This window comes from Fluoribacter gormanii, from assembly GCF_900156395.1.
Lineage (GTDB): Bacteria > Pseudomonadota > Gammaproteobacteria > Legionellales > Legionellaceae > Legionella > Legionella gormanii.
In genome coordinates, this window is record NZ_FTNL01000008.1 from 24,061 (window position 1) to 81,731 (window position 57,671).

A 57,671-nucleotide genomic window follows, 5' to 3' on the forward strand; every position below is an offset into this window, starting at 1 on the left:
TGCGCGGGAATGACAATAATTATTATAACCAAGCTTATGGATTCCCGCCTGCGCGGGAATGACAATAATTATTGTAACCAAGTCTATGGATTCCCGCCTGCGTGAGAATGACAATAATTATTGTAACCAAGTCTATGGATTCCCGCCTGCGTGAGAATGGCAGGATTCGGTTTGAATCATTGGTGCCGCTGCCACTTAAATTTCCATGTCTTGTCATTCCCGCGCAGGCGGGAATCCATCCATCAAAACAATTCCTTATTCAAATTTAACCACTGAGGGTTATTTTGCTCAATTAGATTTATTTTCCATTGCCTATTCCACTTCTTAATTTGCTTCTCTCGTGTTATCGCTTCATACACATCGGAATGGATTTCATAATAAACCAATTGATGCACATTATATTTCTTTGTGAATCCTTGGAGTAATCCTTTTTGATGCTGATAAATTCGCTGTGCCAAATTGCTGGTGACCCCTACGTATAATGTGCCATACTTTTTGCTAGCCAACAAATTTACATAATATTGTTTTTCCTCCATTATGGTTCCAATTAAACCTGCTTTAATTCAACAAATCCGCGGTAATTGTTCTCCGGCCAACCAGTCAACAATTCTCATGCCGCCAAATTTTGTTTTTAATTGCACAAAATGTCGTGGGTCTTCAATCACTTCGCCAATAATTTCCGTATGAACTCCCAAAGGATGTGCGCGCATTGCGGCTAATAAGGTATGTGCATCGTCAGGAGCACAAATGGCTACTAGTTTTCCCTCATTGGCGACATATAACGCATCAAGTCCTAACAACTCGCACGCGCTGGCAACCTCGGTACGAATCGGGATTTTGCTTTCATCAATGATAAAACCAACATGGGATTGCAAAGCAAGTTCATTTAATGTGGTTGCGAGACCTCCACGAGTCGGGTCACGCAAACAATGAATATCAGGGACTGCAGCAATCATATGAGCCACCAAATCGTGTAGCGAAGCAGTATCTGATTGTATTGTTGTTTGAAATTGTAAGTTATTTCGATGAGCCATAATGGCAACACCATGATCGCCGATATGTCCGCTGACTAGTACCCGATCGCCGGGTTTCGCTCTGTTACCAGAGATCTGGATGCCTTCAGGGACTACCCCAATTCCCGTAGTGGTAATGAACACTCCATCCCCTTTGCCGCGTTCGACTACTTTGGTATCACCGGTAATAATGGGAATATGAGCCTGTTGTGCGGCAGCCGCCATCGAGTTGACAATTTTTTGTAAATCAGCAAGTGGAAATCCTTCTTCTAAAATAAAACTGGCGGACAGGTATAATGGTTTTGCACCGGACATCACAATGTCATTTACTGTTCCATGCACCGATAAGGAACCAATATCACCTCCGGGAAAGAACAAAGGTGAGATTACATGTGCATCTGTGGTCATGACCATTCGACCTGCGGATACTGAAAAACAAGCCTGATCATTTCTTTCTGCAAGCCACTGGTTATCAAAGGCAGCTAAAAACATTTGCTCGATTAATTGTGCCATGGCGCGCCCGCCGCTGCCATGAGTTAAATTAATAATGCCTTCTTTAAAATTGAGTTTTGGTGCTTTTACTTTTTTGGACATTATCGCTTCAGTCATCATGCATTCACCCGCCCATAAGCATATACCGCAGCACATGCGCCTTCAGAAGACACCATACAGGAACCTAATGGATTTTCGGGGACACAAGCTTTGGCAAATAATTTACATTCTATTGGTTTTTTTACACCACGCAGTACCTCACCACAAATGCATTGTTTGTGCTCCTGGGAGGTAAAGTGAGGAATATCAAAACGTTTTTCTGCATCGAACTCAGCATATTCGGCTCTGATTTTTAAAGCACTTTGAGGAATAAGTCCCAAGCCACGCCATTCAAATTGATCACGTAATTCAAATACTTCAGCCATAATTTGTTGGGATAGCTGATTTCCCAAGCGATTAACTGCCCGAGTATATTGAATTTCTACCTCACATCGTTGCTCATTGGTTTGCTGAATTAACATTAAAATAGAATGCAGTACATCCAAAGGTTCGAAGCCTGAAATCACAATGGGCTTGTTGTATTTTTTGCATACTGCTTCATAGGGTTGGCTACCAATCACAATACTGACATGAGCAGGACCAATAAACCCATCGAGTTTGACTTCGTTGGATTGCAGTAGGTGATCCATAGGCACGGGTGTTAAAACATGGTTACAAAAAACACTAAAATTACTGAGCTTTAGTTGATGCGCTTGGCGGATAACCAATGCTGTTGGAGGTGTTGTGGTTTCAAAGCCAATAGCAAAAAATATAATTTCTTTATGAGGGTTTTCTTGAGCAATTCTTAATGCGTCGCTCGCTGAATAAATCATCCGTACATCAGCGCCTTTTGCTTTGGCATGCAAAAGATTTTTTTGTCCTGTGCCTGGAACGCGCACCATATCTGCATAGCTGCAGAGAATCACATTAGGTAATGCGGCCAAAGCCATTGCTTTATCCGTTGTAGCCATAGGCAAAACACAGACAGGGCATCCAGGACCATGGATCATTTCGACATTATTTGGCAATAAGCTCGGAATTCCATAACGATGAATGGCATGGGTATGACCGCCACAAAACTCCATGAACTGGTAGTGTCGATCCGGATCAACTTGTGTCTCAATTGCTTTGGCGAGCGCTTTTGCAAAATTGCCATTTCTGAACTCTTCAATGTATTTCATGCCGATGCACCCTGAGCCATTTGAGCAAATAAATCCAGGGTTTTTTGTGCTTCGAGTTCATCGAGTCGTGTTAATGCATAGCCAACATGAATAACCACATAATCTCCCAATGCGATTTCATCTAATAATTCAGTTGATATTTCTTTAGTGATACCACCAACATTGACTATCGCTTTGGCATCATCAAGAATTTGTATAATTTGTGCGGGTAACGCCAAACACATAAATTATCCTTTGTTCTTATTAAATCTGGATATGCCTTTCAGCCTGAGTCCCGACTATATTAATCATAAATTCCCCGCAATCCAGGCTTGTCCGAGGGAAATTCCTCCATCATTGAGGGGAAGAGCTCGCGGTAAAAAAGAGGTGATACCGTATTCACTTAGTACAGCGGTTAATCCTTCGGTCAATATTTGATTCAAAAAACAGCCTCCGCTTAATACTACCATATCAATTTTCCTTTCTCGACAGGTTTGCTTGATCCATTCTGCAAGACCCGCAATCAGTGTCCCGTGAAAAAGATTGGCTCCAGTTATAGGATCAGGACAATTAGCCAGCAGTTCGAGGGTGGGCATCATATCAAAGCAATTCTCTTTTATTTGCCACCCATTGGGGATGCTTTGTACCTGAGTCACGAGACTTTCTAGACGCATCGCTGCGTGTCCTTCGTAATGCGAGATTAATTGAATTCCTAATAATGCACTTGCTGCATCAAACAAGCGGCCACAACTGCTTGTGGCGGGGCTGTTTATTTTTTTATCCAGCATTTGCTGAATCAAGTGTGCTTGTGGAAACTCAGAAAATCGTTGTGTAATTTCATTGCCACGTCCTAAATGATGTAACACACTGGCAGCCATTCTCCAGGGTTCGCGAGCTGCATTTTCTCTACCGGGTTGCAGGATTGGAACAAAAGATCCAATTCGAGTACACCTCGTTTTTTCTAATAAAAAAAACTCGCCACCCCAGGCCTCTCCATTGCTGCCATATCCATACCCATCAAGAGCTAAACCCAGGACTGATTTTTTGATGCCATGTTCTGCGATAATTGAAGCCAAATGAGCATGATGATGTTGTATTGCAAAAGCAGGAATTCCATAGCACTCGGCAAAGTATGTCGTGTAAAAATCGGGATGTAAGTCATGAGCGATTCGTTCTGGAGTTACATCAAGAAAACGTAACAAATGATTTAATGACTCATGAAAGAATTCAATGGTTGCTTTGTTATTTAAACTGCCAATATGTTGGGAAACAAAGGCTTCATTACCACGAGTAATGCAAAATGTATTTTTTAGATGTCCGCCTACGGCCAAGGTTGTTGGAATTTCATGGGGGAGCTGGATTGGGTTCGGTACAAAACTTCGAGAGCGACGAATGAATACAGGGGTCTGATGCATCAGACGTAGTACTGAATCATCTACACGCGTCACAATTTGACGATTGTAGGAGACAATTTTATCTGCAACATGATTGAGCTCTTGCTCGGCACTATGGTCTCCAATTATAAGTGGTTCACCACTTAAGTTGGCGCTTGTAACTACTAATGTAATGTCTTGAAACTCGTTTAACCAGCCACAACCGTCCTCATTTCCAATAAGCGCATTAAAAAGTAAATAATGCAATGGAGTGTATGGAAGCATGATTCCTAAAATGTTTAAACCGGGAGCAATTTGAGGATTGAGCTCCCTCAATTCATCATTTTTTTTGAGTAAAACAATAGGGCGGGTAATGCTTTCTAATGAATTTTGTTCTTGTTGATTGATCCTGACAAGACGTTTTGCGCTTAGACTGTTCACAACCATGAGCGCGAAGGGCTTCGCATCACGTTTTTTTCTTGCACGTAACTTGGCTACCGTAGTTTCATTGCGCGCATCACATATGAGTTGGTAACCACCCAAACTTTTTAAGGCAATGATCTCGCCTTGCAAAATACATTGTGCTATTTCTTCTACAGAACATGAAAGTTGCGGGCCGCAATGGATACAGGATGTAGGTTGAGCATGATAGCGTCGGTTTTCAGGATTATTATAATCTGCTTGGCATTCCACGCATAAAGGGAATAAATCCATTGAGGTTTGATTGCGATCATAAGGAAGATCGCGAGTAATGGTAAATCGAGGGCCGCAATGCGTACAATTCAAAAAAGGATAACGGAAATAGCGGCTTCGAGGATCAAAGAGTTCCTCTAAACACTCGGAGCAAATACAGATGTCAGGAGTAATGAGGGTATTTACTCTGCCTTTTTGGCTTTCAATAATTTTAAAAAGTGTCTCATTGGCTTGTAAGGGAATGGTTTCCTGGTGAATATCATTTACTTTAGCAAGCGGAGGCAAGTTATTTTGTAAATGAGCAATAAAATGACCAGCTAAAATCCCTTGTACTTCAATCAGTACACCGTACGCATTGTTTTGGATCCATCCAGTGAGATCAAGTTGTTTGGCAATCCGGTAAACACAAGGTCTAAAGCCAACACCCTGAACCTGTCCTTGAATGATTATTCTTAATCGTTCGATTTGTTTAGACACGATTATTTATTTGCTTTTGTCTTAGCCATTCATACCAATCATTTAAACCATCTCCATGGCTCGTTGAAAGGGTAAGCGTTTCAATGTTTGGATTAATTTGACGCGCGTATTTAATGCACTGTTCAAGATCAAAATTGACATAAGGGAGCAGATCCATTTTGGTGATGATCATGAGATCGGCACAATGAAACATATCCGGATATTTCAATGGTTTATTATCCCCTTCTGTGACGGAGAGAATAACTACTTTGAATTGTTCGCCTAAATCAAATAATGCAGGACAAACAAGATTGCCTATATTTTCGATAAATAAGAGTGAGTTTTCTTTCAGAGGAAGATCTTCTAAGGCATGACCCACCATATGTGCATCCAAATGACAGACTTTTCCTGTGTTTATTTGCAGGGCATTGCCGCCACTGGCTTTAATGAGTTCTGCATCATACTGTGTTTGTTGATCACCTACTACAACTGCAATATCCAATTCCTGTTTTAAATCCAGAATGGTTTTTGCCAAAAGGGTTGTTTTTCCTGAACCCGGACTTGACATGATATTCAAGGCTAAAATATTTTTTTTAGCTAAAAAACTTTTATTGTTGCGAGCAAATTGTTGGTTTTTAGCTAAAATATTTTGCTCCACATGAATCAGATGTTCGTCATGAACATGATGTTCTTGTTGATGCCCATGCTCATGTCCATGTTGATGTACATGTTGATGTACATGATGCTCCATTTCATTATGTTCTTCAGAACAACCACAAATTCCACACATTATTCGACCACCATAGATTTAATTCGTAATTCTTCACCGTGAATAACCTTTAATGCATGACTTCCACAAGCCTGACATGCATCATAATACTGTTGCAAAGGACTCCGTTTTTGACACGATTCGCAGAGCGCTTCTCCAGGAATATCAATGATGTTAAGTTCGGCGTTCTCAGCCACTGTTCCTTTGGCAATTACAGTAAAACCAAAAATTAGGGCATTCTTCTCAACTGCAGCAAGTTGTCCAATCTCTAAAACTATTTTCTTTATTCGAGCACACTGTGCTGTATCTGCTTTCTGCTTAATTATTTCGAGAATACTTTTACACAGCCACAATTCATGCATTATATGACCTGATATTAAATTTCTAATTATACATTTGGATTAAATTAATCATACCAATAATCAAACTAAATGATGCAATAATAAGACCAGCCATTCGAGAGAATAAAAGAGATACTGAGTCTGCACGTTGGATCAAAGTTGAAACAAATAACCCATTTAATCCGTCAGAAACCATCATCCCAAGCATAAAAACGATGCCAAGTACTCCTGAAAATAACCATCCAGCCATGGCTCGTGCGGAAAGAGAAAATAAAACAACTTGGCTTACCGTATCAAAGGACAGGGCAAAGAGTGCTCCGATTAAGATGATTAAAAAAGGATTAAAGTTATTCCGAATTAATTTCTTTGCCAAGTAGTTTTTTAAACTGGTTGGCAGAGGAGGAGTGGATTGGTTGCGGAACACATTCCAGAGATTTAATAATCCAAAAATCAATAAAAAAGTAATCGATATACTGTTTCCGAGTCCGTCTAGCCATTGGGGAACGATTATCGGTTTCACCCCGTTGCCAATAATTAAGCTGATTAAAATAACTACACTACCATGTCCAAGAGAAAATAAAAAACCTACAATTTTGGCCAGAGTTCGATGTGCGCTGACCATCCGTGTAACTGAATCAATCGTTGCCAGATGATCCAAATCAAAACCATGACGAAGGCCTAATAGAAATGCCATCGCGATTAAAAGCAGTCCGGAATTTTCCATAGTTTACTCTAATAGCTTGGGTACAGAAACTATCATTCCCGCGAAGTCGGGAACTCAGTTCTAGCCGTGAACAGTGCTCGTTTAAGAATGGATTCCCGCTTTCGCGGGAATGACAATTAACTTAATGGCGATGCCGTTGTGCTGCGCCCAGGCCATAATTAATTACAATTATTATTAATGACACAGTTTACCAAACTGGTTGCAAAGTGATAATTGTTATTTTGATCATGAATTACTTCCCAGTCAAAAACACCACCAAATCCCGGATAAGCTCGTGGTGGAACATAGGTATCACAGCTTGATGAACTTGCGACCCCTGTACGTAAGCATTGTATAGCTCGTTTGATTGTACTAATGACTGCTGCGGGTGAGCCATCACTTTGTCCTGATGCATTGGGCGCAGGATAACCAAGGACTACTTGAGATGGGGTTAGATAACTGATGTATGGTTGGAATCCGGTCTGTTGTCCTGAACTGGTGACTGCAGGCCAATTTTCTAATAAATCAGTTGCCATGGCTACCGAAGCATTGGGAGTAGCTGTATTGTTTGGATCATAACAAATTAAGTCAATGCCGAAGGTACAACCTGCGTTATACATTTGAATCCCAACCCATTCTAAAGATTGATGAGTTTGCATCACCAATGATGCATAGTTCCCCCATGTTGCATCAAATCCTGAGGTGGCAGCAACATTAGCAGTTTGTGGCGCCAAGGTAAGAAGCAAATCAGGATGGTTGGTATGCAGTGTATTGATAATATTCGCTAAAACGGCAATATCACCTGTAGGATTGGTAAACGTTCCGCCTGCGTTTAACCCACTTTCAATATCGATATCAAACCCATCAAAATGATATTGAGATACAAGATTTTCTAATGAAGTGATGAAGGTTTGTTGGAATGCTGCAGGTGAAGAGGCAGCAGCCAATACCTGATGAAAATTTACTGTGGTATTGGGGATGCTTGAGGAGGCGCCGCCTAAAGAAAGCAATACCTTAATGCCTGCGTTATGCAATGATTGAATGTAACTTGCTGATACAGTATCGAAGGCCGAAGTAATTTGTCCTGGGGATGTAGTGCTAAATACCCCAAAAGCAACAAGAATATGGGTATAACCAGCATTAGCTAAAGCAGTAGCGGATGGTGGTGTTACCCAGCCTGGTAAGTAACCTATAATTCTGCCGCCAGTGGTTGTGCTTTGAGTATAAGTAATCGTTTCTGTTGCAGTAGATGATGCGGTTAAAGGTTGGGGAGAATAACTTATTGTATAACCATTAACTGCTGTTGCACTGACTGTGTAAACGACCCCATCAGTTAAGTTGACATTACTCGTTCCTGTGCCATTGCTTAATAAAATTGTTTCATTTACAGCCGAACCATTGCCACTAGGAGTAAAGGTTACATTAATGGAAGAAAGAGAGGAGGGGGCTCCTGTTATTGTAATGGGAACGCTGTCTAAAGCTACTTGAACGCAGTTATAGGTGAGTTGTACTGTTGGGGCAGAAACTGCTGCTGTAGCCGATGTTGGAGTGAATACCGGGGTACAATTATATCCGTTGTAGGCTATCGCTGGAGTAGAAAAACTATAACTAACTCCATTAGCTAACTGACTAATTACATTCGTAGTGCTCCAATGTACTTGTGCATTGATGGCGCTCTGATTATCCATCCGAGTTAAAGTTACCGTAGGTAGAATCGTATAACCTGATAATTGGGATGGTAACGCAGGTAAGGTGATATTTATGTTTCCTGTTGTTGGCATTGCTGTATAGGTAAGTGTAGAGGAAACGGTGGTATCTGCAGAAACGGTTAAGTTTGTAGGATTTGCAACGCCTTGATACACGACTCCATTGCTATCTGTAACAGCAGTTGGCGAAACGGTATAAGTTCCGGCTGAGAGGCCCGATATCAGTTGTTGTCCAGACCAGGGAACCTGGACTGTACTTATAGTTTGTCCATTTAAAGTTAAATTAACTAAGGCATAATTTTGCGATACATTCGCAGGTTTTGCTGTTGCATTAATTAAATTAATATTACCTGTAGATACTGGGGAATTTAAATAAACAAGAACGCTATTGGCGATGTAATCTGCAGTAGGCGCCCCATAAATTATTGTAAAAAAACTTCCTTTAGGCAGCTTACTATTGGCACCTGGATAGGTGGGGAATTGTAATGAGAGCGAGGATAAGTAGGTACCGTTACTTTGGGGTTGTGATGTAATTTGTAATGTATTGACTGGATAGGATAAAGGCGAAAAATTTCCCCAAAAAGAGGTGTTTAAATTACTGTTATTAGAAAATGTTATTGTAGCGTTTTGAAAGTCTACGCTTTGATTGCAATTGTTAGTTAATTTCAGTGAAATAGTTTGCCAGCTTTTTGTACCCGTTGAGCTCAAGCTTCCTGTAATACAAGAAGTGGGTTGAGGAGCAACAATTGGCGTTTTGGCAAATCCATCATTTAAGAAAAACAAAAAACCAACTAAAAGCCCTATTTTTTTCATAAATTCCCTTAATTTTCATAAAACTAGTTATTAGTGGGGGATCAACAATAAAGGCCTTTAGGGGTAAATGCAAGTGTTCTTTGTAACACAAAAGCACGGATTTAACCGTGCTTTGAATCCAAACAATTGTTGAAAAAAAAGCTTAAATAGAAGGGTTTTTATCTTTTATTTTTGACCATTGTTCGTCTGCTTTTTTGATATTAGCAGGAATATCTTTTAGCCAAATATCTTGTATTTGTTTATTTAGATTCAGATAAAGTGTTCCATTTACAAGCTTCCATGCTAAAGGATCACTAATTACTTTGTGACCAGAAGCTACTCCATAAGCGCAATATCCTCCATAGGCAGGTAGATATTTTTCAGGATTTGCTGCAAATATTTTTTTATTTTCCGTGGTTGCAAAAATGTAAGCAACATCATGATAAAATACGACATGGTTCCCATTTCCTCGTACAGGTCCACTTTTTTGCTGATAGGAAACGAGATCATAACCCTGATTCCCAACCAGACTGGTTGAGCTATCTGTTGTGGCTCTAGAGATCAAGGGAAATAAAAAAAGTAAAATGAAAAAAAATAAAAAGCGCGGCAGTGAAACATTCATGTTTATAACTCCATAGGTAGCTTTATCTAAAAGTATAGTCACTACGTTTTATTTCTTTCACTGGAAATGAATCTAGTGAAAGCCGTTATAATCCATTGCCAGTATTTGTGATTCCTTTTTATAACTTTCCGAAAAATGAACCAATTCAGGTAGACTTTTTTCACACCAACGAGTTGCCGTCATTACGGGTAGGGTATCCTTATTGTTGTTCAGGCTCCATTGGGCCTGTTCTAATAATAAGCTGGCGGCATAGGTTTGTGCCAATCCAAATGCAAGTTGTCGTGCTCCAGCCTGTTGTTTTTCATCACTCATCTGGGACATGGATTGAATATATTTTTTCAACTTTTGAACGGCGTATTGTGTTTTTATTTGAGACTGAGTGAGTTCTTTATTGTTAATTTGACTTAATCGCTTTTGCATGTCCTCAAGAAAAAGTACTGCTGCATTCTCTTTATGAATAGCGCGCAATGCATCAAGACTTAGAATATTAGTTGTTCCTTCCCATATAGACAGTACTTGTGCATTTCTTAATAATTGTGGAAGTCCTGTATCTTCAATATAGCCAGCCCCTCCAAAAGCTTCTAAGGCTTCGCTAATCAGGGCGATTGCCTGTTTTGCCGTATAAAGTTTTATCAGAGGAGTTAAAAGTCTCAGTACAGCACGTTCCATTTCCGTTGCTTCATTTAATTCATCTTTTCCTAACAGCTCAACGGCATGAAAAACCAGATGGAATGCAGCGGTAAATTCGACTTGCATGTTTGCCAATGTTTCCAGATGCAGTACATGCTTTGAGAGAGTGTGGCCAAAAGCAACCCGTTTCGTAGCATAATCACGAGCAAGTGCAAGGGCTCGTCGCATGTAACCAACAGCGCAGCAGGCGTTGTAAACGCGAGTAATATTAAACAGAGATGATATTTTTTTAACCCCATCCCCAGCTTTTCCAACTAATAACGCCGGAGCATCTTCCAGAGTTAATTCGGCAGTGGGAAGGGCACGAGTACCTAATTTATCTTTTAAGCGATTAATATGTATGCCATTCAGTTTGCCCATCTGATCTCGGAGTTCAAGATAAAACAGACTAAGTCCTTTACTGCCTTCGGGGGCTCCTTCAATACGGGCAAGAGTCATGGCAATTTTTGATGTTGTGGCAGAAGTAAACCATTTAACGCCATTGAGACGATAATGAGAACCATCCCGTTTTGCAATGGTTGATGTGCCGCTTACGTCAGAACCTCCAGTGCGTTCGGTCATCCATTGTCCAGAGGTCCAGAAATGAGCAGGATCAGAGGAGGTTAAATGGGGAAATGCATGTTTTTTCAAGGACTCATCTGCATACAGTTCCAATGCTCGAGCAGCCCCGTCAGTCATTGCAAGAGGGCAAGTATAGATTGCCGATGAAGGATGAAATAAATACAATTTGGCAAATTGATGGATGCGTGATAATGCACCATGTCGTCGTTCATACCCTATAGCAATTAATTGTTCTTCTGCAGCGATTTTGTCGAGCTTTTTCCATGCTTGGGAAACTTCAATATGGTCAATGCGTTTACCCCAAGGGTCATAGGGTATATGTTTAGGGGGAGATGCTTCGGCTTCTTGGCCTAATTTGTAGATGTCTTCAATAACTCGCTGACCAAGACGATACAATTCAGGTTGAATTTCCATCAACATGGAAGAGGGAAGTTTCCATTCCAGATAAGTTTTTAAAACTCGATCCTCATCATATTGATTACCCAAACGGGGCGGAGTTTGAAAAAAATCATTCATGGATCTATTCCTTTAGATTTTTAAGTTCTATCTATCTTAACCGGCTTAAATATATCGAGCAATCCAAAAACCATATGACCTCCTTTTCTACGATCTGCTATGGGCATGCTCCATTTAGGCTAAAAGTCATGTTAGTTTGATAAGAAAATAAAAATAGATTTGAACTTTCTTTGCAAATCTGACAAGGTAATTGCTGAATTTTAAAATGAAGTGCAATGAAATGAAGAAAGGAGTCTAAGGTGAGTAATTCACATTTCTTAAATAAGGAATTTGCAGCGGCTGTTATATTGTCTCAATTTTTTGTCGGATTATCTGCATCTGCTGCTGGTTTGCAACTAAATGAAACTAGCCCAAGCTTGCAAGGTTCTGCAATGGCTGGTTCCGCAGCGGCAAGTAATGATGTTTCTGCCTTGTTTAACAACCCAGCAACATTATCTACCATACAGCAAAATCAGATTTATCTTGGTGCAAGTGAGTTTATTCCACAAATCAGTATGATTAATGGAGAAGCTTTTCACACATTTTATGTGCCAGGTATGCCACCATCTAATATTGCCGGCCCGGTTCAGGGGAGTGCTTCCCAACATAACATCAGCAATGCAGTGTTCATTCCACAAGGTTATATTGGATGGCGTACACCTCTCGATAAGTTAACCCTTGGCTTAGCTGTTGTCGAACCATTCTATTTATATAACAAATATTCCGAAGATTCTGTATTACGTTATGCATCAGTCAAAAGTGAGATTAATTCTGTTGATATTAATCCCACCCTCGCCTATCAAGTTAATGAAAAGTTATCGCTAGGTGTTGGCTTTCAAGCTCAATATTTAAAAACAATTTTTTCGCATTTTGATGGGGTTAATACGGGAGTTCCTCCGATTGACCTATTAATTGCAGCCACAGAGCCTAGTCATTTAAAAAGTGATGGGTGGGGTTATGGTTATACTATTGGAGCCTTATTTCAGTGGGACCAGTTTACTCGTTTTGGGGTAAGTTACCGCTCGGAAATTTCCACCAATTTAAGTGGTCATGGAGAGCAATATACAATTATCGGCGATATAGTACCTTCTCCTGCAACTACTTTTTTATACAATAGTCAAACCGCTGTAAATAATAATTTTAAGACCCCTGGGGTATTAACTATTGGTGTTGCTCGAGATATTAATGATTGGACGTTAAAGGCAACAGCTCAGGTTAATTTCTGGGATTATTTAGGTGATCTTGTTGTTTCAACCCCAGATGCCTATGAGACAATTTATATTGTGCCAATGAAATGGCATAACACCTTTTTCGGTTCTCTTGGCGCTGATTACCGTTACAATTCCTCCCTCACGTTACGTGGAGGATTTGCTTATAATCAGACCCCAATCAATTTACAAAATCGTACTCCTCTTATTCCTCAGTCCGATCAATATTGGTTAAACTTTGGATTGAGCTATTTTATAAACAATCATTTCTCAGTTGATGGTGCTTACTCGCATATTTTTATTCGTAAGCAATCAGTGAATATTGCCCAAGCCAATGAAGGAGTTCCCGGCCTGGCAGCGCCATTAGAAGTCAATCAAGTAAGTGCTGACTACAAAGGTACAGAGAATATTGTATCGTTGGGATTACGATACAGCTGCTAAGTCATTATAAGGAGATAATTGAATGTTAACTAAAATAAGAAAAATGATATTACATGCCAAAACACAATTAGTTGTGTTGATGAGTATGTTTTCTTTAGGCTGTATGCTGCCTCATGTTGCTCAAGCTATTCCACTTAATAAAATTACCAAAGTTTACTTTTTTGGTGATAGCTTATCAGATAGTGGTTTTAATAATGTGTTTACACTCATCAATGGGATGCCTGATAAAGCGCCTACGTTTACAACGTTTAATGGTTATACTTGGGCTCAATATGTAGCGCATGACATCATGGGGACGCCACTCCTGCCTGCAGGCACTCTATTTCCCACCATAGATGACAAGATGACCAATAATACAACGCCGATTTTTAATGATCCCTCTAAACCGCCTGCGCCTCCTATCGTACCTCTACCCAATGGGTTTAATTTTGCTTGTGGAGGAAGTAGGACTGTAGCTGAACCAGGAATAGATTTTTATTGGGCTCCATCTGTTCAGCGCCAAGTTCAAAATTACTTGTCTACTGCACCAAAGAAACTGGATCCTAATGCTGTATACTTTATTTGGTCAGGTGCGAACGATATGCTTTATGGAATTTCTGAACAGCTTAATCCAATAGCGTTCATGCAATTGATTGACGTGACCACAACTCAAATTGTTCAACAGATTGATGTTCTTAGTGCTCGAGGCGCTCAAAAATTTGTAATCTTGTCTCAGCCTAATATTGGCGCTACTCCGTTTATAAACCAATTGGCCGTAGCAATCGGGGATCCATCGCTTCCAGGAAAAATAAAAAATCTTAGTTTTATGTTTAATTCGCTGCTTAATCAAAAATTAGGTGCCAAACGAAATAAAGCCAAAATTTTATATTTTGATACTTATACCGCGTTGGATAACTTAATCAGTAATGCAAAAGCAGGGGAACCAACAGTCATAAGTGGGGTATCGTTTTTATTTCAAAATGTTACCGATCCTGTATGTACGGCTCCAATAGCTATTTTATGTCAACAAACTTCAAATAACTACCTTTTTGCAGATTCAGTTCATCCTACTGATATGGCACATCATGCTTTAGCGTTGGAAGTGGAGAATCAAATCAGGCAATGGTTGTAGAGTAGTAGATTCCTCATCCCTAGCTACACAGCCATTAAGTTAAGAAAAAAACGGGGGGTCCCGCGAAAGCGGGAACCCATTTCTGCTAGGGCGTAATACTCAATCAGGGATAGATTTTCCGCCCTCGCGGGAATGACAAATCTGCATCCATCCAATTCAAGTCGAAATGATCTCAGAATTAACAATTCAGCTCATTCTTAACCTCTGGTTCATCTTGTTCTGTTTCCTGTTTGCTGTTGGTAGCAAATAGCCCTAATTTGCTGCACGTTGCTTCATAATAAAGACGTACCCTTTGATATTGCCGGCATACTATTTCTTGTACTGCCGTGGGTAACATTCCTATGGCCCCATAGACTTTAACATTACCACTGGGCTTTTTATCTGCAGGATATTTTTTTACAGCGGCTACAGCTTCCTGTAAATCACTAATGAATTTATCTTCAAAATCTTCAACTAAAGTATGTACGTGGGTTAAACATAAATGAAATCCATCGGGTTTTTGCAATAAATTCAACTTCCAACCTCGTTGTTCTAATTCATCAGCAATTAAATGTGGATTTAACGTGTCGCTGCGAAAACCCAGTATAGACCATTGCGGATTCCCAAAAATAGAGATATCTCGTTTGCCTGATTCATTTGGTTTATGAAGTTGTTCAACCCTATCTTGCAGGCGTTGGCGCATTGCTACGATACTCTCGGAAATTTCCTGATATTTTTTACGCCCATAATATGAAAGCGTGGTATATATTTCTGCAATTCGTGCGCCACTGGTTGAGCCGTCCAAAATACCTGGAGTAGTATAAAGCCCACCTGACCAGTTTAACGCGGCATATACTGATAAAGCAGGGGAGTCATCACGAAACAGGCAAACAGAGGTTCCTTTAGGACAACATCCATATTTATGTAAATCGGCGGAAATGGAGGTCACTCCCTTAACGCGAAAATCCATAGGATTCTTAGAGGTATCAAGAAAAGCAGTTAAAAATCCTCCTAAACAAGCATCAACGTGAAACGGAACTCCCTTTTCTTGTGCTAATTGGCCTAACTCACTAATCGGATCATGAATACCATTCATAAAAGATGGCGCAGAGCCAACGATTACGGCGGTATTGCTCGAAATATATTTCCTCATTTCACTTGCATTAACTGCGCCTTTTTGGGGATCAACTGGAACAGTGATAAGGCGGGCTCCTGTTAAATCTGCAGCTTTTTTAAATGCGGCATGTGCTGTTTCAGGAACCACAATCTCGGGATATTTGATCCCTTTAGCCCGCGCGTGAATTACATAAGCTGCCATTGCTTCAATAATGCTTGTCGAGCCGCCATGTGTGATCAAACCATAACCATCTTTAGAACCACCAAATAAATTTTGGCACCAGCGAATAATCTCAGCTTGCATTGCGATAACGCGTGGCCATTTGTCATGCAAAGGATTGGTTAAGGCAGTTTTAGCATATACTTCCTTAAGCAATTCGGTAAGTTCTTGAGGATGAACCGCATATAGTGCCCCTGAATCTTTACCATCTCCTTGTTGTACAGTAAATTGTCTTGCCTCATCGTTCTCTTTTACTTCAGCAAAGTTAAAAAGACACTGTTCTGGATTAATATCAAATTCTTTTAAAATCAAATCTGGTGGCGTGTGTTCTTCAGGAATTGTGTCTTGTAATGCCATTGAGGAGCGTAATTCCATTAGTTTATCTTTGGTACTCTGGAGATCTTTATTCAGCTCTTTGTCTATGTATGCTTTTACTTGAGGTAAGTTTTTACCCAGGCCATAAGTTATATCAATCACTCGTTGTTTATATGTACTATTATTTCGCGAACGATAAGCCTGAGCAATTGCAGGATATTGCTGCCATAGAAAATAAAGAGCGGCGGTAGCAAAAACAATTTGATGAGCTGGTGTGTCTTTAAATGTATCATCAAATCCATCAAGACCTCTATTTAAGAGTTCGGTAATATAAGTAAACATAATCAGAACATCCTTTTATTTGAATCGAGTGCGCATATTAAACTTTTTTAGCGGATTATGTCACGAGAAGATGACTTTTTGCTTCACAATCGCACTCAAGTTACACTGTATTTTTTACGTAGAGTACGCACCGATGAAATTAAGATCACATAATCTTTTAACTTGGGTACCTCATCTTTTTCTGTTTTATAAAGAAAAAGTGTTTCGGAAATTATTACCAATAACAATAATTATTATCTTGTATGCAGTAATAATTGCTTGTTTTTTTGAAAACGCGACCCGTTATAGCGTTGGCCAATTTCATCTGATTTTTAGCTTTATCTTAACAATAATTATTAGTTTTAGAGTAAATACCAGTTATGCACGCTGGTGGGAAGGACGAATTTTATGGGGGGCGATTAATAATAATTGTAGAAATTTAGGTTTAAAGTTCGATGCCTTTATAGGATTACACAAATATCCTGATTTTTATGAATTGTTAAAAAAATTACCAATTATTATCAAAGCCCATTTACGCAAAGAAAGTAAAGAAATTCAAACTGAATTGCTTTCCCTATGTATTCATGAGTTTGAGGGAAAACATCCCGTTCTTTTAGTAACGCAAAAAATGTATCGTATTCTGAATCAATTACGCCAAGAAAATAAGCTGCAGCTGGAGCAATATTTGACTTTAGATACTCATATGGCCAATTTGATTGATATGACAGGCGGCTGTGAGCGAATTGCCAATACTCATGTCCCTTATGCCTTCGCCTTTTTTGTGAAACAAGCAATGCTTTTTTATGCCATCATGTTCCCATTCGGCTGGGTCGATACATTCGGTTTTTTGATTATTCCCATGATGGTTATGATCGTATATATTTTATTGGGTTTGGAAATATTATCCGAGGAATTGGAAGAGCCGTTTGGCAAAGATGACAACGATTTACCTTTAAGTACGATTGCAAAGAATATTACTCGTAACATTGAGCAAATAGCAGAAACCAGGGAAATATGAATTTCGATAGGTCACATTTCGTCTATCTGTTGTTATATGATCTTGAAAAATATAAATATATAGGCTAGTTTTTTAATGTAACAATTTAATCCTAGGCTGTAAGATCCAATATATATTGAGAGCAACAGTCCCAAAAAACTTCATATATAATTCTGAAGCTATAATGTTCGATATGAGATAAGGAAGACTCAAATGACAAATAATGTTACATCGGATCATGAACATTGCCATATACATCCAAATAAACGTATCTCCTGGACCGCCATTTTTGTTGGTGCGTTAACTGCAGTAGGTCTCAGTTTTTTATTGAATCTTTTCGGAATTGCTATCGGATTAAGTGCTTTTAAAACGATGAGTAATGGATCTGTTATAGTAGTTGTTGGTGGTATGTTGGGAATCATTGTTGGTGTGGTGATTTCTACGCTTGTAGCAGGTTATGCGGCAGGTTATTTAGGACGCCTATATTGTCCCGAACGTAATTTGGGAATTATTTACGGTTTTATTACCTGGGTTATGGCTTTAATCTTGGGGGCTGCCCTCATAGGACTTTTAAGTCAATATGTAGTAACCTATACCAATTCCATTTCTCGTACTGTAGTAGCAGTTCCAATTACAGTGAATCAAATCTCCACTCCTGTGGGTACTACCAAAATTTCTTCTTCAACAAAGAATGGTCAGAAAGAAGCTATAGTAGAGGTTAATGTGACCCCAACAAATCTTGCTTCGGGCGCATATATAGTGTTTGCACTGTTTTTACTGGGCGCTATATTTACTTGTGTGGGCGCCAGTTGGGGAATGCGTTGTAAGAGGGATGATAATTAATTTTCGGGTAGCATATCATACTGCATTTGCCCACATCCTGGGGATATAGGCAAATGCGCTTATTATTTGTCGCAATTAAAATCATAGGGAAATACGACGGATACACTATTTTCCGGACCATTTAAAACAACATATCCTGCTTTTAATACACATTGACCAATGGATGAGCCTTGCAAGGTATAACCTGGAGTGGAGTACACGGTTGCACTGATTGTCAGAGGGGCTGGAGAACAAGGTATGTTATCTATAAATTGAGGTCCTTTTCCACCCATTAGGGTAAGTGATTTATTTAACCCCAGCTCATTAGAAGTTACATTAAATGCGACATTTTGATCAAATGGTATTGGTGGTGTAGCCACAGCAACTTGCACTTTACAACTCATATCTCCGTCAGCATAAGCAGGAAGAAAAACGGATAAGTTGATAATAGAAAGAGTGGTCATCATTATTTTTTTCAACATAAAAAACTCCTAATTTTGAATATGATAGGGGGCTATCTAATGAGCTATTAAATTACACAGGCTCTATAGAATGATTTATTGCTTGATGCATACCTGTACGAATGTTGATAACATAAGATAGGTAAAAAATCTACCAATTTAGAAAAAAAGATAATGTATAGGCAATTTTGTGAACACCATTGGGATGGATTTTATTCGATTAATTTATTAAATACATTTTAATTAGAATTTTTTTTGAACTGACTATAGGAGTTAAATTAGAATGGTGATGGTTTGAATAAATAAAGAGAAATAATGACCGCAACCATTCTTAAAAACCGACAGTTTGCCCAGATTGTGCTGATGATCTTTATTGGGATGAGTTGCATGGCTCAAGCCTATGCATTTTTACCTAATCCTAGGCAAACTCACCCGACAGCTTCTTCTGTTCAGGTAAGGCACAATCGGGAAATTATTGTGTTAATACATGGTTTGATGCGTACTTCTCTTAGTATGTGGCCATTAAAAAATTATCTAAAAAGACAAGGGTACGATGTTTATTCCTATAGTTATCCCTCTCCAAAATACAGCATTCAAGAACATGGTATTTATTTAAGTCGATTTATTAAAAATTTATTAGCAAGAAATCCAGGTGTTAAAATTAATTTTGTGACTCATAGTCTTGGCGGAATTATTACCCGCGAGGCGTTATCGAGCTTGTCACAAAAACAATTAAAAAATATAGGGAGCCTCATCATGTTGGCACCACCAAATCAAGGGTCAAAATTAGCAAAACTCTCTACGACGATGTTTCCTATGCTCACTTCTCCAATAAAACCATTGGCTGAATTGAGTTCAGAGCAATCATCCTATGTTCATCATGTGCCTGTCCCAAATATTAAAATAGGAATAATTGCTGGGCGTTATGATGCAAAAGTACCACCTGAGTCTGCTCGTTTGGAAGGTCAAAATGAACCGGTTATTGTTAATTCCAATCATACTTTTATTATGAATAATGCAAAAACAAGACAATTAATTATGAGTTTTTTAAAAAAAGGGTCTTTTGTTGAAGTCGCAGAGCGATAACTCGCATATGTTCGAAATGAAGTCGATCGGTGAATAAGGCATGAACACTACTCTTACGGTTACCAAATTGCCATGGCCTTGTTCAGATCCTCTTCTTCTGGCTCTGCGCCCCAATCATAATCGGTCCCTTCATCATAACCTCGAAATAAAGAACTCAGCGTGCGGATTATAAAAATAACAGGATGAATGGCAATACTGACCAGGCTAAGTGCAGTACCCACTAAGTCATCAACAAGATTTAAAGCGTGGCCTGGTAAACTGGGCCAGGAAAATGGATTTAAAAGACAAAAAGGAGTAATTAACACACGCATTAAGAATGCGGTGAAGTCATATAGAGCGCGAAATATATGGCAGAAAAAGCTGGTAAATGCATCAAGATGAAAACCCAGATTATAATAAGGATAAAACTTAAACTCTGCATAAATTGCAGCAGCCGCTGTGTATGTAGCGTTAAAAAATGTGCTCAGAATGATTCTCCTGAGGGACAACAGAGCGTCATCATATCCCATTTTTTATTTAGGCGCTACTGTTTGGATTCCCACATGAATGAACATTTTTATATATTTAAACAATCAGTTAGCGAGTGAATTTTAAAAACAAATTCGTTTTAAGCAGGGTAAAATGGATTGTTTTATTGTGAGGGGGGAACCTGGCAGAAAAAATATTATTTTACATACTTAATCGAGTTGATAGAGTATTTGTTTTCTCAAAAATGAGTTCCATAATTGATTGACTCAAGAGGTCACGCACACCTTGTTTTTTTTCTGGAGTGATAGCAGTGAATAAATTTTTATACACTTCATGTTCATCGCTAAATGAACTCGTGCAAAAGCCATTGATCTCTCGAAGATGCTCTTGCATGTATGAGATAGTATCTGTATTTTCATCTTTGGGCAGTACACTTTGCAATTCATTTTCAAGCTCTTCAACATTTGCATAGGTTGCTAAAAGTAATAAGGTATCAAACACTTCAAGACGATTTGCTCTCTCGGAAGTATCAGGAGTTTTTTCAAAGATAGCGCGCATATAATCGATAAAGTGTTCTACTTTATTTCTCTCTCGCGTGATTTTTTTCAGCAAACGAGTGTTCATAGTTACTCCTGATCTAATAACGAATTATGTCGCATTAATTATTCACTCTATACATTATAGATGCAAACTGATTTTTAAGTGAATTCAACATTCTTTGTTCTTATCTGTCGGGTTTCGGATTGACAATTAATGATTTTCTCGACGATTAAATCAATTTCTTCATGCAGCAAACATTCTTTCTGAACTGCTTTTAAACTTCCGAGTTGCCCATACAATAAAAGCATTTGCAATAAGGCTTTTTCAGTTTTATTTTCTTCGATTTTATTTTTGACTTGCTCTGGGTCAAGAATTTCCATAACGAGCTGACCATTAGTTTCTTTTTTGACGGATAAACAAGGCAATTTATTTTCACCCTGTACGACAATTTTAAATCCATGATCCATAACTGCGAATAATGAATCAATCTGAAACTCAGGATGTTTTAATCTGTCTAAAAAAAGATGTTGGTCGTTTTGGGCTCTAACATTAACGCGTGCCTTATTGAAAAAAGAAGCTAAATACATCAAGGAACCTTGAGTATGGTTAATTGTAAGTGTCTTTTCTCCATGCGTGTCCACAGTAGCAATCAAAGGAGGAGTCATGCCACGCGGTACATTAGTATTATAAAAAGCAATGGTCGTATTGGGAGCACAACAAGTTAATAAATTGAGGCTTGCTGTTTTATGCATATGAAGCAGGCTGGTGGTGTTAACGTATCGACCTTTATCAGCTGAACCGCTTTCTTCTTGTTTTGCTCTATCATAACAGCGTTTGACAACTTGAGACATATCATCCAAACACGCACAGACTACAATAGAATTATTATTCTTTTCTACTAAAGCTTTTTGTGATGATTTGTAGGTCACGCCATCGACAATAATATTAGGTCTTTTATCTTTTTGGGCTAAAATTCGTTCCTCAACAAGTTCGCTGATTAAATATGCGCTGTCTTGGGTGCGAATAAAGGCCTGCTCTGTTTCTCGTTTTTCAAATTCTTCCGTAAATGGCATAAATATGCCTCGATAATCATCTGTGGCTAAGGATACATAATCCTTTCGTTCTTCCTTTGTGATATATAGATTGGAAATGGAACTTTTACCGCTCGCTGCAGGGCCTAAAAAAACAAAATCACGATTATCAGTCAATGAATAAATTGGTTTTTTCTCAAGTTTATATTTTTGCACAAAACGGTCCAGATTTTGATCCAAAAACTCGGACATTTTTTTATTGACCAGTTGTTTTCGGACCTTATTTTCTTCCATTATCAAAAATGATTTGAATTTGGATTCGTATTCGAGGCTGTCCATGGTTAAGGACGGATGTAATTGTTGTATTCGTTTTTGGGCATTTTTAATACACTGTTGATTTACTTCAGTTTCGTTAAGTGAGTCATGAATAATGGACCAGTTAATCACCAATGAATAGGTTTGGCCTGCATCCATGATGTCATGAAATAATTTTTGAGCGAGTGTGTTTACCTCTTCTGTATCAACTCGGTAATCGGTAATTAATCGCGCAGCGAGATGAAGCATCAATGCTGTTTGCATTCTGGGTACTAACACGTCAGTTAACCATTCTTCATGAGCGATATTAGCGTGTGCTAATTGTTCCTGAATGTCACCTTCCATAAAATGAGGTTGTAATATACGATTGTACGTTTCCTGTAACTGTCTTTCTCGAATGCTCCATCGATTAAAACCTTTCAGTGTTAAAATATGCCTCATATTGAAGTGAGCCAAAGCCGCTTCCCTTACTTCGTTTAATCGCCCAGGAATTAATTTGAACGAACCCTCAGGAAGTTCTAGCTTTTCGTCTGATAATTTAAGGGATGCTACTTCAGGTCTCAACGTTTCTAATTCCAGCAGTTTATGGCCATCACGAGTGTGTCGAGTGATTCTGATGCCGCTGAGTTTTTTTGAAGATGGCTTTAATTGAGCAGATGAAACTGATTCTGATTGATGAGAATGAAGAATCTCAATTAACGGTTTTTTCTTGGGCGAATGGGTTGTTACTGGTTGTTCCTGACTTAACGGAGTTGGTAGTTTCACCAAAGATTTAAAGGTTGAAGATTCATTATGCTTTTCATTATAAAATTTAATCCCCGAGGTAATCACTTCTCGTGTAAATTCACTTACTCCCTGGATTTCTCCATCTAGGTTTCCTGGGATAACATCAAGTATTTCATTATTACGATTATAGAGGATTGTCATGACATAATCATGAGGATCAACATGGGTATAAGCTATTTCACCTAATTTTGTTTTTCCTACTCTTTCTGCAAAAGGTTGTGAATGAAATGATTCTTTTCCTCGAACAATATAGAGAATCTTTACATCATGCATACCACCAAATTTAAGTGCAACATCAAATTTATCCGTAACGGAACGTGTTCCATCAACGCCCGTAGCAGCCAAGGTTACGGCTGCTCCGGAGCGAATTTCATGTTTTTTAATATTATTTTCTTGCCCGGATAATAAGTGACTGTCAGCAGAATACTCGCCAGTTCGGGTCATTTTTTTTGCAAAGAGCACGGTTTCCTCTAGGGAGTCAGTTAAATGACCGCCTCTAAAAACAACAGGTGCTTGTGTCATGTTTAATTTATCATTTTGATAACTCTGTACGGAGTGATAACGATGAACATCTTTTTTGAGATATGATGTAAGTCTCATCTTAAGTTGTTCTCTAAAGACAAGAGGAGCCGGTAGAACGGAACCATCTTTATCTGTTAAAAAAGAATGGTCATTTTTATTTTTTATATCGCGAACTGAAACAAAATTTCTGTCATTAACTAATCCACTAACCAACTCGATTAAATGCAATTTCCAAATTTTATCTTTATCAGAGCTGTCGGCAACATATTGAGTTAACTTCTCATCAGATGAGTTGAAGATGATTTTTTTGATGAAATTCTCAAAATTACCGACTGTTGAAGGTAGATCTTCTCCTGGTTTTAAAAGAGGGGTGCTGTTATAAAGCTTCTTAAGATCTTTTAAATGAACGAGCAAATGATCTATTTTTTCATCTAATTCCTTGTCTTTTGCATTTGGATCATCCTCAAGGCTGGCAATTAGTGCTGTAATTTCTTTCATTAAAGCACCAATCGCCTCGATTTCTTTTTTAAATTCTTCATTTATTTCTGCAGGATTAGTCATTTGTTTTATCCAGGCATCTAATTCCTGGTTATAACGTTGACATGTTCCTGAAACCAAAAGATCTTTTAAGCGATCTAAATTTCCCTGATTTAACCATTGATAAAGATTAAATTTATATCCCTCATCCTTAACCAAATCGACTGCCGGTAAATGAGATAAAAATAAGCTTGAACCGATATCGCTTTCCAGAAAAGCAATTCCCTTATCTCTTAATGCTACAGTACTAAGTGCAATATCTCCTGTATGACCTCTTTGAGATGTGACTTTCAAAAGATCCTGTAGATGACTTTTCAGTTCTTCCTCGGTGGTTTGCTCATTCACCGCAAAAGTGCATTCACGAAAAGGGATTGATGCGGTAATTTCATTCCCAGCGACGTCAACGACTGTATAGCTCAATTCATCTTGGAGTAATGTGACATATAACGTATTTGTTTGCAGTGGTTTTTTGGGAGGCTGTAAACTTAAATCATAGCTAATTGCCTGAAAAAAACTTGATAGCGATTTACTATCGATTTCTACAGGTGCTGCAACATGATTGCTTTTTATCCTGCCTTTATTAAACTCTGTAGCAAGATATTGAGTAAATGACTGAAGAAAAGATTCATATAATGGCTCGTTTGCCAAAAAAGTGACGAACTGATAATAATCATCTTCTTCTGTTATCTTCTTGAAATTAGGGAAGCTCTTGTCTAATTTATTTTGTACATACAAAAATTGAGTAAATACTTCATCAAATTGCTCCAGAGTTATAATTCCAGCTGATTTTAAATTTTCCAGACTAAGCTTTTTAGATTTTTTTGCGGTAATATGTAGCGCTAATTTTTCTACAAAAAGGGAGTAACGTGGATTGTTCTGTAATTTATCAATAGCATTTTGCAAACACTCCTTATGAAATACATCTTCTCCTATACTATGAATTATTTCATTCTGAATATTAATTTTTTGTTTTTGAGCGTCTTGAAGAATAACAAGAGCAACCTCTGGAGCTATATTATCCCATTGGTAAATTATCCCGTCTTTTGTTTGCTGAGAATAGCTGGTAGCAGATAAGCCAAGTGCACTACGTAAAGTACGATGATACTCATATCGAGGTAGATCGCTATCAGTCAAAGAATCAAAGTTTATTCGTTGCTTTGAGTATATTATCGGCATAATTATATCAAAATGTATAAATTATAAGCTATAAATTAGCATAATATTATTAAGATTTTATTAATATAGACCTTTTCGAGCAGGGTTAGCGGTTCAAGGGCAAAAGAAGTTAATAAAAAATGATATATTAGGGACTGTATCTTTATTGGATTGTTAGTAATATCAAATTTGTAATTGTGATATAGAACGTAGCGCAATCAACTGCGTTCAGGCAGCAGCATAGCCTGGCTATGTATAAGCGAGTATTATTTAAATGTACAAATTCCCTTTATAAAAAGGTATCGGATGCATTTATATATTTTCATTAATATCGATTAGCTTTAGCTGTTTTAGTTTTGGAGTTAATTCATTAATACCGTCATGTTCATTACCATTGCCATGTACTAATATTATTCCGCCTTTAGTGATCAGTTGATGTTTCGCTATCCATGCATCTGCGCCTAGAGGTAATAAGCCAAATTGTTTTATTTTCATAATTAACTTTTTATCAGATACCAGTCCTGGAAATCTAAAAAATACAGATGGTATTTGATCTGCCTCTAAGAGATATTGCTCAGTTAATAGAATTTCGTTGTCTTCGTTAATCATCTCAGATAAAAGAAAATTTTTTGTATGGGGTAAATCATCATAATAAGGATGACTAAAAGAATGATTAATCCATGTAATTTTTAACTTGTTATTTTGTTGTAGTGATAATAGATATTTAAATTCTTCTTGATGCATCAGTAACCACAAGCCTGACAAGGAGAGAGCAATTGGAATAGGTTTTCTAGTCGCCATGGCGGCTAATTGATCAAAAAAGTCTTTTTCAAAAAAAACAGAAGATTGACACATGTCTATTGTTAATATGTTGCCCTCAACACCACTTTTAGCATGGGTAATCCCATAATTTTCAATTGTGTATGGTTTCGCGGTATATTTTTGCAGTAATTGATAATAATTTGTTCTTTCAATTTGCCATTGAGCATAATCACCAAGCCGATTATTGTTTTTGCCATCGGTCAGAGAAATTTTAGCAATGGGAACAACGCTGGTTGCTAAATTATTTGTGTTAACAATTAGAAACGAAGGTACGTTATTTCTCTTAAATACACGTATTGCAATCGAGAGAGTACCATCTTGCGTGTAAACTGGTACATAAGTACGTTGATAATCACTGACAGTAATATTTGTTGTAGCGTTTGCCGATGTGGCGAGAAAAACTAATATAAATAGAATAAAACGATACATTAATAAACCTGTGAAAGATTGTGGCTTTAGCGTAACTTCGAATCGTATTAATTGAATTATATCCGTAGATTGCTGTGGCAGGGAAGCGTTGTAGTGAGGCAGTAATCACTAACCCCTAACCAGCAATACCGGAGTTTTAGATATTCGTATGAGTTCCTCTGCAATACTGCCGGTAAGTATATGATGAATGCCACGGCGACCATGAGTACCAATCACAATTAAGTTAGCAGATAATGCCGTTGCTTCATCAACAAGTTTTTCGGCAACTTGTGCTTTAGAAGGAGTTAATTCGGTGAGTTTCATTTCAAACTCTACTTTCGAACGACTGAGAATTTTTTTCATTGAGTTTAGAACTTCCTGTCCTTGTTTTCTTGTTAGCTCAACAAATGATTCACGATCGACATCTCCTTCATACAGTGTATCAATGATATGAATTACACATAGCTTGGAGTTTTGATTCTTCGCGAGTTTGATGGCTTCTTTTAGTGCTAGAGTGGACGCTTTACATTCATCAACTGCTACCATAATTTTTTTGTACATAAATAAGACTTCCTTGCCTGTATTATATATTTAATAATACATTAGCTTTGCTTGCTTGCAATAATTCCTGCTGGATATCTTTGGCTTTAATTAATTATTTTGCAAATATTGTGCTCGATTGGATCAGAGGTTTGTTGTAATGTGATGAGGATTAGTGATTTTTTATGGGATTTGAACGCGTTTTAGGAACCTTTATTGATCTATTATGGTTTGTTTATGACATCTATATATGACTTTACCTGTAGCAATCTCGATGATTTCTCCTTCAGCTCCTGAATGTTCCAAATCACATTTTTCAGTCAAAAGTATCATTAATGACTCAATATTTGATCCAGTTGTTGAAGAAATAATTTTTTCCTCTATTTTAATTCTGGCTTCATAAGGATCCTTCTCTTTAGCTGAGTTCATATCCTTTACCTCCAATTTTATACTCCACTATATACATTATAGTGCAAACTTGTTGAGGACTTACGAAAAAACCAATCTCTTTATTAAAAAGTATTCTTAATTCGGTCATTTAGTTTAACTCGTTCATTAAATCATTATTTGGATAGATCTTGGGGGCGCAAGTCGTGTTCTTTTTTAAATGGGTATAAAAGAATAACAAAATCGAAGTTAAAATTGATTTATGCTATCGAAGTAGTTTAGCCAATAAATGAAGCGATAACAGGGGGTAAATCAATTTTGATTTTTCCTCCCCATGCGAGCCTTAGCGCATTGATAATAGCAAGCCCATCAATTAGCTCTTGAAGAATTGCGCCGGCGACTGGAGTAATAAAGCCAGTAGCAGCGAAGCCCATCCCTATGATACTGAGTAGCATTCCGCCAATGGCACTTTGTAAGGCAATCTTTCGGACATTCAAGCTCAGATGAATCAATTCATCCACTTTTTCCAACGTATTTTCCATGATTACGGCGCCTGCTGCTTCAGAAGTTATATTACTGTATTGACCAAAGGCAATCCCTACGGTTGCTGCTGTAAGTGCGGGCGCGTCATTTATACCATCACCCATAAAAACTGTAGGTGCTTTTTTCCTTTCTTCTCGAACAATGGCAAGTTTTTGTTCAGGACTTTGTGAGGCACGAATTTCTTTCAGGTCTAACTGAGACGCTAAATATTGTACTTCGGATTCCCGATCACCAGAGACAACCATTATTTTTTTAAATTGATGTGAAGGGGTTAAGTGACTGATAAAGGATTTCCCTTCTTTTCGGGGAGCATCATGAAAAATTAATGAGGCCACAAATTGTTCATCGTAGAGGACAAGACACTCTAATCCTGGGGACTCTGGCGGAAGTTCATTTGCAGATTGAGGCTGATTGAGTAGAAATTTATTGCGACTGGTAACATAAATTTTGTGATTTGCTATGACTCCGGTTAAACCTTGTCCTGGTTTTTCGGAAACATGGGAGGCTTCAAGCAATTCTAAATGGTGCTCTTGAGCTGCTTTAAGAATTGCGGGAGCCAGCGGATGTTTTGAATAACGTTCAAGACTTGCTATGGATTGTAAAATGATTTCTGGGGTCAGGTTTGTATTTTTGGCGAGATGAATTTCTGATAATGTAGGTTTACCATAAGTCAGAGTGCCGGTTTTATCAAAAATTGCAGTTTGGCATGTAGGCAATCGTTCAAGAACGGTGGGATCGCGAATAATAATACTTTGTTTTGCTGCCATGGAAATGGCGCTGATCAATGTAATAGGAATTGCAATCAGTAAAGGACAGGGAGTTGCGATGACAACCACAGCAAGAAAACGCATTGCCTCTCCAGTGAGGTACCAGGCAGTAAATGCAAAAATCAAGGCTAAAGGAGCAAAAATTGCACCAATTTGATCCCCTAATCGTCGTAAAGAAGGTCTTTTTTGCTCTGCTTCCTTAAGCACCTCGACGATCGCTGCATAACGTGAATCAGAAGGTAATCTTGTTGCTTGAATGGTCAAAGGGGATTGCCCATTGATTGCACCGGAAATTACAGCAGTTCCCGGAGCTTTTGATATCATATACGGTTCACCAGTCAGATAGGATTCATCCATAACCCCATGCCCCTCGACAACATTACCATCGACAGGACAGATTTCATAAGGAAAAATCACTATATTATCGTCAACACGAATATCAGCTAATGTGATGTCTTCAATCTGGTCTTTTATTTTTCGATGCGCTTTGGTAGGCATACGCTCAGCAAGAGCCATCAAAACAGAGGAGGCTTTACGCATCGCATATTGCTCTAATGTTTGTCCGCCCGCCAACATCAGAATAATGAGCACAACAGTCAGGTATTCATGAAGAAAAGTTCCGGTGATTAATGCAATAGCAGCCAAGGAGTCAGCCCCTAAGTTTCCCCGAATCAATTTGAATGCAATTTGTAGAAACAAAGGGACTCCACCCAGGAGCATAATAATCAATAAAGGGATTTCTGCTCGAGGGAAATCCATTATTTTCATCATGACGTATAGAAAAATTGCAATCAGTGACAGGAAAACCAAAATCATTTTCCATTTTGAAGCCATAGGGGAAGTGAAACGGTCCATCGATCTTGATTTTGAAATTATATATTTCAAATCATAGTTAATGGAAAGCAATGATTCAAGTCTTATAGTCTTGCAGCCTGGGTTGCGTTGCACCCAGGCTACAGGATTAATTACATTGGTTTTTGTAAGCAGCAACTAGACTGTTTGGATTAGAAACGGGTAAGTCTGTATCAGCACTCCACATAATGGCTCCTTTAAGTTGTTTGCTCTTAATAAATCGACATACGGCTTTAACTACCTCTGGAGATTGGTAGCCAACAAATTGTTTGGCTGCTGAATTGTAGAGGTACGAACCAGTAATGAAAGGAGTATTGTTATCATCCAAGGCATTTATATGAAAAATCTTGTAATTCAGCTGTTTCACCAATTTATCTATGGCCTTATAAGGTAATAGACCATCTTGTATTGAATATTCAGGGGCAAAATGACTTGCACCAGTCCAAGGTTGTTCAAGACCAGGAAGTGCAGGATTTTCACCAGTATCTACCCCAGAAAAACCTCGACCATAGGCTGCTAAACCAACTTGTAATTTTTCCTTGGGCATTCCATATGCGAGAACTTGTTCTGTAATGGAGTCCGTTGCATAGTTAATCACAAACTCATCTTTACGGCTGGTGTCCGGTTGCTTTAAATAAGCATGAACGGCGGTATAGGGATCACTGCTTTGTGACCATGGACCATGTAAGTCATAAGTCATCAAATTAATACTATCAGCGTAATTTGCGATTTGTTTAAACCAACCACCATCAACTGATTGATTGATTTTTTGCAAATAATCTTTATTTACTGTGATTGTTACTGAGATATATGCATCTTTTCTTAAAGTTTGACGGCTGGCTTTCACTAAATCAAAAAGATGTTTGTAGTCAGCCAGGGTATTTGCATCCGGAGGTAACTGACCGCCCGTTTGTAGATCAATAGGTGGTTCGAAATCATAATCAATTCCCTTTAAATTTTTAAAATGATCCATCCATGATTTGAATTGATTCAGGAATTTGTTTTGATTGGCGAAGATGGCTGCAAATGTGGCCGTGCTGATCCCTTTATTATCTGTTGTATTTGCTCCACCAATGGCAATAATACGTTTTGCGGTATATTTATTAGAATGAATAAAGGCGCCAAAGCTATTGAGTTGCCCTACACCTTTTTGATCCGAGTAATTGAATAATTCTTTTTGACCGGTATTGCCATTCATTTGCACCGAAGCACAAGCGCCTTGGTTCGCAGCGCAAAAATTAAGGAAATCTTTAGTTTCTGGAGGCAGGGGAGATATCCAAGAGCCTTCCAGAGGTAATTCACCCCAGAGATCAGCAAAATGCATTAAACCATCCCAGCTGGAGGGTATTTGGTATTGAGCCTGATTAGGATCTTTACTATTCCATACTTGTAAAAAACTCCAGGCGATGACATCAGCCTTATTAAATTGAGCGACCATTTCTGGATTGGAAACATAAGCTAATTGCCCATAAGGTCGACCAATTTTATAGGCGCCATCGTATTCATAAGGGTTTTGTCCATACATTGACCAATTGGTGGTGTATAAGGTTAATGCTGCATTTGCTAATGTGGGAATTAGAAACGCAGTAAGAGTGGTTATTCGCATAACGTTCTTTAAAAAAGTCATTATGATCCTCCAAAATAGATAGGGAGTTAAATTTTAATCCTTATGGTTAACAAACAACCACTGTCAATTATGACAGGGGGATCATAATGTTAATAATTGATATTCTAATGCTTTGGCCAAAGATTGATATTTATTTTTGGTTCCTAATTTTTTATTGATTTTTTGAATATGGAAATTAATAGTTCGTTCACTGAGCTCAAGCCGTTGTGACATCTTTTTAACTGAATACTGTTCCGCAATCAACAATAAGCATTGAATTTCACGTTGGGTTAAATGAAAAGCTTCATTTTCGCTCACCTGATCTAAAAGATGAGGTTGGATGTAATGATAATAGTGATGTGCTGCAACAAAGAGTTCATATTGGACTCGGTTTTCTTGCAAGTTACATTGTTGATTTTGCATTTGCACGAGTAACAGGATTGCAAAATTATTATGCGGACCATGAATAGGAATTGATAGACCTGATTTCGCACCAAACGCAATAGAGTCTTCTCGCATTTTTCGCTCTGATTCACTTGTTGCTTGCGCTAATTGTTGTTTTAAATCCCAATAAATCGGCAAATGATTGTTATAAACAAAATTCAGTGTACTATCGATATTATGGTATTGCTCCGCAAGATAATGTTGATGCCAGGATTTGAAATTGGCAGAACACATATCATATTTTAAGCGATTCGCTGAATTTGGATGATAGGCATAATAAGTGAACGAAAATGTAGTAATCCCTTTTTTGTTTAAATAAGAACTCAGCGCATGGTCACAATCAGTGAGTGAGGAGGCTTGTACCAATTCATTTTCTAATGTTATGAGCAAATTAATCATACTTATTCATCGTTCTGCGGGTTATAACGAGGAGTGACGTATTTGCTGCAAAAATATAAAGGAAAAAACCTGAGTAACCCAGTTTTTGCTCCATCCAGCCACTAATTGCGCCAAAAAATACATAACTTGAAGCCATGATTGAAGTACATACAGTATACATGGACATCGGATAATTACTTCTATTGGCAATTATTAAGAGATAGCCCATGTAAGTTCCATTCGCTAATCCCACCGTAGATTGATTCAATAAAATGACCAGGTAGAGTAGAACGTCGCGTGCATGGAAAAAGGGAAATAAAAGGTAAAGCAAATGACCTAGAAGCAAAAATAAAGTCACATTTTTTAGACACTTTTCGAAGCTATAACGCGTAATCAGCCAGCCTGAAACAAAAATACCCAGCATCAGAAAAATACCACCAATTATTCCATAGAGCTGTCCAACCTGTGATAAATTGAGTCCTAATCCTCCTTTATCTAGTAAAAATAAAGGAATAATTTTTTGCATTTGCGCTTCAGAAAAATTGTATATAAAGATAAAGAATAATATTGGATAGATTTGAGTATCAAAAAGAAGTGTTTTAAAAATATCGTAATAATTCAGATCAATCGATTCTGCTTTGGTTTGGTGTTCTGGGATTTTGGCTTTATGATAAAAAGTGAGTGAAAATGATATAACAGATAAGCTAAAGAAAAATATTTGCCACACATTAAGTTCATAATAAACGGCTAAACTGCCAATAAAAGCCAATAAGCCTCCTTTAATGATTAACCGACCCATTTGATAAAAAAAGCTGCGTAACGCGACATATTTTTTTTGTTCTTCATTATTTAAATTAAGTAAATAAATACCGTCAGAAACGATATCATGAAGTGAAGAAATGAAAGCAAGACCTGCAAAACCTACTGAACTAATCACAAGAAAATAGGAATTCTCGACACAAAATGCCAATAGGATAAAAATCAGAGTTACGATGGCTTGAGCATAAAGGGTTAATTTTTTTTTCGTAGCCAGATGTTCGAGGAAAGGAGCAAAAAGAGGCTTAATTGTCCATGGCAGCATGAATAAACTGGTTAAAAATGCAGCCTGTGTATTGCTCATTCCATATTGTTGATACACTATGGTCGCGATCAAGGTGACAACCACGTAGGGCATGCTCTGAAAAAAATAGAGACTGGCTATCCATTTATAATTCTTTGGAGATGCTAAGGAGCGCACATATTAACTCCAGATCGATTGTTGATCACATTGTAACATAACAGCTCATCAATAAAAAATGGGGGCGGATTAACTGTCTTGTCGACAGATTTCCTTTATTTCTAAAAGCAAGAAATTGAATTTCTGTAGTTATGAGGGCTCTATTTGGTATTCCAATTCAGTACAACCTTCCAATTCTTCTTGCATTTTAGAAATATAGGCATCAAGAGATTGGTCTTGCTCTTCAGCATCTTGAGTTATTATGTTTCTGATTCGTTCCGCAATAAATAACATATCTTGAGGACAAACAGTCTTGGTTTTGTATTTGAAAAAGATATTATCATTAATATATGAGACCATTTCTTGCATGTTTGCCGGGACTTTTACCTCGACTATGGGGTTAGCGGAATATAACTCAAGATAGATGATCTCTTTTTCTAAGTTAGAAACAACGGGATCAAGCAGTCGTGCTAATTTTCGTAGATGTTCTGATAGATTGGTTTTTGAGGACTTGGTGTCCATCAACCATGCGGCGAGAGAAAAAGCATTATCTTCCATCGCATAAGCTACGTTTGATTGATACACATATCCCCAAACTCCTTGAGATGTTTTTTCACAAGCCAACATGACATAGGAATGTCCTGGTATATCAATGCGAACAACTTTAGGCAAGTCGTTTTCAAGCGCTTCGCCAAGACTCGCAAAAGCGAGCGTTTCCTTTCTGGAAGAAATCATCGCATCTCCGGTCATCAAAGTACAAAATGCATTTGCAATATCACCACATCCAACCGGTGAAAAAATAGCTTGCTCAATAGAAATATTGAGTAGATTATTTTTTTTCATTGTTAAGAGAATTTTGACTGTGGATTCTAAGTCTACACCGCAAATCGCCAAATAGAGTCTCGCATCCGCTGTACTATTAAATCGTTTCGCATAAGCCCTCAATACAAGTTTTCGAAATGTGGAATCAAAGTTATCTATTGAATGGTCGTTAGAAGAAGCGAAAAAAGCAGACTTGCTTTGCATGAAAATGGAATGAAGTTATATATTGTTATATAATATTGCAACTTTTTGTTATTTGTGGCAAGAATTTTAATTAATTAAATATTTATTATGCTTAAATCGAACAATTATAAATTTTTTATCGAAGTCAATACATTTAAGATCCATGTTCAAACGATACTAAATCGTCTAAGACCACAAAAGGATTCTAATATAGTTAATGCAATTAAGCGTATCATTGAGGGAAAATCGCATGATTCCCTACTTGAAGAAGTCATAACTTTAGATTCTCTTTTGAATCACCCTGAGCAGTATATTAAGAATATAGATAATGAGACTAAGAAAAATATTCACGAAGCAATTAGGGAAATTCTAGAGGTTTTTATCGATGAACTTGTCGATGAAGCGATTTCCTCCAAGTCTATGCCTCAAATTTGAGAGCGATCGAGTGCTATATAGGCTTGCATCGATTGTGTTCTATTTTTTAATTATGTTCCTCGTCTTCTTCAATCCAACAATCACTAGGGCCACCAGGCGGTGTTGGACGTCTTGGCATTGGAGTGGGATGAAATTTTGTTCCTTTTTCATTTCCTGCAAAGCGAGTTGTTTCATTTTTCCGATGAATCGTGATCGTTCTGTTTAAGGTATCCATCAGGTTTTGTTCCTTAAATAAAAATAAGAGATCACTATCGTGTAGTGTTTCATCTGATTCGCATTTGCCAACCATAAACAAATTCGCATCATCTTTATCATTAAAGTTAGCAATCTTTTTCTTTTCCGGCTCATTCTCTGTTTTAATCATTACGTAGAATGAGAGCTGAACGAAATTAAGATCGCCATTTCCTTCTGCATATTTTGCATGGGAAACAGAGATATTTTCCCTATTGAATTCTTTTAATAAATCTGAATCGTCATAAAGCCTAAAAATAATTTTTTGTTTTTCCAGCTCTGTGTGGGCTAATTTTTTTGCAATAAACAGGTGAGAATCATTTAAGTAACTAAACTCAGCAATTACGTTTTCTTCACCTCGTGCAAATTGCTCGGTAATTATATATCGCATAACTCAATGAATCGGTGTTGAAATTTATTTTTAAACAAACCAGTGAAAAAATAACCATCAAAAATAAATCACATTGTTCAATTATTGTACTATACTAGTCTAAAGTTTGTAAAGTGATTTCTTGGCTAAGTATATATTTTTTATTTATGGAAGGGGAGTGCGAATTCTCACGCTCGAGGATAGGAAAAATAGTTAAATTGAAAAAGTTTGTTTAGGTGTCTTATGAAAAAAATAGATTTGATTGTTGTAAAGCCCGCCCACTTGAGTAGTAAGCAAAAATCCGACTATGTAACCCTTCATCAAGAGTATTTATTTTTAGACAAAGAGACTTTGCTTGAATATTTGGCTCCAAGAGATTACGTACTTCTCTTTTACGATAAGAAAACAAAAAAACTAGTTTCAACCATAGGTGTTTCTATAATACATCTTAAAAAAGATGTTTTGGTTTATTTTGGAAACGTGGTTGTTGAGACATCTTATAAGCATTCGGGTATTATTTCATATGCCATGACAAAACACATTTTAAAATTATTTTTATTGTATCCCTTTAAGAATAAATACTGTTGTGGTTTAGCTTCATCATCGGGTACTTTGGAATACTCTCTTAAATACCCCCCCTCATGGCCAAGCCCCAAAGAAAAGACACCACCTAATATCGTTCAATTGATGCTTGATGTATTACAAAAATTAAATATTGATAAATATCGAGTTGAAAATGGTAATGTAATTACCTATAACTTATCTGAAAAAATAAACTCTACCTTTCATAGAAAAGGACATTCTTCTACTAGGATGGACAAGTATTTCAATAAAATTAATCCTCATTCTGAACACGGGGAGCAAGTTTTTTTCCTGAATCCAATTACGATGAAAAATACAGTAAATCTTGCAGTTCGTGGATTTCATAACCATTTGATAAAACACCCTAAACTTTATCATAAAATTATGAAATGTAAGGCTACTAAACCTGTTTATACAATTGTTCTTTTAACGATAACGATGATAAAACTCAAATTCATTAAATAAAAAAAGAAATTATAATTTAAAAAGATGATTTAATTCTAAAATGACAAGGAACTAATTATGAGGCACGAGCAGTTTGATTATCTAAACGCTTTTACTCGTAACATCGGTTGGCTTACTGAAGAAGAGCAAATTTTTCTTAGAACAAAAAAAGTTGCGATCGCAGGGCTTGGCGGAGTGGGCGGAATTCATTTACTTACGCTGGTTCGCCTAGGTATAGAACAATTCCATCTTGCAGAAATGGATACTTTTGAAATACAAAATTTTAACAGACAAGTTGGAGCCACCTTAAGTTCTCTTCATCAACCCAAAATTGATGTACTTATCCAAATGGCCAAAAATATTAACCCGAATGTCGAAATTTCCTGTTTTAATGAAGGAATAAATCAACATAATATCAACGAATTTCTATCCGGAGTGGATCTATATGTAGATGGCTTGGATTTTTTTGTTTTAGATATAAGAGCCCAGGTATTTAAGCGAGCTTATGAAATGAATATTCCGGCAATTACTGCGGGTCCTATAGGGATGGGAACTTGTTATTTGGTCATGATGCCAGGTCAAATGACGTTTGAACAGTACTTTCAATTTAATGGATACAATCCTGAAGAACTTCCTGTTCGTTTTTTGGTTGGATTAAACCCTAAGTTATTTAATCGACACTATTTAGTTGATCCAAGCCGAGTTAATTTTGATTTAGAAAAGGGACCATCAACCATGATTGCCTGTCAATTATGTGCGGGGGTGATGGGCGCTGAAGCTTTAAAAATCTTACTTCATCGTGGTCCTATTTATGCATTGCCAAGATATCATGTATTTGACCCCTATTTATGCAAGCATCGTATAGGATGGATGCCTTGGGGAAATCGACATCCAGTTCAAAGATTTAAAATTTTTCTAATGAAAAAACGCTTAAATTCATCAAGCCAAGAAAAGGATGATTTGTTACCGGAGCATGCGACAACAATTGAGAAAATTTTAGAACTTGCTCGATGGGCCCCTAGTGGTGATAATTCACAGCCATGGCGATTTACACTTGTTAATTCTTCGCAAATTAGAGTGGTAATTACCAATGAAACGCCAACGAATTGCTATGATTTTGGAGGGATACCCACTTTAATTTCAGGTGGATTCTTACTAGAGACATTAAAAATTGCTGCGAGTTTATTTGGTTTGGAGATTGATTACCAATATGAATCTCACTCAAGTACGCAACATCAAATTTTAGTTACTTTTAAAAAGAAACTTAAATTAAAACCAGATCCATTAGCTTATTGCATCAAAATAAGATCGGTGGAACGAGGTAATTATAAACGATTAAAATTAGCTGATCATGTAAAGGGACTCTTAGCCGAATCAATAGGAAATGAGTTTGACATTATATGGCTGGAATCGATTTCAGAGAAAATCGCCATAGCAAAGCTCACTATGTTGGCTACAAAGTTACGAATGACTATGCCAGAACTATTTGCTATCCACCAACACGTATTTTCACCACAAAATCAAGCCAATCAAGGTATACCCATAGCCGCTACTGGTATTAATCCCTTAACTCAGATGATCATGAAATGGGCACTTAAATCATGGTCTCGAATAACGACTCTAAATAAATTAGGTGCAATACAAACCAATCAATTGGAATTAGATCTTCTTCCAAGCTTATTCTGTGGTGCTCATTTTTTTCTTATTCCAAAAAGCTCAATTAGCGGAGATGAGTACTATCTTAAAGTAGGTGCTGCCATGCAACGGTTTTGGTTAACCGTAACCCAATTAGGTTTAGTCATGCAGCCTAATTTTGCACCGCTTATGTTCCAATATTATGCTGATGCTCAAATCCAATTTTCACAGTTAAAATCCTCTCAGGATATAGCGCTTAATATATCTAAAAAGCTACAGGCACTTTCTCATGAAAATCCCATATTATTTCTTGGTCGAATCGGATATCCTCAGCAAAAAAAAACCAAACTGCGCTCCCTTAGAAAATCTCTTGGAGAACTTTTTATCAAAGATACCCCATGAAAATGTAAGGAACTTTTAAAGTTACTCATGTTTAATTATTTGCACACAACGTGTTCCATCTTCGCCAACGACAACACCATGAATTTCAGTTGCAAAACCTGGTAGTGCTTTTCCTATGTCATCTAACATGAGTAAAAATTCGAGAATTAATTCACAATCATCTGTGATTTGTTCCCCGGGCATAATTAAGGGAATACCAGGAGGATAGGGTAAGATCATTACAGCAGAAATTTTATCTTTTAATTGTGCTAGAGGTATAAGCTGTGTTTCTTGCCGAATAAGTTTTTGATAGGCTTGATGAGGCGTCATGACTACTTTAGGTAGCTTGTCAAAAGCATGGTACATCACTTTTGGCAAATTATGTTTTTGCATCAAATTATGAAGCGTTCTAGCCAAGGTTTGGATGGACATTTTTTCATAAAATTCAGGATGTTCTTGATGCAGTTGAGGGATTACGATTTTAACAGGAGCATTTTCATCATAAAGCTGTTTAAATTTATTTAAAGCTGCCAATAAAGCCATTGATTTGGCTCGAGTAATGCCCAAACTAAATAAAAACAGCATGGAGTATGGCCCTGTTTTCTCAACAATGATTCCATGGGATGCTAGAAATTTTTCTGCAATAGTAGCTGGAATACCCCATTCATCTAATTCATCATTCTTAATGCCTGGTAAAAGAATGGTTACCTTGACCGGATCCAGAAATAAATGATCTTCGTCTACTTCCTGAAAACCATGCCATTTTTCGTTGGGTTTTAAAGGAAAGCAGGATGATTTGCTTTCTAATGCAGGTTGCCATACATCAAAAAACCAATCAGAACTTTGTTTTTTCAAGCGCTTTATTTCTGTTCGAAAATCCAAGGCCAAGTCAATTGCTTCATTAATTAAATCATACCCCTGATTTCCTGCCATCATTGCAGCCGAAACTTCACAACTGGAAACAAGAGGATAGAAAGGCGATGTGCTCATATGCATCATGTAATTGGTATTAAGAATGTGTTCATTGAAATTGCCTTTAACATGGATCATGGAAGATTGACTAAAGGCGGCCAATAACTTATGGGTTGATTGAGTTTCAAAAATAACTTGATCTTTTTGGGGAGTTAAACTGAGTCCGAATTTTTCAGCATAAATAGGATGAAAATTAGTATATGGAACCCAGGCACTATCAAAATGTAAATGTTTTACCTTGAGCTCATTTTGAAGATTTTCAACCTTATATAGTATGCCATCATAAGTTGAGTTCGTTATGACTGCATACGTAGGCCAAGCAACCGCTTCGGGATGCGCCACAATTTTGTCGTGGATAGCTTGTTCTGTATATTCCGATTTGGGGATTCCCCCCAGTATCCCATAAGTATTTCGTGTAGGCTTCAAATAAATGGGGATGACATCAACCATCATTAAAAATTGGGCGATTGATTTATGGCAGTTTCGATCAATAATTACGCTATCCCCGGAAGTTGCAGAATACATGCCCACTATTTTATTGGATGTAGATGTTCCGTTGGTCACAATTAATGAACGATCGCTTTTAAATACATTAGCTATAAACTGCTCGGCGTCGCGTTGAGGGCCAGAGTGGTCCAATAAGCTTCCAAGTTCTTCTATTGAAACTGAAAGATCGGCGTGAAAAATATTTTTACCAAAAAAGTCATAAAATGCGGCACTGGTTGGATTTTTTTGAAATGCGGTTCCACCTAAATGTCCTGGAGTACAAAATGCATAATTCAATTCCTGAACATAATGCATGAGCGCTTTGGTAAAAGGAGGTAAAATTGCGTGTTGGTATTTTTCAATAGCAAGCAATATGCGTTTAAAATCATCATGGGCTAAATTAGCATCATATTGTAAAAAATCCAAAGTAAGATCAAAGTCGCCTAGATTGATGTCAATAGAGGCATGTTTATTGGCCATGGCAAAAACAGGTAATAATTTATTATGACTCGAAAAATGATGTAAATCATCAAATCCAAAATCATCCCAATCATAAAGAACAGTAACAATTCGAGGATTTAAGCTGCTCACATCATAGGCATCCCTTAATGAGGTGCATACGGTAAGCTCATAATTTCTTTTTGTTAAAAAATCTTCCAGCATACTGATAAAATGCTTTTTGTATTGTTCTATTTCTTGTGCATACACAATAAGAATATGATTCATTGGTTGTCCTTGACCTCAATTGGCGCTTTAAAATGTACTTTAGCCTATTCGCTTTAAATGGTATATTTTTTATGATCATTTAAAAACATTTTGATAAATGTCAGGAGTAATATGCCTCATATAAAAGTGAATGATATTTCCATGTATTATGAGATGCATGGCAAGGGAGAGCCTATTGTTTTTATTGCTGGATTTAGTGTGGATCATGTAGCCTGGTTTGAGGTTGTTGAACGTTTTAAAGATAAATACCAGGTTATTTTATTCGACAATCGAGGTGTTGGGCAGACTGATGTCCCTGATGGACCTTATTCTATAGAACAAATGACCGATGATGTTGCTGCTTTATGCTCGGCACTTGGTGTTCCTCAGGCTCATTTTGTTGGCAATTCAATGGGGGGCTTCATCCTGCAAAGCTTGGCTTATCGCTATCCCGAATTGGTTAAATCTGCAGTAATTAGTCATTCGGCAGCAAGATTACATAACGTCTTTCATATTTACCTCGATGCGCAATTGGAGCTACTCAAAGCCTATGCCCCACTTAAGTCATTGCTTAAAGCGTCATGCAGTTGGGTTTATTCATATCATTTTCTTGCACAGCCCGGTGTGCTTGAGAAAATAATCCAGCTTGGCTTTGAATATCCTTTTCCATTTACTGTAAAAGGATATGAAGGACAATATGCGGCGCTTAGGCATTTTGACTCAAGGAACTGGATTAACAAAATCAAAGTACCAGTGCTTGTATTAAGTTCAGATCAAGATTTAATTTTCAGTGAAAAAGACACGAAATCGCTTGCCGATCAGATCCCTAAAGCACGTTATTATTGCTTTATGGAGTGCGGGCATCTACCACAAGTGGAATATCCTGAGCAATTCACTAAAATAGTATGCGAGTTTATTGAAAGTTTATAAACTTTCTAAATTAGCGCAGTGGGGGAGTGCTTTTATTCAAGTCTACGAACCTGAGTTCGCTACGCTGAACTCGGGCTACACTAAATCTATTCAGAATCAGCATGTGTTTTAGTAAAGTCATGAATTTCTGGAATAATAATATTACGGAATTTTTTGCCATTGAATAATCCATAATGCCCCACTCCTTCGGCAAGAAAATATTTTTTCATGGAGTCAGGTAAATTTTTACATAAACTAAGAACCGATTTTGTTTGTCCTACTCCAGTAATATCATCTCGCTCACCTTCTATTGCCAGAATAGATGTGTTTTTTATATCCTGCAAGCGTACATTATGACCACGTGATTTGTAACGACCCGTTGTTAACAGTTTTTCTTGAAATACGGTGTTTATTGTTTGCATGTAAAACTCAGCAGTCAGATCCATGGTTGAAAAATATTCAAGGTAAAATTTTATTATCTTGAAGGCGGCCTCTTTTTGATTGTCGGCATAGCGATCAACTGCTTTTTGCAAAGATTCCACATGACGCTGAAAATTCATACTCATAAAGCCTGCAAGTTGCATAAAACCAGGATATACAAGCCGCATGGCACCTGGAAAACGAGAAGGGACAATTGAGATCACATTTTGTTGGAACCAGTCATCTCCTCGTGAGGCTGCTAATTCATTTACCGAAGTGGGGGATTGATTCGTATCGATTGGTCCTCCAAGCAATATTGCTGTGCGAGGAAGATTGGGTGAATTATTAGTAGACATAAGCGCAACGGCAGCTAAAACAGGAACAGTTGGCTGGCAAACTGCCATAACGTTTAAATTAGGTGCGAGTAAATTGAAATAAGAGATAATGTAATCAATAAAATCATCTAAATCAAATGAGCCTTCAATCAAGGGTACATCGCGAGCGTTCTTCCAGTCCGTAATATAGACATCGTATAAAGGAAGTAAATTTCTAACCGTGTCCCGTAACAAGGTTGCATAGTGGCCTGACATGGGCGCTACTACGAGTAATTTTGGCAAATTCAAATGTTCACCATTTACTTTTTTAAAGCGGATCAGGTTGCAAAAACTTTTTTTATCTATAAGTTCTTCTTGAATATCGTAATACTCATCTTTAATTTTGACTTCATTAATATCAAATTTGGGTTTGTCATAAACATTTGTAATTATGTGAAAAATATAGGAATAGCCAGATAGCCTGCGAAAATGGCCTGAAGTTGTTTCCAGCATTTTTTTTAATGCATTTTGCTCATCAGCTGAGATATAAGGAATGTTTACGGGTAAATTAATATTGTCAGAAATTCTGCGCAGACGTTTTGCTACATTGTCAAAATAATCTGAGTATGGTTGAAGTAAACGCATATTAAAATCATAGATATTGTAAAGATAACGATTATCAAGAGGATTAAAAAACATTTACGTGCCTCGCATATTTTAGGACGATGCAAACAGGATGGTGCATCGCAATACTAAATTAATATACACAAAATTATAAAATAGCAAATTCCTAACACTGAGAATAATAATAACAGTCTCTGATTTCTTCATGAATTGCAGTTGCAGGTATTCCTGCTTTAAATTGCGCGATGAGCATTTGGGTACTGGTAAGACGTTGTTGCAGAAGAGTCACCAGATTATGTGAGTTTTTTTCCGGTTGACCATAAAACTCAGCATTCAAGTGGGTTTTCAATTCATTGGCTTGTAAGGAGGAGTCTAAAGTGAATGCGTCATATGAGCGCATTAAAGCCTCTTCCAATAAATGAGGATTTTGAGCCATATTTTTTTCTGCGGCAGTAATTGCCTGACAAAAGCCATCGAGCATGGAGCGGCTAATTATATCCTCCCCGGACATATTGAATAAATCAGAAATGATTGTATGAGGTAAAAGAGGACCAACCAATTTATCAAAGGGTAGGGCATAACCATGGCGATAATGATCACGATAATTCTGCCCAAAAAATGAGTAACTGATTTTCGTCTTCGGAGAAAAACTGGGATCATCCAATGCCAGTGTATCTGCGTGACGACCTTTATAACTCAAAATACCTGCACAACCAAAATCAACAATTGCCGCTCGTTTGGTACCATCACTTTCCACACAATAACCAGAGTTGAGTAGTTTGGAATTTAATAAATCCCATAAATTAAAAACTAAAGCCACTGCATACAATTGGCCGAGAATTTTTGCTTCTTCTATGGTGAGTGATAGATTGGTCCGCTTAGGTAAGTATTCCCGTTCAAATAATGGGTCTGTTTTGACTGCTTCTTTCTGTGATAAAAACTCAGAAAAACCATTTATAAATTTGGAGATGACACCAATTGCTCCATCCTTATCAATATGCAGATGGTTTTCCGGGACGACTAAAATACCCTCAAACATTTTTTTTGCCATGTGGGGAATCAATATCTCCAGGAAAGCCCCTTCGAGTTTGATTGAGAAAATATGCTCCATGGTATTAAAGGAAGGATTGTTTAGCTCTTCATGAGAAAGATATCCTTGGAACACATCGTTTACAGTTAAGGTATCCGGTTTTTTTATCAGATAATAAGCGCCAGATTGGTCAGATAATATTCTTTTTTCAGTGATCCCTTTAGATAAAGATGAAGCAATTTTAGCAGGTAACTCATCTTTTTTTACATCCCTAAGCTCGATATTATGAGGAAGCTTTGGCATGATTGTTCTCCCCAAAAAAATACAATGAGTGTATCGTTATTAATTTTCAGGTTCACACTAAAGTAAAACATGTTTTCTAATTTCCATCTTATTATACAAAGCTAGAAAAGGGCACCATTTTGTTTTTTGCGAACTGATAACGAAATAATAAATTGTCAGTCCTAAAAGGATTTTTGTCGTGCACGTAGAGTCAAGATGAAATTTTTTTTAAGGTCAAGGTAGGTAAATCGCATTCTAACGTGAATGCGATTTGTACATGAACTACTAAAAGCTAAGCCCCCATGTATTGACCACCATTAATATCCAGGTTAGATCCGGTAATAAAACCTGCTTCTTCGCCTACTAAAAAGGAAACTGCATTGGCTATTTCTTCTGGTTTACCAAGTCGTCCAACAGGAATACTGTTCGTGATTTTATCCAGAACTTCTCTTTTCAAAGTAGTTATCATCGATGTTTCAATATAACCAGGTGAAATGGTATTAACGGTGATCCCTTTATTTGCAACTTCCAAGGCCAAGCTCTTTGCAAAGCCAAATAAAGCAGATTTTGTCGCTGCATAATTGCATTGACCAAATTGACCTTTTCGGCCGTTAATTGATGAAATACAAACGATACGTCCATAATTTTTCTCAATCATAAAAGGTAGAACGTTACGTGTGATATTGAACGTACTTGTTAAGTTCGCATCAATTACTTGTTGCCAATGGTGTGGCTCCATTTTTTTTAGGTTGACATCGCATGTAGCTCCGGCGTTATTGATTAAGATATCAATACGACCAAAACGCTCCATAATCGAATTAGCGAGGGCTTCACAATCAGAAAAATTCACGAGATTTGCAAAGAGAATTTCGATATCATAACCTGACTTTTTTTGTAGGGTTTGCCACTGCAAGACTTCATCATGTTTACCGTTTTTAAAATAACATGCAATTACTTTATAATTCGTTGCGAGACGCCTGCAAATTGCAGTACCTATTCCTCCGGTTCCCCCCGTAACAACTGCTATCTTTCTCTCCATGCATGATTCTCCTGGTGGCATTGGATATTACCTGTTTTTAATGCTAGATTAAGTGGGTTCGATATTATTCAAAATTTTATCGTACGATGACTAGTTAGCCTTTACCTTGGATGAAGCTGGGGTAAACCCTAAATTAGAGAAATAAAAGTAGAGAGGTCGTTCAAATCACTTTGATGAGTCATTTTGTAATGAAGAAACTTTCCTGAATTATTTTGACCTTTCAATTTAGTATTATGAGCAAGGAAGTGAATATGGATTTTGCTAATGCAGCTGTTTTTGTAGTGGATGATGATCCAGAGATTTGTCAGTCATTTCGTTGGTTATTTGAGTCTGTGAATATTCCAGTGCACACTTATGATAATGCCAAATCGTTTCTTGATAGTTATGACAACATGCAAAAAGGATGTTTGATTATCGATGTGCGGATGCCGCTTATGAGTGGCCTGGAATTGCTGGAGCATCTTAATGTATCAAGGAATCCGCTTTCGATAATCATGATCACTGGCTATGGTGATATTCCAATGGCTGTACGAGCGATGAAAGCTGGAGCTACAGATTTTATTCTTAAGCCGGTCAATCACCAGCATTTACTAGAAATTACTCAAAAATGCCTCAAAAAAACGCACTCTCATTCGTTCCAACCTCAATCTGATTTTTATGAGCGCCTTGAGCGTTTGACCAAACGTGAGCGTCAGGTTATGAATTTGGTTATTGAAGGAAAATTAAATAAACAAATAGCTCATATGCTTGATATATCCATATCCACAGTAGAAGTTCACCGCGCGAATGTTATGCGGAAAATGGCAACCAAGACTCTAGCCGAACTCATAAAAATAAATCTGCTGCATACACTGGCTGCAGAGAGCGCCAGCTCTTTAGTCGAAACTTTATGATTAGGCACAGTACTTATCCTATGTTTCATGAAAAAAAATACCTCAGATCGTTTAATGGATACCATGGAGAAAGGATGGTAAATCTCCATAATGATAAAATAGTTTCTATTTGGGTAAAAAGTGATATTATTTGTTTCTTTTAATATCAGGAATAAATTATGGCAAAATTTCCACATAAAACGCCCTTTGAGCTTGGTCAATATTTTAGGCAACAAGACTTGTCTCAATTAATCAAAATTAACCGAGAGTATGGTCCACATTTTGTTTGGCTTGAAGAGAGACTTGACCACCATAATGAGTCATTAAAGGTTGCTGACGAACGTTTAGCTCAGCTTTTAGAGAGTAAACGAGTCCATGAGCTAACGTATGAAACTGTCTTAGATGAGGAGGCAGGATTTCAACAAACTCTTGGGGGAGTGCTTGCTGATACGAATCAAACGGATCGATACCTTGGAAGGCAAGCGGCAGGTTATTCTCCCATGACCGCTTATGAACTTAAATCACAGTATTTATGCACTGAGATTTTACGTGCTTCTGAACGAGTTAGTAGTCTGAATGATGGTATTGAGGATTTGAAGCAAAAGAAAACAGCTGCTGTTTGTGAACTAAGAATTTTAAATCAGGTTATTGAAGAAAAGCAACGCGCTTTAGAAGTAGAACAGATAAATAAAGTCAGACCATCATGGTGAAGCAGTAAGCCGCAGCTTTATGGATGTATATCAAAGAGACAAAGTATTTTAATTAAATACTTTGTCTCAAATTTCTCCATGTGAAATTTTTGAAATAAAGAAGAATTGCTACTCTAAATATCTTCAGTATAAATAAAATTGTTCTTTGCCTTATTCATTAAGATTTTAAATTGTTGTAAATGGTTCTCAGTTGTTGTTGAAGAGTGTAAAACAAATTCAGAAACGCATAATGCAAATAAAAGCCTGCGTATATCCCAGATTGTTTCCTGAAAGATGTCGACTCTTGATTTGGTTTCTTGGCTGATTTTAACTTCCAGTTTTAAGTTTTCAGAACTAATCGCAATGGGCGCACAATTTTTGATTACCTCACTACGTAATTTTTCAACAAAAAGAAATGTATTTATTTTATGCTCTCGACAGGTGACTATTTGTTGCATCATATCGTTAAAAAAATTGTAAACCATCATTTGATGGAATAAATAAAGTTTTTGGGAGTAACGATAAGCTTGAAATAAAAAATAATCGCCAACTAAAACAATAAAGATACCAATTAAAGTACACGTACCGCGATTCAGTACCATTTCAAATGGTCCCTCAGGTGAGTTTGCATCAGTGGTCTGCGCTAATAGTAAAAAAACCACAAGCGTAATAAAAAACACACTGATGTCGTAGCGTTTTGTATTTAATGATGAAACGGCGAGTCCGATGATACTGATAATAAATACGACGGGAATCAATCGATAATTCAACTGCATGAGGTAAATTAGAGGAATCAAAATCAACAAGGCAGCAAAAGTTCCTCCAACGCGATGAATTGCCCTTCTGATAATAAAACCTGGCTCAATTCCTGCGCTGGTGACGATTACTGTGAGTAAGACCCACCATTTATGAGGAATAGTAGTAAATAAATAAATCCACATGGCGACCATAAACATGATTGCCAATTGCGTAAATCGCGCATAATCAAGTTTTTTTTTCAGTTTTGCCGCAGAAAGCATAATTTATTCCAATGGATAAACGCTTGTTGTAAACAACGTGAAATATGATGCTGTAATTTTGTTTGTGGTTCTATTGGAAGCGAGGGTGCTCCACAAGGTGTATACGTTCTCATATTATGTCTAAGCGAAAAGAGATCGTTTTTTACACCGTACCAAAATACCTCATTTTTTGTTTCATAATATAAATTGTCTAATGCGTGTTGGATATTTCGTATGTTTACTCCTATACGATAAGTTTGCATTATATATTTTTTGGGAAGTAGTCGACGATAATTTCGGACCATTCCCAAATGGAGAATTTCCTCTCCTATCGGGCTTTTATTATTTTGGTTTATAGCGGAATCAATATCTTCCTCGAGGTATTGAATGAATTTTTGCAGGGCTCGGTTCCATACGATCAAATACATATTGGGAAAAATTCTCAAGCTAATCAATGCAAAGGTCATCGATAATACAGTTGATGAAATAAAACCATATGCGATTTCAAGGTTGGCTGGTGGTTCAGTGCTTAAAACAACAGCCCCGGTAGCTATAAGTAACATGGTTAAATTTTTTAAAGCATAGAAATATTTTAAAACGTAAAAATAGGTTACCCCTAAGACAAATAGTGAAAAAAAGAAAAAAACACCACGAAAGGGATAGACAAGATAATACGATACGCTGATGAGAATGACTGCCGCCGTGATAAAAATCAATAAGTGTTCTTTTTCTTTAAAAGTCGAAAGTACAGGTGACTCATAAAGAGCAACCAAAAAAAAGGGGGAGAAAAAAGCAAGGAAACTGACTGGCTGAAACAACCAATACACATAAACTTCTACAGTCGCAACAAAGAGACATTTATAAAGAGTAATACGTTGTAATGCATAGGGATCCACTTCATCAAGCCATTGCTTAAACTTTGATATAGACATAAGCACTTGTTCCAAGACGGAGTGGGTAATGAGGATCAGGATCTGTGATCCGAATAATGACCGGGAGTCTTTGAGGTAATAAAATCCATTGATTTTCATTGATAACGTTTTGTAACTGAGTACGATTATCTACCAATTGTCGATTAGCCGCCCAATAATCCGAATCAATTACGCCATGAAACATTTTTCTTCCCAGATACATTCTGGGAAATACCAATACTTTTGCACCCTTACGCACTTGCCCCAAATCCGTTTCATTAAAGTTTGCTTGAATGTAAATATTATTAGTATCCACCAAGGAGAATAGGGGTTGATTAATATTTACGGGTGTTCCAACACTAAAAAATAAATTTTGGATAATTCCATTGGTTTGTGCATAAACCTCTGTTTGTTCCAAATTTACCTTGGCATTTTTTAATCGTGCATGCAGGGATTTAATTTCATTTTCTTGTGCTTTTATTTGATGTTGATCGATTTCCAATTGTTTTAAAGCTGCATCCCACTTATCTTTAGCAGCTTTTGATTCTTGTTGTGAATTTTGTAAGGTGATGAGGGATACCGATTTTAATAAATAACCTCTATGGTATTTTTGATCATCCTGCTTGAGTTTGATGTAATTTTTTTGCTCGTTTTCACTGAGTTTGAGATCGCGTTCATAAGTAGTTTTTAATGCGGCTAATTTTGCCTCAGCACTGGCTAGATCGGCACTAAGTTGTTCCACCATATATATATAAGGTTTTTGAAATACAGTAAAAAGTTTTTGACCTTTTTTAACCACATCACCATTTTGTACATAAAGATTTGTAATATAGCCATTCGCAAGCGCTGCAACTGGACGTACGTTATTGACGACAAATGCGTTATCAGTGAAAGGAAATAAAAAAGAAAAAATATAAATAATGGTAGTTGAAATACCAATAAAAATGATGACATTGGTGATGGTGATCCAATGTTTTAGCCGAGCAAATCCATTTTTAATACGTTCACGATATCTGACTAATTTTATCATAAAATCCAAGTTACCATTAAAAATATATATGTAGCTGGTATGCAGTAAAGCGCAACATGGAGATCTTTTTACCTGTCATTCCTTGCTGCTCTCGGGATGACGGGCCCTGTTCCTTGATCCCGGCTACAATTAGTTCCAATAATTATTTGTTGTAAGCATATCCACCCGCTAAGTCTTGATACAAAATAACCAATGTCATCGCGAGTTCTAACTTGGCCTGATTTGTTGACAGGGCCAAATTATCCAAATAGATTTTGCTTTGTAATAATTCTTTATAAGAAATTAATCCTGTTTTTAGCAATCCTTGCTGTAATTTGTATTTATGACGGTACTCATTTTCAGCATGTAAATAAGCTATAAATCGTTCATTCATACGCTTATTTGCAGAATAATCGCTATCAACTTCTTTTAAAATACGCCGTACTGTTTTATTAAATTCAGCAATTTTTGCATTGTAGGAGCCTTTACGTGCTGCAATTTTTCCAAGGGAGCTGGGGGTAAGTGTCCAATTGACATATGCATCTGTTGTTTCTGCAAAATTACTGCTTGGCAAATTTACTTCGCCAAGAAAGGCATCTAACTGTAATCCCGGAAAAAAATCACTATAGGCAACATTAACTGCTGCTCGCGAGGCGTTCAATGCATATTGAGCCATTTTCAAATCTGGACGATTATTTAATACTGTAGCGGGTAAGTTGCCTGGTTTAAATTGTGAAAAGTCTATTTTGGCAAAATTATTATTATTTTTAATCCGGCCAGGGTTTTCATTGATCAAATAACGAAGTGCATTCTCACTGGATACAATATTGTGCAAAACAGGTTTAATTTGAGCTGCAATCAGCTGTTCATCAGATTGCAATTGAGCCAAATTAATTTCATTCTCTAAACCAATCTTGATTTCTCCTTTGCTCAATTCAATTAATGATTTTAAGTCGCCGTCTAATTGCTGCAATAATCTTAATTGTTCTAATTGTGCGATTAAGGTGAAATACGCTGACGTTACCTGGCCAATTAATGTCAGACGCATTGCTTCAATGGCTGCGAGACGATATTGGACATTATAGGTGGCCTCTTTTTGTTGGGTATAAAGTTTCATCATGTTCAGGAAATAGTAGGGCCACACCCCATAAAATGCACTGGGTGCTCCAAGCGCGGGGTTCGTGGAGTAGCCCGCAAATATTTGTACGAAAGGAATCCAACTAAGCTTGATTTGCCGCAATTCGCCTTGTGCTTGTTGTAAGTTTCCAATGGCAATATGAATATCCATGTTATTGTTCAAGCCAGCCTCGATCAATTGATTCAATTCTACATCATGAAATTGTTGCCACCAAGCAATGTAAGGTAAATCATCTACAGGTTTATAATCCTTTGTAGTGGAGGGAAATTTTTTAGGTGGCGAAGAAATTTGCTGTTCAATATTTTTATTGCAGCTTAACAAACCTGCTACTAATGACATCAAGAACAGTATTTTCTTCAACATGAATTGAGCATCGTATGAAATAGGAATATTTCTATCATTGTAATTTAATTGGTTTTATATCGTTAGATATTATTCCTTATATTTCTTGAAATGTTTAAGTTTTGTCAACCATTGCGATTTAGTCTATATATTGACATGCAAAGGGGTTCTCTCTATATTCTGTTTAATCCACGCAAGTTGAGGATTACATCTATTCTCGATTCCCTCCCGATTTGTAATGATTTATTCAACTTGTAGGGCGAGGGATACTTTAATTACTTTTGTTAAGGTATCTCTATGCTCAATGACTCTCAAATTTTAAGACGCAAACCTATTTCAATTAATCTGGATAGTTTTCCTGGAGGAGTAGCAGCGTGGGGCGCTTTACCTGCGGTTTTTGATTGCCATAATAACAAATTTGATCGTGGTGTTCATGTTCATGCAAGAATGACGGGCTCAGGCAAAAAAATAATTGACCAATCCTACCCTGAAGTAGAAATAATCTGGCAAGAAAAAAACATGATACTTACCGAGGCGTGTGCTTTAAGTTATACCATGAGTTCGATTTTTGATTTTGATATCGTTAGTTTGAATTGCAGTCATTGTGGCACGGAACTTCTCGATGAGAATTTGGCCTCCGTTCTCCCTTCATTTGAACATTATTGTGCTTTCTGTGGTGGTTTAACCTTAACCAGTAAGCGCTGTGTAGCGAATCCGGTGATTCGATTCAAAGAGGTGCTTCATGATAAATTAGTAAAAAGACCATCAATAATGCCACAACGAAAAATAATGTTAGATAACACACAATATCCAGGTGGATTTCAGATTTGGGGGTCTAATCCTTCAATTATTTGGACGGCAAAACGTTTGGAAGAAAGTGCAATTCATGTTCATGCTTATAATCGTGAAAAAAAAAGAGTTATTGATAACACGTATAGCGAAGTGTGGGTAAATGGGATTCTTCTGGATATTGAAATGGTGCGTATATTGCAAATACAAAAAGCAATTCCTGAACTTCGATTTTGTTTAACCAGCATCAACTGCCCTAGTTGTTCCCATGCCCATTTTGATAAGGAGCTCCTTGCAGTAGTGCCTCATCAACAACACCAATGTGAACAATGTGATGCAGTTTTTACTACACCAACGAGTGTTATTAGTAATCCATCAACAACCATTTTAAATCAATTAACGTGTTTCACAGGTAGGATATTAGAAAATGGATCAATTTGTAAAAACGATCTTTAAAGCCGGCGCATTAATTTTTGATGCACAGCATCGAGTTTTGGCAGTACATAAACGGGGGAAACCACCAAATGAATACATCGTCCCAGGAGGTAAGATTGAGCCTGGAGAAACTGATGAGGAGGCATTAAGAAGAGAACTATTGGAAGAGTTAAACGTGAGGGTTCTATCGGTTACACCTTATGATGAATTTCAAGCAAAGGCCATTTATGAAGATGCATTATTAGTGATGCGCACCTATTTTGTCGTTATTGAAAGAGCTCCTGTTCCAGGAAGTGAAATTGATCATTTTATATGGTTAGATGCTTATTTCGAGACGAGTGGATATCAATTTGCTTCAATTTTGGGGCAACAGATTTTGCCACGACTACTTGCTGAGGGGCATCTTGGTTTCACCTAAAACCATTATTCACTCCAAGTTGAATCACTTAAATGCTCATCCATTGCTTTACCAGGAGCACATTCTTCTGGACAATAACCGTTATGCCGCTTTAGGTAAAAACTCTTATTAATAATCAAGAGCATTTTGTTTCTCGATATTATCTAATCGCTCTGCTTAAGCTAGCCCATTTTGATTCTTAATTTTTAGTAGGTCGGGAAAACTTGCCCGACCAATATGGTTAGAAAGTATAATTTCTCTCTTTTTCCTTTTCCGGCTCTTTTTCTTCACGCTTTCTTGTATTGTTGACATTAGTAGTGTTAACTGGATTGAAAAAAAACAATGTTTGACTAGTAGGACAAGGTCTAGATACAGGTTGATAAATATAACCCAATGTTGCTGATTTATTTTCTCTAGGTGGGGGAGCTATTCTCATCTTGATCTGTTGTAATTCAGGAGCTAACCCAATGATTAGGTTTATGTACATAGGATAAAGTGTTTGACTATCCAAAATAGTACGATTAACAACAGGACTGTCTGATTCAGAAGAAACAGCACTCATCATGATTGCATTATCATGTTCAACATAATTTCTTAATCGCTTTAAGTTTGAGTAATTCTCCTCTAAGAAACTGTTTTTTTGATAAGCATGTAATTGACGAATAATTTGCAGGTGTTGCACTAGCTGACCAAAATTATACTCAAGAGCCGCACGCAATATCGGTTTAGCCAGCAGTCTTAAAGCAAGGATTTCTCCATGTTTTTGTAAAGGATAATCTTCCAAAATAGATAACTCTTCGGTTAGAAATTCTCTCATGTTATCTAGAGCCTCTATAGCCGCATTAATCCTGTCTAAAGGACTTAGAGTATGACCTTCATCCTGGTGTTTTTTAGCAATTTCAACGATACTCCGAAGAGTATCCAATCCCTTTATTTTGTTTTTTTTCTCCATTTCACGTTGTTTAGCCTCTTCCTGTATTTTCCTAAGCATTTCTTCTCGCTGGCTTTTTTTCAGCTTAGGTGGACTTAAGGCATTCCTCATGATCTGACTTAACCTTGTAAAACTCTGGGAATCCTCTTTTTTCGTGGGGAAATATGCTTGTCTGAATTGTCCTTCTTCTTTGGTGGTCAGCGGTGATTTTTCTTCGCCCCGCAAAATTTTGCGCCACAAATCTTCTACTTCTTGCGGAGCATTCTTTCTTATCAGAAAACCTATAAAAAATTCTTCATCTTCTTTGGACGTTAAGAGGCTTTTAGCATTTCTTTTTGGGGATGATGCAAATTGTTCCGCAGCTTTTTTTTCTTGTGCTTTATAAATATTTAACCAATGTTCTTGAAAGTTTCCTTCTAAAACAGAGGTTTTTTGTTCACGTAATAGCAAATTATCCAATAAAAAGATAATAAGCTCTTTTAATTCTACCTGAACTATTTGCTTCAACTGGTGAGGGTCTTGAAGCAAAAGATCCACGACATATTTATTATTATCTTGATCCTGATGAACAATAATATTCCTTAAACTGACAAGATCTTCCCAAGAGACCGACTCATTATAGGCACTATAAAAATTCTTTCCTGTTAGATATTCTCCTAGTTTTTGCAAATACCTTAAAGCTGCGTGCCGGCCTACTTTTGAAGAAAAATAAAGGAACGTATCTTTGTATTCATCTATCTTGGGTTTAGAATTTCTTGCTTTATCAATGGATTGATTAACAAATGACAACAAAGATAAAACATTTTTATACGTATTGGTATCTATTAGACGCTGTGTTAAAGCTTGTATATTAAGTAAAGAAACAGGTTGGATTAAACTATCAGGCCTTTTTGCATCTAATTCGGCTCTCATTTTTTCTACGCATTCCTTTAAAATCGGAAGGTCTTTCTCGATGATATCAGGAAGTGCGTGAATAAGAATGTCACCAGTATGAGCCAACTCATTAACCAATCGGTTAAGCGCTGAAAAATAGCATTTCTTTTTTTCTACTTCACTTGAACTAATGGCGCTTAGATATTCTGTGTCTATTAGCAAGGAATTTTCCGTGATATCTTCCCCCATTAAGCCACCAAACTGCTCAAATGTTATCCAGGTAAAGGGGGCAGGAATAAATAATTTGCTGTATTTATTCAGGGTGTCATCAGATACATGGTATAGCGTTTGGCACATCTGCAAAAGAAGCTCCCTAGCAGAGCTAACTCCCCAGTTTTCAAGAACCTCTGCATGAAAATCATCCAATTCAATATCGACAGGGATTGCAATACCCTTGTTGCCGCGATATTTTAAAAGAAAATTAATAATTAAAAGAACATGCTCTAATTGTTGGAGATCACGAGGAATATCTTGAGTTCCTTTTACTTTCGCTCCAAATTTCAAGGCTTTATTCCAAGAGACAAGTAAATCATCAGTGTCATCATCGTAGGATGAGGTAAAATGTATTCGCAAAAAATCTCTAGCGGACTCAATTTCCCGTGGATTGTTTAGCCTATCTTCTGTGCTAAGAGGTGTTTTTTGTGGAATAACAGATGAGGCTTTCTGAAATAACTTAAAATTTACCTCTTTTCGTAAATTAGAAACTGCCCGAACTAGAGATTTATTTGTAAAATAAACTTCAGAATAGTGTAGGGGTTCCACCAACTTTAAAGCCGCGTCGTAATTTCTTTTTTTTGTCAATGAAAGAGCCTGCTTACATATTCGACCCATTTCATCATTGCTTTTAGCCAAATTAGTTAACTCTTCAACTATTTTTTGGTGACGCAGATTAGAAGGATTTGTTTCTTTCTTTGTAAACATAATATAAACCACCGAATTATTTTTAAAAAAAAGTATAACCTTTAATAAAATTCCTAAGAATTGCTTCTGGCAATACTTATGGTTCCATTCTACCTGCTTAAGGCACTGCCGCTAAGTTAACCCACGAGCGGCCATATCTGTTAAGTAAGAATGACATAAGACCTTGACTGATTAATTTTCTTCAACAAGACTGGATTTGCCAACAATTAAGGTTCTTGGGAAGGTATTATTGCCAAGAGAGAGCTGTGAATAGGCTTAAGATCACATCGTACAAATATCTTGTATTAGCCATTAAGATTTTTAAAGCGGCATAATATTCCATAAAACTTCTAATGAGTCAATAAAAAGACAACATGCTAAATTCCAACTAAAATTTGGTACGAATTAAACTCACTTGCGCTACTTCACGTATAATTCTGGTGATGGATTGTATGCCTGGATCACCCATTGTTTGAATATAAGTGGGGTGTCTTATCTCTTCAGCTATATTGGGCTCACAATGATTCAAAATCTGTTCAATTAGTTTTTTGTAGTTCGCTTTAAAGTTTTCGCCACAATTTAAAAAAACTATTTTGCGTAAAAATAGCGCATTTGGTATAATTTGGATTACAATTGTGGAGCACTTAATGATAGACTACCTAATTAATCAAAAAGGAAACCAAGCTGCAATTCGCAAGCAGCTAGAGGATGTAAATCTTAGCCCAATAGGATTGTTTGAATTTAGCGTTGACGAAAAAAAACTTTTAATGTCGTCCAAACGTGTGCTGGAGTATCGATTCGAATTCGAAGATTTGATAAAATTTGTCGATCTTTTTCATCAACAAATTCTAAAACTAAAAGAACAAATAACCGCAGCTTCCAATCAGAATGAAAATCAAACAATGCGTGGAAAATATCTGTTTCTATTAGAGCAATATGCGCGTATGTTGGATCGCGTCATCGAATTAATACCAGAATGTTCAGGACAGAGTGAACGTATTCAGTACCAAAAAATGATTTACTCCAAACAGCTAGAGCTTACCAATGATATCAGAGTCGGCTTTAATCTGGACTTTGTACTCCCCTATACGCAATTGGAAGATGGAATCTTTGAATGTCAGTATGCCTCACCGAATCCAGACTCGGGCATGGAATCAGGTAGCCCTAAAATCCAAGACAGCAATTCATCTGCCGAAGAGCATTCACTTGATCTTTCTAATTTATCTACAGAATATAAAGAAGCTTATCAGACAAAATACAGTCATTCGCTTTTTAGTTTCTTCGTGTTATCTGTCAAAAATAGATTCAAACAAACTTCTAGAGAGAAGGAAATTCAATTTTTAGAAGAACTCCAGAAATTTTGTCAAAACTTAGATCCTAAACAGGCCATGTCACTGAAGAGTTTCGCTGTGCAGCTAGTGCTTAGCCGTATTAAAGGTGAAGAAATTTTCGGAAACAACAGCCTCTTAGCTCAGTGCCTTGAGAAGAAACTACCTAAGCCAAATGAGGAGGTTAAATTGGATTCCATTGATCAGGAAACTTTTCTTTATGTATGTCAAAAAAATAATTTAAAAATTCCAGAAAGCCTCAGCAACTATCAAATGCAAGCTGAAAGGATAGCATTGGATCCTCGGCCAGAATTTTAATTTTTGGCTGACCCATCAGTAATTTTTAATGATGACGATTAGGGTTTATTGGCACAACCGTTGGAATCCTAATTTATTTTGTACGCTTTGCCAAGGCTTCTTTTTTTAATATGTTCTTCATGGTTTTATAACCATTTTTCTTATGTTGTTCTATAGTTTCTCTTGAAAAATCAGAATCCCATGCATAAGGTTCATTTTTGCCTACTTCACGTATAATTCTGGTGATGGATTGTATGCCTGGGTCACCCATTGTTTGAATATAAGTGGGGAATTGCCTTATCTCATCAGCTATATTGGGCTCACAATGATTCAAAATCTGTTCAATTAGTTTTTTGTAGTTATTGATAAGATCAGTTGTATGTATGTCTTTTCTTATTTTTTCTGAAAATAAAATCTCATCTTTTCTTGAAAGAACTTCAATCATATTTTTAGGGAGGGGGCGATTTCTTGAATAAAGCTCAACGATATAGATCTTTTTGTTGGCTCGGCCACAGACATCAAGTGTTGAATCAATTGGG

General features: G+C 37.2%; 49 protein-coding genes (1 of these 49 running past the window's edge). 14 read left to right on the top strand and 35 right to left on the bottom strand.

The genetic code is table 11. The annotated features are described in order from the left end of the window. Positions 1 to 242: 242 nt before the first annotated feature. The 11 genes from BW930_RS06615 to BW930_RS06665 all read right to left on the bottom strand — a co-directional run bounded on the left by BW930_RS06615 (position 243) and on the right by BW930_RS06665 (position 11,926). On the bottom strand, positions 243 to 536 hold the full coding sequence (locus BW930_RS06615) for a GIY-YIG nuclease family protein (protein WP_058468631.1): 294 nt from the start codon (positions 534 to 536) through the stop codon (positions 243 to 245). A gap of 27 nt (positions 537 to 563) precedes the next feature. Beyond that, positions 564 to 1,625, bottom strand: a complete 1,062-nt coding sequence (gene hypE / locus BW930_RS06620; protein WP_432416321.1) for a hydrogenase expression/formation protein HypE — start codon at positions 1,623 to 1,625, stop codon at positions 564 to 566. Further along, on the bottom strand, positions 1,622 to 2,725 hold the full coding sequence (gene hypD / locus BW930_RS06625; protein WP_058468632.1) for a hydrogenase formation protein HypD: 1,104 nt from the start codon (positions 2,723 to 2,725) through the stop codon (positions 1,622 to 1,624). The genes hypE and hypD overlap by 4 nt, the downstream gene beginning before the upstream one ends. After that, entirely contained in the window at positions 2,722 to 2,949 is a 228-nt protein-coding gene (locus BW930_RS06630; protein WP_058468633.1) for a HypC/HybG/HupF family hydrogenase formation chaperone, read from the bottom strand. The genes hypD and BW930_RS06630 overlap by 4 nt, the downstream gene beginning before the upstream one ends. Positions 2,950 to 3,012: 63 nt before the next feature. Beyond that, positions 3,013 to 5,247, bottom strand: a complete 2,235-nt coding sequence (hypF, locus tag BW930_RS06635; protein WP_238587886.1) for a carbamoyltransferase HypF — start codon at positions 5,245 to 5,247, stop codon at positions 3,013 to 3,015. Then, the gene (gene hypB, locus BW930_RS06640; protein ID WP_058468634.1) at positions 5,240 to 6,016 is read right to left on the bottom strand and encodes a hydrogenase nickel incorporation protein HypB; all 777 of its coding nucleotides are present in this window, start codon (positions 6,014 to 6,016) and stop codon (positions 5,240 to 5,242) included. The genes hypF and hypB overlap by 8 nt, the downstream gene beginning before the upstream one ends. Continuing rightward, positions 6,016 to 6,357, bottom strand: coding sequence for a hydrogenase maturation nickel metallochaperone HypA (gene hypA, locus BW930_RS06645; protein WP_058468635.1), 342 nt, complete (start codon positions 6,355 to 6,357; stop codon positions 6,016 to 6,018). The genes hypB and hypA overlap by 1 nt, the downstream gene beginning before the upstream one ends. Before the next feature lie 22 nt (positions 6,358 to 6,379). After that, positions 6,380 to 7,060 carry a HoxN/HupN/NixA family nickel/cobalt transporter gene (locus BW930_RS06650; protein WP_058468636.1) on the bottom strand — a complete coding sequence of 227 codons (681 nt, stop codon included), beginning with the start codon at positions 7,058 to 7,060 and terminating at the stop codon, positions 6,380 to 6,382. A 158-nt stretch (positions 7,061 to 7,218) separates the two neighbouring features. Next, the gene (locus tag BW930_RS06655) at positions 7,219 to 9,558 is read right to left on the bottom strand and encodes a glycosyl hydrolase family 18 protein (protein WP_058468637.1); all 2,340 of its coding nucleotides are present in this window, start codon (positions 9,556 to 9,558) and stop codon (positions 7,219 to 7,221) included. Positions 9,559 to 9,700: 142 nt separating this feature from the next. Continuing rightward, entirely contained in the window at positions 9,701 to 10,159 is a 459-nt protein-coding gene (locus tag BW930_RS06660) for a YHS domain-containing (seleno)protein (RefSeq protein WP_058468638.1), read from the bottom strand. A gap of 72 nt (positions 10,160 to 10,231) precedes the next feature. Then, complete coding sequence (locus BW930_RS06665; protein WP_058468639.1) at positions 10,232 to 11,926, bottom strand: acyl-CoA dehydrogenase family protein; 1,695 nt, start codon at positions 11,924 to 11,926, stop codon at positions 10,232 to 10,234. Positions 11,927 to 12,165: 239 nt separating this feature from the next. On the opposite strand from BW930_RS06665, the gene BW930_RS06670 reads away from it, so the two are divergent. Beyond that, complete coding sequence (locus BW930_RS06670; RefSeq protein WP_058468640.1) at positions 12,166 to 13,554, top strand: OmpP1/FadL family transporter; 1,389 nt, start codon at positions 12,166 to 12,168, stop codon at positions 13,552 to 13,554. 22 nt (positions 13,555 to 13,576) lie between these two features. Then, positions 13,577 to 14,665: an SGNH/GDSL hydrolase family protein gene (locus tag BW930_RS06675; RefSeq protein ID WP_058468641.1), complete on the top strand. Its 1,089-nt coding sequence runs from the start codon at positions 13,577 to 13,579 to the stop codon at positions 14,663 to 14,665. A 178-nt stretch (positions 14,666 to 14,843) separates the two neighbouring features. Here the strand turns inward: BW930_RS06675 and BW930_RS06680 are convergent, their stop codons facing one another. Then, positions 14,844 to 16,637, bottom strand: a complete 1,794-nt coding sequence (locus BW930_RS06680) for a pyridoxal phosphate-dependent decarboxylase family protein (RefSeq protein ID WP_058468642.1) — start codon at positions 16,635 to 16,637, stop codon at positions 14,844 to 14,846. A 133-nt stretch (positions 16,638 to 16,770) separates the two neighbouring features. Here BW930_RS06680 and BW930_RS06685 point away from each other — a divergent pair, with 133 nt between their 5' ends. Further along, complete coding sequence (locus tag BW930_RS06685; RefSeq protein WP_058468643.1) at positions 16,771 to 17,634, top strand: bestrophin family protein; 864 nt, start codon at positions 16,771 to 16,773, stop codon at positions 17,632 to 17,634. A 192-nt stretch (positions 17,635 to 17,826) separates the two neighbouring features. Continuing rightward, the gene (locus tag BW930_RS06690) at positions 17,827 to 18,456 is read left to right on the top strand and encodes a hypothetical protein (RefSeq protein WP_058468644.1); all 630 of its coding nucleotides are present in this window, start codon (positions 17,827 to 17,829) and stop codon (positions 18,454 to 18,456) included. Between the two features lie 62 nt (positions 18,457 to 18,518). Here the strand turns inward: BW930_RS06690 and BW930_RS06695 are convergent, their stop codons facing one another. After that, the gene (locus BW930_RS06695; protein ID WP_058468645.1) at positions 18,519 to 18,917 is read right to left on the bottom strand and encodes a hypothetical protein; all 399 of its coding nucleotides are present in this window, start codon (positions 18,915 to 18,917) and stop codon (positions 18,519 to 18,521) included. A 294-nt stretch (positions 18,918 to 19,211) separates the two neighbouring features. Between BW930_RS06695 and BW930_RS06700 the strand changes: the two genes are divergently transcribed. Continuing rightward, positions 19,212 to 19,982, top strand: a complete 771-nt coding sequence (locus BW930_RS06700) for an esterase/lipase family protein (RefSeq protein ID WP_058468646.1) — start codon at positions 19,212 to 19,214, stop codon at positions 19,980 to 19,982. Positions 19,983 to 20,041: 59 nt separating this feature from the next. Here the strand turns inward: BW930_RS06700 and BW930_RS06705 are convergent, their stop codons facing one another. The 11 genes from BW930_RS06705 to BW930_RS06755 all read right to left on the bottom strand — a co-directional run bounded on the left by BW930_RS06705 (position 20,042) and on the right by BW930_RS06755 (position 34,325). Beyond that, the gene (locus BW930_RS06705) at positions 20,042 to 20,491 is read right to left on the bottom strand and encodes a hypothetical protein (protein ID WP_238587887.1); all 450 of its coding nucleotides are present in this window, start codon (positions 20,489 to 20,491) and stop codon (positions 20,042 to 20,044) included. A gap of 160 nt (positions 20,492 to 20,651) precedes the next feature. Continuing rightward, positions 20,652 to 21,074, bottom strand: a complete 423-nt coding sequence (locus tag BW930_RS06710) for a hypothetical protein (protein ID WP_058468647.1) — start codon at positions 21,072 to 21,074, stop codon at positions 20,652 to 20,654. 74 nt (positions 21,075 to 21,148) lie between these two features. Beyond that, positions 21,149 to 25,357 carry a DEAD/DEAH box helicase family protein gene (locus BW930_RS06715; protein WP_058468648.1) on the bottom strand — a complete coding sequence of 1,403 codons (4,209 nt, stop codon included), beginning with the start codon at positions 25,355 to 25,357 and terminating at the stop codon, positions 21,149 to 21,151. Between the two features lie 291 nt (positions 25,358 to 25,648). Continuing rightward, entirely contained in the window at positions 25,649 to 26,587 is a 939-nt protein-coding gene (locus tag BW930_RS06720) for a polysaccharide deacetylase family protein (protein WP_058468649.1), read from the bottom strand. A 108-nt stretch (positions 26,588 to 26,695) separates the two neighbouring features. Beyond that, the gene (locus tag BW930_RS06725; RefSeq protein ID WP_058468650.1) at positions 26,696 to 27,127 is read right to left on the bottom strand and encodes a universal stress protein; all 432 of its coding nucleotides are present in this window, start codon (positions 27,125 to 27,127) and stop codon (positions 26,696 to 26,698) included. A 192-nt stretch (positions 27,128 to 27,319) separates the two neighbouring features. Next, positions 27,320 to 27,535, bottom strand: a complete 216-nt coding sequence (locus BW930_RS06730; protein ID WP_058468651.1) for a hypothetical protein — start codon at positions 27,533 to 27,535, stop codon at positions 27,320 to 27,322. A gap of 236 nt (positions 27,536 to 27,771) precedes the next feature. Next, entirely contained in the window at positions 27,772 to 29,658 is a 1,887-nt protein-coding gene (locus tag BW930_RS06735; protein ID WP_058468715.1) for a heavy metal translocating P-type ATPase, read from the bottom strand. 106 nt (positions 29,659 to 29,764) lie between these two features. After that, positions 29,765 to 31,282, bottom strand: coding sequence for a glycosyl hydrolase family 18 protein (locus tag BW930_RS06740; protein ID WP_058468652.1), 1,518 nt, complete (start codon positions 31,280 to 31,282; stop codon positions 29,765 to 29,767). A gap of 81 nt (positions 31,283 to 31,363) precedes the next feature. Beyond that, entirely contained in the window at positions 31,364 to 32,104 is a 741-nt protein-coding gene (locus BW930_RS06745; RefSeq protein ID WP_058468653.1) for a helix-turn-helix transcriptional regulator, read from the bottom strand. Further along, positions 32,097 to 33,320, bottom strand: a complete 1,224-nt coding sequence (locus BW930_RS06750) for an MFS transporter (RefSeq protein ID WP_058468654.1) — start codon at positions 33,318 to 33,320, stop codon at positions 32,097 to 32,099. The genes BW930_RS06745 and BW930_RS06750 overlap by 8 nt, the downstream gene beginning before the upstream one ends. A gap of 129 nt (positions 33,321 to 33,449) precedes the next feature. Then, positions 33,450 to 34,325, bottom strand: a complete 876-nt coding sequence (locus tag BW930_RS06755) for a hypothetical protein (protein ID WP_058468655.1) — start codon at positions 34,323 to 34,325, stop codon at positions 33,450 to 33,452. Between the two features lie 87 nt (positions 34,326 to 34,412). Here BW930_RS06755 and BW930_RS06760 point away from each other — a divergent pair, with 87 nt between their 5' ends. Then, the gene (locus BW930_RS06760; protein WP_058468656.1) at positions 34,413 to 34,739 is read left to right on the top strand and encodes a hypothetical protein; all 327 of its coding nucleotides are present in this window, start codon (positions 34,413 to 34,415) and stop codon (positions 34,737 to 34,739) included. Between the two features lie 46 nt (positions 34,740 to 34,785). Here BW930_RS06760 and BW930_RS06765 read toward each other — a convergent pair whose 3' ends face one another. Continuing rightward, positions 34,786 to 35,361: a hypothetical protein gene (locus tag BW930_RS06765; RefSeq protein ID WP_058468657.1), complete on the bottom strand. Its 576-nt coding sequence runs from the start codon at positions 35,359 to 35,361 to the stop codon at positions 34,786 to 34,788. Positions 35,362 to 35,583: 222 nt separating this feature from the next. Between BW930_RS06765 and BW930_RS06770 the strand changes: the two genes are divergently transcribed. Beyond that, positions 35,584 to 36,387, top strand: coding sequence for a hypothetical protein (locus tag BW930_RS06770; RefSeq protein ID WP_058468658.1), 804 nt, complete (start codon positions 35,584 to 35,586; stop codon positions 36,385 to 36,387). 57 nt (positions 36,388 to 36,444) lie between these two features. After that, the gene (locus BW930_RS17115) at positions 36,445 to 38,403 is read left to right on the top strand and encodes a ThiF family adenylyltransferase (protein ID WP_064276649.1); all 1,959 of its coding nucleotides are present in this window, start codon (positions 36,445 to 36,447) and stop codon (positions 38,401 to 38,403) included. A gap of 21 nt (positions 38,404 to 38,424) precedes the next feature. On the opposite strand, the gene ldcC is transcribed toward BW930_RS17115, so the two are convergent. Beyond that, positions 38,425 to 40,566, bottom strand: a complete 2,142-nt coding sequence (gene ldcC, locus BW930_RS06780; protein ID WP_058468659.1) for a lysine decarboxylase LdcC — start codon at positions 40,564 to 40,566, stop codon at positions 38,425 to 38,427. A 111-nt stretch (positions 40,567 to 40,677) separates the two neighbouring features. Here ldcC and BW930_RS06785 point away from each other — a divergent pair, with 111 nt between their 5' ends. Then, positions 40,678 to 41,475 carry an alpha/beta fold hydrolase gene (locus tag BW930_RS06785; RefSeq protein WP_058468660.1) on the top strand — a complete coding sequence of 266 codons (798 nt, stop codon included), beginning with the start codon at positions 40,678 to 40,680 and terminating at the stop codon, positions 41,473 to 41,475. A gap of 86 nt (positions 41,476 to 41,561) precedes the next feature. Here the strand turns inward: BW930_RS06785 and phaZ are convergent, their stop codons facing one another. The 3 genes from phaZ to phbB form a co-directional block, all read right to left on the bottom strand. After that, positions 41,562 to 42,887 carry a polyhydroxyalkanoate depolymerase gene (phaZ, locus tag BW930_RS06790; protein WP_058468661.1) on the bottom strand — a complete coding sequence of 442 codons (1,326 nt, stop codon included), beginning with the start codon at positions 42,885 to 42,887 and terminating at the stop codon, positions 41,562 to 41,564. 91 nt (positions 42,888 to 42,978) lie between these two features. Beyond that, on the bottom strand, positions 42,979 to 44,145 hold the full coding sequence (locus BW930_RS06795) for a hypothetical protein (protein WP_058468662.1): 1,167 nt from the start codon (positions 44,143 to 44,145) through the stop codon (positions 42,979 to 42,981). Between the two features lie 271 nt (positions 44,146 to 44,416). Beyond that, complete coding sequence (phbB, locus tag BW930_RS06800) at positions 44,417 to 45,163, bottom strand: acetoacetyl-CoA reductase (protein ID WP_058468663.1); 747 nt, start codon at positions 45,161 to 45,163, stop codon at positions 44,417 to 44,419. Between the two features lie 251 nt (positions 45,164 to 45,414). Between phbB and BW930_RS06805 the strand changes: the two genes are divergently transcribed. Then, positions 45,415 to 46,056, top strand: a complete 642-nt coding sequence (locus BW930_RS06805; protein ID WP_058468664.1) for a response regulator transcription factor — start codon at positions 45,415 to 45,417, stop codon at positions 46,054 to 46,056. A 158-nt stretch (positions 46,057 to 46,214) separates the two neighbouring features. After that, entirely contained in the window at positions 46,215 to 46,745 is a 531-nt protein-coding gene (locus tag BW930_RS06810) for a hypothetical protein (protein ID WP_058468665.1), read from the top strand. A 113-nt stretch (positions 46,746 to 46,858) separates the two neighbouring features. On the opposite strand, the gene BW930_RS06815 is transcribed toward BW930_RS06810, so the two are convergent. The 4 genes from BW930_RS06815 to BW930_RS06830 form a co-directional block, all read right to left on the bottom strand. Next, the gene (locus BW930_RS06815) at positions 46,859 to 47,743 is read right to left on the bottom strand and encodes an FUSC family protein (protein WP_058468666.1); all 885 of its coding nucleotides are present in this window, start codon (positions 47,741 to 47,743) and stop codon (positions 46,859 to 46,861) included. Then, positions 47,722 to 48,654 carry a hypothetical protein gene (locus BW930_RS06820; RefSeq protein WP_058468667.1) on the bottom strand — a complete coding sequence of 311 codons (933 nt, stop codon included), beginning with the start codon at positions 48,652 to 48,654 and terminating at the stop codon, positions 47,722 to 47,724. Before BW930_RS06820 ends, BW930_RS06815 begins: the two co-directional genes overlap by 22 nt. Then, positions 48,635 to 49,663 (bottom strand): HlyD family secretion protein, encoded by a 1,029-nt coding sequence (locus tag BW930_RS06825; protein ID WP_058468668.1) that lies wholly within the window; start codon positions 49,661 to 49,663, stop codon positions 48,635 to 48,637. Before BW930_RS06825 ends, BW930_RS06820 begins: the two co-directional genes overlap by 20 nt. 142 nt (positions 49,664 to 49,805) lie before the next feature. Continuing rightward, positions 49,806 to 51,143 carry a TolC family protein gene (locus tag BW930_RS06830; protein ID WP_058468669.1) on the bottom strand — a complete coding sequence of 446 codons (1,338 nt, stop codon included), beginning with the start codon at positions 51,141 to 51,143 and terminating at the stop codon, positions 49,806 to 49,808. A gap of 276 nt (positions 51,144 to 51,419) precedes the next feature. Between BW930_RS06830 and BW930_RS06835 the strand changes: the two genes are divergently transcribed. Both BW930_RS06835 and BW930_RS06840 read left to right on the top strand, forming a co-directional pair. Then, positions 51,420 to 52,367: a hypothetical protein gene (locus BW930_RS06835; RefSeq protein ID WP_058468670.1), complete on the top strand. Its 948-nt coding sequence runs from the start codon at positions 51,420 to 51,422 to the stop codon at positions 52,365 to 52,367. Continuing rightward, a complete protein-coding gene (locus BW930_RS06840; protein ID WP_058468671.1) occupies positions 52,339 to 52,764 on the top strand; it encodes an NUDIX hydrolase in 426 nt (141 codons plus the stop codon). The genes BW930_RS06835 and BW930_RS06840 overlap by 29 nt, the downstream gene beginning before the upstream one ends. A gap of 220 nt (positions 52,765 to 52,984) precedes the next feature. Here the strand turns inward: BW930_RS06840 and BW930_RS06845 are convergent, their stop codons facing one another. Further along, positions 52,985 to 55,528 carry a hypothetical protein gene (locus BW930_RS06845; protein ID WP_058468672.1) on the bottom strand — a complete coding sequence of 848 codons (2,544 nt, stop codon included), beginning with the start codon at positions 55,526 to 55,528 and terminating at the stop codon, positions 52,985 to 52,987. Between the two features lie 572 nt (positions 55,529 to 56,100). On the opposite strand from BW930_RS06845, the gene BW930_RS06850 reads away from it, so the two are divergent. Then, positions 56,101 to 57,153: a hypothetical protein gene (locus BW930_RS06850; protein WP_131756853.1), complete on the top strand. Its 1,053-nt coding sequence runs from the start codon at positions 56,101 to 56,103 to the stop codon at positions 57,151 to 57,153. A 73-nt stretch (positions 57,154 to 57,226) separates the two neighbouring features. On the opposite strand, the gene BW930_RS06855 is transcribed toward BW930_RS06850, so the two are convergent. After that, positions 57,227 to 57,671 carry the final stretch of an FAD-dependent oxidoreductase gene (locus tag BW930_RS06855; RefSeq protein ID WP_058468674.1) on the bottom strand. 1,805 nt of this gene lie beyond the right edge of the window, so the window shows 445 of its 2,250 coding nt (coding positions 1,806-2,250); its start codon lies beyond the right edge, outside the window; the stop codon is at positions 57,227 to 57,229.

Excerpts from the sequence above, each read along its gene's own strand:
- BW930_RS06615 (WP_058468631.1), bottom strand. The coding sequence starts at position 536 with ATGGAGGAAAAACAATATTATGTAAATTTGTTGGCTAGCAAAAAGTAT.
- hypE (WP_432416321.1), bottom strand. The coding sequence starts at position 1,625 with ATGATGACTGAAGCGATAATGTCCAAAAAAGTAAAAGCACCAAAACTC.
- hypD (WP_058468632.1), bottom strand. The coding sequence starts at position 2,725 with ATGAAATACATTGAAGAGTTCAGAAATGGCAATTTTGCAAAAGCGCTC.
- BW930_RS06630 (WP_058468633.1), bottom strand. The coding sequence starts at position 2,949 with ATGTGTTTGGCGTTACCCGCACAAATTATACAAATTCTTGATGATGCC.
- hypB (WP_058468634.1), bottom strand. The coding sequence starts at position 6,016 with ATGTGTGGAATTTGTGGTTGTTCTGAAGAACATAATGAAATGGAGCAT.
- hypA (WP_058468635.1), bottom strand. The coding sequence starts at position 6,357 with ATGCATGAATTGTGGCTGTGTAAAAGTATTCTCGAAATAATTAAGCAG.
- BW930_RS06650 (WP_058468636.1), bottom strand. The coding sequence starts at position 7,060 with ATGGAAAATTCCGGACTGCTTTTAATCGCGATGGCATTTCTATTAGGC.
- BW930_RS06655 (WP_058468637.1), bottom strand. The coding sequence starts at position 9,558 with ATGAAAAAAATAGGGCTTTTAGTTGGTTTTTTGTTTTTCTTAAATGAT.
- BW930_RS06660 (WP_058468638.1), bottom strand. The coding sequence starts at position 10,159 with ATGAATGTTTCACTGCCGCGCTTTTTATTTTTTTTCATTTTACTTTTT.
- BW930_RS06665 (WP_058468639.1), bottom strand. The coding sequence starts at position 11,926 with ATGAATGATTTTTTTCAAACTCCGCCCCGTTTGGGTAATCAATATGAT.
- BW930_RS06675 (WP_058468641.1), top strand. The coding sequence starts at position 13,577 with ATGTTAACTAAAATAAGAAAAATGATATTACATGCCAAAACACAATTA.
- BW930_RS06680 (WP_058468642.1), bottom strand. The coding sequence starts at position 16,637 with ATGTTTACTTATATTACCGAACTCTTAAATAGAGGTCTTGATGGATTT.
- BW930_RS06685 (WP_058468643.1), top strand. The coding sequence starts at position 16,771 with ATGAAATTAAGATCACATAATCTTTTAACTTGGGTACCTCATCTTTTT.
- BW930_RS06690 (WP_058468644.1), top strand. The coding sequence starts at position 17,827 with ATGACAAATAATGTTACATCGGATCATGAACATTGCCATATACATCCA.
- BW930_RS06695 (WP_058468645.1), bottom strand. The coding sequence starts at position 18,917 with ATGTTGAAAAAAATAATGATGACCACTCTTTCTATTATCAACTTATCC.
- BW930_RS06700 (WP_058468646.1), top strand. The coding sequence starts at position 19,212 with ATGACCGCAACCATTCTTAAAAACCGACAGTTTGCCCAGATTGTGCTG.
- BW930_RS06705 (WP_238587887.1), bottom strand. The coding sequence starts at position 20,491 with ATGGGATATGATGACGCTCTGTTGTCCCTCAGGAGAATCATTCTGAGC.
- BW930_RS06710 (WP_058468647.1), bottom strand. The coding sequence starts at position 21,074 with ATGAACACTCGTTTGCTGAAAAAAATCACGCGAGAGAGAAATAAAGTA.
- BW930_RS06715 (WP_058468648.1), bottom strand. The coding sequence starts at position 25,357 with ATGCCGATAATATACTCAAAGCAACGAATAAACTTTGATTCTTTGACT.
- BW930_RS06720 (WP_058468649.1), bottom strand. The coding sequence starts at position 26,587 with ATGTATCGTTTTATTCTATTTATATTAGTTTTTCTCGCCACATCGGCA.
- BW930_RS06725 (WP_058468650.1), bottom strand. The coding sequence starts at position 27,127 with ATGTACAAAAAAATTATGGTAGCAGTTGATGAATGTAAAGCGTCCACT.
- BW930_RS06730 (WP_058468651.1), bottom strand. The coding sequence starts at position 27,535 with ATGAACTCAGCTAAAGAGAAGGATCCTTATGAAGCCAGAATTAAAATA.
- BW930_RS06735 (WP_058468715.1), bottom strand. The coding sequence starts at position 29,658 with ATGGACCGTTTCACTTCCCCTATGGCTTCAAAATGGAAAATGATTTTG.
- BW930_RS06740 (WP_058468652.1), bottom strand. The coding sequence starts at position 31,282 with ATGACTTTTTTAAAGAACGTTATGCGAATAACCACTCTTACTGCGTTT.
- BW930_RS06745 (WP_058468653.1), bottom strand. The coding sequence starts at position 32,104 with ATGATTAATTTGCTCATAACATTAGAAAATGAATTGGTACAAGCCTCC.
- BW930_RS06755 (WP_058468655.1), bottom strand. The coding sequence starts at position 34,325 with ATGCAAAGCAAGTCTGCTTTTTTCGCTTCTTCTAACGACCATTCAATA.
- BW930_RS06760 (WP_058468656.1), top strand. The coding sequence starts at position 34,413 with ATGCTTAAATCGAACAATTATAAATTTTTTATCGAAGTCAATACATTT.
- BW930_RS06765 (WP_058468657.1), bottom strand. The coding sequence starts at position 35,361 with ATGCGATATATAATTACCGAGCAATTTGCACGAGGTGAAGAAAACGTA.
- BW930_RS06770 (WP_058468658.1), top strand. The coding sequence starts at position 35,584 with ATGAAAAAAATAGATTTGATTGTTGTAAAGCCCGCCCACTTGAGTAGT.
- BW930_RS17115 (WP_064276649.1), top strand. The coding sequence starts at position 36,445 with ATGAGGCACGAGCAGTTTGATTATCTAAACGCTTTTACTCGTAACATC.
- ldcC (WP_058468659.1), bottom strand. The coding sequence starts at position 40,566 with ATGAATCATATTCTTATTGTGTATGCACAAGAAATAGAACAATACAAA.
- BW930_RS06785 (WP_058468660.1), top strand. The coding sequence starts at position 40,678 with ATGCCTCATATAAAAGTGAATGATATTTCCATGTATTATGAGATGCAT.
- phaZ (WP_058468661.1), bottom strand. The coding sequence starts at position 42,887 with ATGTTTTTTAATCCTCTTGATAATCGTTATCTTTACAATATCTATGAT.
- BW930_RS06795 (WP_058468662.1), bottom strand. The coding sequence starts at position 44,145 with ATGCCAAAGCTTCCTCATAATATCGAGCTTAGGGATGTAAAAAAAGAT.
- phbB (WP_058468663.1), bottom strand. The coding sequence starts at position 45,163 with ATGGAGAGAAAGATAGCAGTTGTTACGGGGGGAACCGGAGGAATAGGT.
- BW930_RS06805 (WP_058468664.1), top strand. The coding sequence starts at position 45,415 with ATGGATTTTGCTAATGCAGCTGTTTTTGTAGTGGATGATGATCCAGAG.
- BW930_RS06810 (WP_058468665.1), top strand. The coding sequence starts at position 46,215 with ATGGCAAAATTTCCACATAAAACGCCCTTTGAGCTTGGTCAATATTTT.
- BW930_RS06815 (WP_058468666.1), bottom strand. The coding sequence starts at position 47,743 with ATGCTTTCTGCGGCAAAACTGAAAAAAAAACTTGATTATGCGCGATTT.
- BW930_RS06820 (WP_058468667.1), bottom strand. The coding sequence starts at position 48,654 with ATGTCTATATCAAAGTTTAAGCAATGGCTTGATGAAGTGGATCCCTAT.
- BW930_RS06825 (WP_058468668.1), bottom strand. The coding sequence starts at position 49,663 with ATGATAAAATTAGTCAGATATCGTGAACGTATTAAAAATGGATTTGCT.
- BW930_RS06830 (WP_058468669.1), bottom strand. The coding sequence starts at position 51,143 with ATGTTGAAGAAAATACTGTTCTTGATGTCATTAGTAGCAGGTTTGTTA.
- BW930_RS06835 (WP_058468670.1), top strand. The coding sequence starts at position 51,420 with ATGCTCAATGACTCTCAAATTTTAAGACGCAAACCTATTTCAATTAAT.
- BW930_RS06840 (WP_058468671.1), top strand. The coding sequence starts at position 52,339 with ATGGATCAATTTGTAAAAACGATCTTTAAAGCCGGCGCATTAATTTTT.
- BW930_RS06845 (WP_058468672.1), bottom strand. The coding sequence starts at position 55,528 with ATGTTTACAAAGAAAGAAACAAATCCTTCTAATCTGCGTCACCAAAAA.